General features: G+C 66.1%; 37 protein-coding genes (1 of these 37 running past the window's edge). 20 read left to right on the top strand and 17 right to left on the bottom strand.

Annotated features, from left to right (window positions below):
* Window positions 1-810 precede the first annotated feature (810 nt).
* Window positions 811-2,490, top strand: a complete 1,680-nt coding sequence (locus tag U5A52_RS23985; RefSeq protein ID WP_321912664.1) for a diguanylate cyclase — start codon at window positions 811-813, stop codon at window positions 2,488-2,490.
* 177 nt (window positions 2,491-2,667) lie between these two features.
* A complete protein-coding gene (locus U5A52_RS23980) occupies window positions 2,668-2,934 on the top strand; it encodes a hypothetical protein (protein ID WP_158757279.1) in 267 nt (88 codons plus the stop codon).
* Window positions 2,935-3,111: 177 nt separating this feature from the next.
* On the opposite strand, the gene U5A52_RS23975 is transcribed toward U5A52_RS23980, so the two are convergent.
* Window positions 3,112-4,428, bottom strand: a complete 1,317-nt coding sequence (locus U5A52_RS23975) for an ATP-binding protein (protein ID WP_321936487.1) — start codon at window positions 4,426-4,428, stop codon at window positions 3,112-3,114.
* Window positions 4,412-5,143, bottom strand: a complete 732-nt coding sequence (locus tag U5A52_RS23970; protein ID WP_028207713.1) for a response regulator — start codon at window positions 5,141-5,143, stop codon at window positions 4,412-4,414. Before U5A52_RS23970 ends, U5A52_RS23975 begins: the two co-directional genes overlap by 17 nt.
* 233 nt (window positions 5,144-5,376) lie before the next feature.
* Between U5A52_RS23970 and U5A52_RS23965 the strand changes: the two genes are divergently transcribed.
* Complete coding sequence (locus tag U5A52_RS23965; protein ID WP_321912670.1) at window positions 5,377-5,928, top strand: Spy/CpxP family protein refolding chaperone; 552 nt, start codon at window positions 5,377-5,379, stop codon at window positions 5,926-5,928.
* Window positions 5,929-6,097: 169 nt separating this feature from the next.
* Here U5A52_RS23965 and U5A52_RS23960 read toward each other — a convergent pair whose 3' ends face one another.
* Window positions 6,098-6,796, bottom strand: coding sequence for a pirin family protein (locus tag U5A52_RS23960; protein WP_321912672.1), 699 nt, complete (start codon window positions 6,794-6,796; stop codon window positions 6,098-6,100).
* Between the two features lie 434 nt (window positions 6,797-7,230).
* Between U5A52_RS23960 and U5A52_RS23955 the strand changes: the two genes are divergently transcribed.
* From U5A52_RS23955 to U5A52_RS23935, 5 genes are all read left to right on the top strand, one after another.
* The gene (locus U5A52_RS23955; RefSeq protein WP_321936486.1) at window positions 7,231-8,007 is read left to right on the top strand and encodes an ABC transporter substrate-binding protein; all 777 of its coding nucleotides are present in this window, start codon (window positions 7,231-7,233) and stop codon (window positions 8,005-8,007) included.
* A gap of 278 nt (window positions 8,008-8,285) precedes the next feature.
* Complete coding sequence (locus tag U5A52_RS23950; RefSeq protein ID WP_321912676.1) at window positions 8,286-8,975, top strand: histidine ABC transporter permease HisQ; 690 nt, start codon at window positions 8,286-8,288, stop codon at window positions 8,973-8,975.
* Between the two features lie 19 nt (window positions 8,976-8,994).
* Window positions 8,995-9,717: an ABC transporter permease gene (locus U5A52_RS23945; protein ID WP_158757272.1), complete on the top strand. Its 723-nt coding sequence runs from the start codon at window positions 8,995-8,997 to the stop codon at window positions 9,715-9,717.
* Between the two features lie 19 nt (window positions 9,718-9,736).
* Window positions 9,737-10,519, top strand: coding sequence for an ABC transporter ATP-binding protein (locus U5A52_RS23940; RefSeq protein ID WP_321936485.1), 783 nt, complete (start codon window positions 9,737-9,739; stop codon window positions 10,517-10,519).
* Window positions 10,520-11,098: 579 nt separating this feature from the next.
* Window positions 11,099-12,283 carry a porin gene (locus tag U5A52_RS23935; protein WP_321912682.1) on the top strand — a complete coding sequence of 395 codons (1,185 nt, stop codon included), beginning with the start codon at window positions 11,099-11,101 and terminating at the stop codon, window positions 12,281-12,283.
* A gap of 192 nt (window positions 12,284-12,475) precedes the next feature.
* Here the strand turns inward: U5A52_RS23935 and U5A52_RS23930 are convergent, their stop codons facing one another.
* Both U5A52_RS23930 and U5A52_RS23925 read right to left on the bottom strand, forming a co-directional pair.
* Complete coding sequence (locus U5A52_RS23930) at window positions 12,476-12,814, bottom strand: P-II family nitrogen regulator (RefSeq protein ID WP_027795598.1); 339 nt, start codon at window positions 12,812-12,814, stop codon at window positions 12,476-12,478.
* Between the two features lie 75 nt (window positions 12,815-12,889).
* Window positions 12,890-14,992, bottom strand: a complete 2,103-nt coding sequence (locus U5A52_RS23925) for an NAD(+) synthase (RefSeq protein ID WP_321912989.1) — start codon at window positions 14,990-14,992, stop codon at window positions 12,890-12,892.
* A gap of 243 nt (window positions 14,993-15,235) precedes the next feature.
* Here U5A52_RS23925 and U5A52_RS23920 point away from each other — a divergent pair, with 243 nt between their 5' ends.
* The 3 genes from U5A52_RS23920 (at window position 15,236) to U5A52_RS23910 (ending at window position 19,843) form a co-directional block, all read left to right on the top strand.
* Window positions 15,236-16,408, top strand: a complete 1,173-nt coding sequence (locus tag U5A52_RS23920; RefSeq protein ID WP_321912686.1) for a GNAT family N-acetyltransferase — start codon at window positions 15,236-15,238, stop codon at window positions 16,406-16,408.
* Window positions 16,409-16,497: 89 nt separating this feature from the next.
* Complete coding sequence (locus tag U5A52_RS23915; RefSeq protein WP_321936484.1) at window positions 16,498-16,815, top strand: GIY-YIG nuclease family protein; 318 nt, start codon at window positions 16,498-16,500, stop codon at window positions 16,813-16,815.
* Window positions 16,816-16,978: 163 nt separating this feature from the next.
* Complete coding sequence (locus tag U5A52_RS23910) at window positions 16,979-19,843, top strand: EAL domain-containing protein (protein ID WP_321936483.1); 2,865 nt, start codon at window positions 16,979-16,981, stop codon at window positions 19,841-19,843.
* A 72-nt stretch (window positions 19,844-19,915) separates the two neighbouring features.
* Here U5A52_RS23910 and ppa read toward each other — a convergent pair whose 3' ends face one another.
* Window positions 19,916-20,443, bottom strand: a complete 528-nt coding sequence (ppa, locus tag U5A52_RS23905; RefSeq protein WP_116611852.1) for an inorganic diphosphatase — start codon at window positions 20,441-20,443, stop codon at window positions 19,916-19,918.
* Window positions 20,444-20,750: 307 nt separating this feature from the next.
* On the opposite strand from ppa, the gene U5A52_RS23900 reads away from it, so the two are divergent.
* The 3 genes from U5A52_RS23900 to U5A52_RS23890 all read left to right on the top strand — a co-directional run bounded on the left by U5A52_RS23900 (window position 20,751) and on the right by U5A52_RS23890 (window position 24,509).
* The gene (locus U5A52_RS23900; RefSeq protein ID WP_321936482.1) at window positions 20,751-22,190 is read left to right on the top strand and encodes an aldehyde dehydrogenase family protein; all 1,440 of its coding nucleotides are present in this window, start codon (window positions 20,751-20,753) and stop codon (window positions 22,188-22,190) included.
* Between the two features lie 42 nt (window positions 22,191-22,232).
* Complete coding sequence (locus tag U5A52_RS23895; protein ID WP_321912696.1) at window positions 22,233-22,991, top strand: SDR family oxidoreductase; 759 nt, start codon at window positions 22,233-22,235, stop codon at window positions 22,989-22,991.
* A 198-nt stretch (window positions 22,992-23,189) separates the two neighbouring features.
* Entirely contained in the window at window positions 23,190-24,509 is a 1,320-nt protein-coding gene (locus tag U5A52_RS23890; protein ID WP_321912698.1) for an MFS transporter, read from the top strand.
* Window positions 24,510-24,595: 86 nt separating this feature from the next.
* Here the strand turns inward: U5A52_RS23890 and U5A52_RS23885 are convergent, their stop codons facing one another.
* From U5A52_RS23885 to hemC, 3 genes are read right to left on the bottom strand one after another with little or no spacing between them, the layout of a single operon-like run.
* Window positions 24,596-25,795, bottom strand: a complete 1,200-nt coding sequence (locus U5A52_RS23885) for a heme biosynthesis protein HemY (protein WP_321912700.1) — start codon at window positions 25,793-25,795, stop codon at window positions 24,596-24,598.
* A 3-nt stretch (window positions 25,796-25,798) separates the two neighbouring features.
* Window positions 25,799-27,970 (bottom strand): fused uroporphyrinogen-III synthase HemD/membrane protein HemX, encoded by a 2,172-nt coding sequence (gene hemDX / locus U5A52_RS23880; RefSeq protein WP_321936481.1) that lies wholly within the window; start codon window positions 27,968-27,970, stop codon window positions 25,799-25,801.
* A complete protein-coding gene (gene hemC, locus U5A52_RS23875; RefSeq protein ID WP_321912704.1) occupies window positions 27,967-29,019 on the bottom strand; it encodes a hydroxymethylbilane synthase in 1,053 nt (350 codons plus the stop codon). Before hemC ends, hemDX begins: the two co-directional genes overlap by 4 nt.
* Before the next feature lie 545 nt (window positions 29,020-29,564).
* Here hemC and ppc point away from each other — a divergent pair.
* Window positions 29,565-32,666, top strand: coding sequence for a phosphoenolpyruvate carboxylase (gene ppc / locus U5A52_RS23870; protein WP_321936480.1), 3,102 nt, complete (start codon window positions 29,565-29,567; stop codon window positions 32,664-32,666).
* Window positions 32,667-32,757: 91 nt separating this feature from the next.
* Here ppc and U5A52_RS23865 read toward each other — a convergent pair whose 3' ends face one another.
* On the bottom strand, window positions 32,758-33,522 hold the full coding sequence (locus U5A52_RS23865; RefSeq protein WP_321936479.1) for a class I SAM-dependent methyltransferase: 765 nt from the start codon (window positions 33,520-33,522) through the stop codon (window positions 32,758-32,760).
* Window positions 33,523-33,722: 200 nt separating this feature from the next.
* On the opposite strand from U5A52_RS23865, the gene U5A52_RS23860 reads away from it, so the two are divergent.
* From U5A52_RS23860 to U5A52_RS23850, 3 genes are all read left to right on the top strand, one after another.
* On the top strand, window positions 33,723-34,547 hold the full coding sequence (locus tag U5A52_RS23860; protein ID WP_321912710.1) for a helix-turn-helix transcriptional regulator: 825 nt from the start codon (window positions 33,723-33,725) through the stop codon (window positions 34,545-34,547).
* 128 nt (window positions 34,548-34,675) lie between these two features.
* Complete coding sequence (argH, locus tag U5A52_RS23855) at window positions 34,676-36,082, top strand: argininosuccinate lyase (protein WP_321936478.1); 1,407 nt, start codon at window positions 34,676-34,678, stop codon at window positions 36,080-36,082.
* Between the two features lie 256 nt (window positions 36,083-36,338).
* Window positions 36,339-37,268 carry a bestrophin family protein gene (locus U5A52_RS23850; RefSeq protein ID WP_321912713.1) on the top strand — a complete coding sequence of 310 codons (930 nt, stop codon included), beginning with the start codon at window positions 36,339-36,341 and terminating at the stop codon, window positions 37,266-37,268.
* A 12-nt stretch (window positions 37,269-37,280) separates the two neighbouring features.
* Here U5A52_RS23850 and U5A52_RS23845 read toward each other — a convergent pair whose 3' ends face one another.
* The 5 genes from U5A52_RS23845 to apbC all read right to left on the bottom strand — a co-directional run bounded on the left by U5A52_RS23845 (window position 37,281) and on the right by apbC (window position 42,920).
* Window positions 37,281-38,006, bottom strand: a complete 726-nt coding sequence (locus tag U5A52_RS23845) for a lysozyme inhibitor LprI family protein (RefSeq protein ID WP_321936477.1) — start codon at window positions 38,004-38,006, stop codon at window positions 37,281-37,283.
* An 18-nt stretch (window positions 38,007-38,024) separates the two neighbouring features.
* Window positions 38,025-40,304, bottom strand: coding sequence for an arginine/lysine/ornithine decarboxylase (locus U5A52_RS23840; RefSeq protein ID WP_321912717.1), 2,280 nt, complete (start codon window positions 40,302-40,304; stop codon window positions 38,025-38,027).
* 81 nt (window positions 40,305-40,385) lie between these two features.
* A complete protein-coding gene (dcd, locus tag U5A52_RS23835) occupies window positions 40,386-40,955 on the bottom strand; it encodes a dCTP deaminase (RefSeq protein ID WP_028207739.1) in 570 nt (189 codons plus the stop codon).
* A gap of 172 nt (window positions 40,956-41,127) precedes the next feature.
* Complete coding sequence (locus tag U5A52_RS23830; protein ID WP_321912719.1) at window positions 41,128-41,682, bottom strand: superoxide dismutase family protein; 555 nt, start codon at window positions 41,680-41,682, stop codon at window positions 41,128-41,130.
* Window positions 41,683-41,831: 149 nt separating this feature from the next.
* Window positions 41,832-42,920 carry an iron-sulfur cluster carrier protein ApbC gene (gene apbC / locus U5A52_RS23825; RefSeq protein WP_321912721.1) on the bottom strand — a complete coding sequence of 363 codons (1,089 nt, stop codon included), beginning with the start codon at window positions 42,918-42,920 and terminating at the stop codon, window positions 41,832-41,834.
* 318 nt (window positions 42,921-43,238) lie between these two features.
* Here apbC and U5A52_RS23820 point away from each other — a divergent pair, with 318 nt between their 5' ends.
* Both U5A52_RS23820 and metG read left to right on the top strand, forming a co-directional pair.
* Window positions 43,239-43,892: an OmpA family protein gene (locus U5A52_RS23820; RefSeq protein WP_321912722.1), complete on the top strand. Its 654-nt coding sequence runs from the start codon at window positions 43,239-43,241 to the stop codon at window positions 43,890-43,892.
* Between the two features lie 453 nt (window positions 43,893-44,345).
* Window positions 44,346-46,499, top strand: coding sequence for a methionine--tRNA ligase (gene metG / locus U5A52_RS23815; RefSeq protein WP_321936476.1), 2,154 nt, complete (start codon window positions 44,346-44,348; stop codon window positions 46,497-46,499).
* 96 nt (window positions 46,500-46,595) lie between these two features.
* On the opposite strand, the gene U5A52_RS23810 is transcribed toward metG, so the two are convergent.
* Window positions 46,596-51,053 (bottom strand): translocation/assembly module TamB domain-containing protein, encoded by a 4,458-nt coding sequence (locus U5A52_RS23810; protein ID WP_321936475.1) that lies wholly within the window; start codon window positions 51,051-51,053, stop codon window positions 46,596-46,598.
* A gap of 61 nt (window positions 51,054-51,114) precedes the next feature.
* Window positions 51,115-52,510, bottom strand: the 3' portion of a protein-coding gene (locus U5A52_RS23805) for an autotransporter assembly complex protein TamA (protein ID WP_415774046.1). The gene runs 362 nt beyond the window's last position; 1,396 of the gene's 1,758 nt are visible here — the last part of the coding sequence; its start codon lies off the right edge, out of view; its stop codon occupies window positions 51,115-51,117.

Genomic DNA, 52,510 nt, shown 5'->3' with positions numbered 1-52,510 from the left:
GGCGTTGGCCGTGCGGTTCAGGTTGAAGCTGAACTCCATTCAGACGCCCTCCGCGCCGGGTTTCAGGAAAGCGGACGACAGGGCGTCCGTGCCGCCAGAGTAGCGTGGCACTTGCAACAGGGATGGCGGATCGACAAGGGCAAGGCGCATGGACACAGAATTTCGTTGGCGTTGATGACACGGCGACGATGCCGCGATGGTACGCACCGCCCACGCCGTCGTTGCTGGAGCGGCTGGCGGCTCGCGACTGGGCTTGCCTCGACTGAAACGGCACGACACTACTACAACCTTCATGACACTCACAACCGCGCCAGGCACCCCGCGAAAGCCAGACCACGCGGGCTTTCGCGGCGCTTTCGCAGGCCTTCTGGCCAGCTTCCAGAACGGAAGCGCACGCGGCTTCTGGACGTCATCGTGATGACGCATCGATGACGCCTTGATGACATAGCGTGTCGTCGCTCCTGCCACTTCGAGGCCGCCAGCGCCAGTAGGCGTCGCTTGCGCGCCACACGTTAGCCCGAGCGCGAACCCCGCGCGCGAAGCCTCGCTGACCGCGCTGACTCCTCCTCCAGCCCGCTCACCGCCGCTCAACGCCACGTAGGGCCGTACTGGCGGCATGCGGCTTGCATGTTTGCGATCTGCGCACGTCCCCGCGCCCTCGCGCGCCGCCTCTCAACACCGCACCGCCGCTTCGAGAGCGGGTTCGCGGGCCCCATTCGAGGGGTAAAATCGACGGGCTCCGTCAATGGCGCTTCGATGCCCGGGGGCACCGATACCACGCCTCAATACCACTCACGAACCAGAAGGCCGATGAACAGGAGACTCTTGCGCCAGGCAGCCGGGCCCCTCGGGGTCGTGGTGGTCGCGCTCGTCTGCTGGGCGGCAGCCGACTGGCTCGCGGACCGCATGGTCCGCCAGGAGTTCGAAGCAGCGCTCACCGCGCAGCGCCAGATGATGCGCTCGGTTGTGGACAACATGGCCGAAGTGATCGCAAGCGACCTCGCCATGTCGCGCGCCATTCCCGCGACGATGGCCGAAACCCGCGTCGTCCAGCAGGCGCTCACCGAGGCCGCGCATTATGCCGCGTCAAGCGATTCGACGGAACTGGCGCGGCGCAAGGACCTGCAAAGCGTGCCGGCGCTCACCGGCGTCGACCGCTTCCTGCACGACGCCCAGGGCTTCTCCGGGCTCGATGCGATCTGGCTCGTCAACGCCAACGGCATCTGCATCGCCTCGAGCAACGCGCTCGAGAAAATCTCCTACGTCGGCGTGGATATGCGGCCACGCGCGTATCTGAACGAAACGCTGCTCGGCGCGTTCTCCGAAGCCTACGGCGTGGGCACGGCAAGCGGCGAACCCGGCATCTTCGTCGCCGCGCCCGTCTACGACGACGGCCTGCTGGTCGGCGCCGTGGTCGCGAAGGTCAGCATCGCGCGCTTGCGCCACTGGGTCACGCACCCAGGCACCTTCGTCGCGGACAACAACGGCGTCATCATCATGGCCCACGACAGCGCACTCGAAGGACACGCCCTGCCGGGCTCGCACGTCGCGGAAATGAACGCGGTGGACCGCGTGAACACCTATTTGCGCGAGCATTTTGCGCCGCTCGAACTGCGCTCGGCCTCGAAAACGGCGTTGCGCGAGGCGCCGTGGACGCCGCGCGCGGACGCCGCGCAAATGATCGAATGGCCGGGCCAACGCTCGCCTGCCCTCTATGAACACCGCGGCGGCCTGAACTCCGGGCTCTCGGCGCATCTCGTGGATCCGGTCAATGCGTGGTCCGATCTGATCGCGAACCACCAGCGCGACCGGCTCCTCATTTTCCTCACGCTCGCGGGCACGGCAGCGCTCGCGGCGGTGATCTCGGTCTCGTGGGTGCGCGAGCGGCGCTTGCACCACGCAAGCCGCGATCTCGCCGGGCAACTGCAGGCCGCGAACGCACTGCTCGCCGCCGAGGCGCGCCACGACGCGCTGACCGGCGCGCTCTCGCGGCGCTACTTCCTCGACCTGCTGCGCCGCGAGATCGACGCGTCCTATGCCGCGGGTACGCCGCTGTGCATGGCGATTGCCGACCTCGACTACTTCAAGCAGATCAACGACCGCTTCGGCCATCCGGCCGGCGACCGCGCGCTCCAGCATTTCGTGGAAACCTGCCGCGCGGAACTGCGCGCCGACGACGCCGTCGGGCGTCTTGGCGGCGAAGAGTTCGGCATCCTGTTGCCCGCAACCTCGCTCGCCACGGGTCAAGCCGTGCTCGACCGCCTGCGCCAGCAGGTCGGCAAGCGCATTTGCGTGGACCTGCCCGAGGAAGCGAGCGTGAGCGTGAGCATCGGCGTGACCGAGCTTGCCGCCACGCAGGATCAACCAGAACGTCTGATGAGCCGCGCCGACCTTGCGCTCTACATGGCAAAGGCAGCCGGGCGCGACCGCTGCGAGGCCATGACGGCCGAGGGCGTCGTGCCGCCGCGCGCCGCAGCGCCAACCTGGTGAGCGCGCAACGAACTGGCGCGACAACCCGCACGAAACAAGCCCGTATCAGTCTGCGGGACTCGCCCGGCTCAACCGGCGAGGCGCGGTATCATCGGTTAAACGGTGCGCGCCAGTTTGTTCGGCGCGCATGAGTCAAACCGCGCCACTTCGGTGTTCCGCACAAATCTGGAGGCATGCATGAAGGGAAATCTGGTCATTGTCTGCCGCGATCAGGATGCGCTCGCGTTCGACCAGTTGATGGTCGAGTACGGCGCATTCCAGACGCGCCTGTCATCGACCGCGTGGTATCTGAAACTCGACACCACGCCCGAGTTGATTCAGGAAGAAATTCTTGCCCGCCTCGGCAAGTACACCACGCACTACATCTTCGAAGCGGACACCGTGACCTATAACACGGTGGACAACGACGCCGCCGCCGCGCTCGACACGCTTTTCACGGCCTGAGCGGGTGCGTCTGGGTTCATCCGGTATTACCCGGCGTCGCTGAGGCGGCGCCTTCGCACGGATCGTCAGGTCCGTACCACGTAAAACGCAGGCAAACCCAGCCTGACCCCGCGTCAAGCGCATCCGGCGATGCCCCACCTGAGCGGTGCGGGCTTGCGCCAGCCAATCAACCGCGAATTACCAGATCTGCGCCGCTTCGGTTACGGTGCGCTCCACCACGTCGAACGCAAACGTCATGCGCACCGCAAGGCCGCCGCTTTCGCCGTTGCCGATCGAGAGCTCGCCACCCGCGCGGCGCACGAGGCGCTCGACGATCGCCAGTCCCAGACCGCTGTGGCCGTTGCCGCCGCGCGCCGGGTCGAGCCGCACGAACGGCCGGCTCGCCTGTGTGAGATCCTGGTCGGGGATGCCCTTGCCGTGGTCGCGCACGGTGAGCGAAAAACCCGTTGCCCCGCGCTCGCTTTCGATCACGACGGGCGGTGCGCCATACGCATGGGCGTTGTCGAGCAGGTTCGAGACCACACGCTCGAGCGTGGCCGCGGGCAGACGAAACTCAGGACCGGCGCGCAGGCGCGTTTCGATCGCAATCGTTTCGCCGTTCGCCGTGCGGTGGTTGCGCACAATGCGCTCGCACTGATCGTCGACCTCGACGGGCTCGCTGCGATCGGCGCCGTCGTGCGCGAACACGAGGAACTGGTCGACGATGTGCGCCATCGACTCCACGTCGCGCACGACGCCGTCGCGCACCTTTTGCTCGTCCATCATTTCGGCGCGCAGGCGCAGCCGCGCAAGCGGCGTCTTGAGATCGTGAGCCACGCCCGCCAGCATGACGGCGCGGTCTTTTTCCGTACGCTCGACTTCCTTGACCATCTGGTTAAAGCCGAGCGTGAGCTGGCGCAACTCGCGCGGCCCGCGCTCGGGCACGGGCGGCACCGGCTCGCCCCGGCCAAAGCGGCCCACGGCCTGCGCGAGCGCGCTCAAAGGCTTTTGCAGCATCCACGCAGCCACGAGCGCGGCGATCACGGCGGTGGCGAAAATGGTGACGACCCACGGCAGAAACTTGTCGAGCGGCCGCATGACGCGCAACGGCTGGCCCGGCAAGACGATCCAGCGGGCGTCCTGCGGTCCGCGCACCCAGAGCGTGGGCGGCCCGCCCGGCGACCCGAGGCGCACGTCGGTGCCGGGCGGCATGCGTTCGCGCACGTCGTCGATGAAACGGCGCAGCGGATCGGGCATCCGATCGGTCTGTGGCGGCACAGCCGGGCTTGCCGGGTCGACGAGCTGCACGCGCGAAGGCAGCGGCTGGTCGGGCTCGCGCTCGACGTGCTGGCGCACCGCGTCGACGAGGAAGGTGGCCTCCTCGACGGCGTAGCGCGTTTGCATTTGATTGTGTTCGACGCGCATGAGCGTGAACCACGCGACGTGCGACACCAGCAGAACGCCGATGAAGATGACCGCGAGGCGCCCGAACAGCGAATCAACCGGCCGGCGCATGGTTGCCCTGCTCTCCGTCGGGAACGAACACGTAGCCGCGGCCGCGCACCGTCTGGATGAAGCGCGGCGTGGACGGATCGCTTTCGAGAATGCGCCGCAGACGCCACACCTGAACGTCGATGCCGCGGTCCGTGCCGTCGTACTCGGGACCGTGCAGCAGCTCGAGCAGGCGCTCGCGCGTGAGCGTGCGCATGGGGTGGTTCACGAAAATCTTCAGAAGCGCGAACTCGCTGCCCGACAGCATGATGGGCTTGCCTTCCTGCTGCAGCGTGCGCGACTGGAAGTCGAGCGTGAAGCGGCCGAACGCGTACGGCTCGCGCTGCTCGGGCGCCGCGGCCGAAGGCACCGTACGGCGGCGGCGCAGCACCGCCTGCACGCGCGCGAGCAGCTCGCGCGGATTGAACGGCTTGCCGAGGTAGTCGTCCGCACCGAGTTCGAGGCCGACGATGCGGTCCACGTCGTCCGCGCGCGCCGTGAGCATGATGACGGGGATGTCGTCGCCGGCCGCGCGCAGCTTGCGCAGCGCGGTCAGGCCGTCCACGCCCGGCATCATCAGGTCGAGCACGATCAGATCGGGGCGCTCGCGCTCGAGCCGCCGCTCGAGCGAGCCGGCGTCGTGCAGCACCGAGACTTCCATGCCCTGGCGCGCCAGATAGTCGCGCAGGAGGTCGCGTAGTTCGAGGTCGTCGTCGACGACAAGGATTTGAGTAGCCATGGGATGAAGTGTAACGCGCGCGCGCGGGCCGTTTGCTTACAGCTCTTCCACCTGGGTTACGAGGTGTTACCGCGAAAGGCGCGTGTAATGTCGCGTAATCTCGGCGGCTTGCCGCGTAACACGCGCCACCTGCGGGGTCGATACGCTAGGGACACCGGTTGCGAGCGCCACCACTTCCGATAAGCGCCGCGCCAGACCGGATAAAACCCTCAGGATTTGTCAGGAGCATCACCATGTACAAGACGACTTCGCGCCTTCTCGCTATCGCCGCTGCCTCGCTCGCGCTCACCCTGGGCGCCACCGCCGCCAACGCCCAGATGCCGCCGCCCCCGGGCGGTCCCGGCATGATGCAGCACGGTCCCGGCATGCACGGCGACTTCATGCTCGGCTTCAAGAAGTTGCACGACAAGCTGAATCTGAACGCCGCGCAGGAAAAGCAATGGCAGGCCGCGCTCGACACGATGAAGCAGAACGGCCAGGCCATGCGCAAGAATCATGAACAGATGAAGCAACAGTTCGATTCGATGAAGAACCAGCCGATTCTCGACCTGAACGCCATGCACGCGGCGCACGAGCAGATCGAGCAGCAGAACCAGCAACTGCGCGAACAAACCACGCAAGCGTGGCTCGCCTTCTATAACGGCTTGAACGACCAGCAGAAGACGACCGTGAGCACGGCGATCAAGGAACGCTTCGCGAAGATGGAACAGCGCCACGACCAGATGCGCCAGCGCTGGGAGCAGCACCACAAGGGCGGCGCTTCGGCACCGGCCGCACCGCAGTAACCGGCTCGCGCACGCGCCGCCCGGGGGCGGCGCGCCAATGCGCAAACGTGCGACAAAGCGCCGCGGGACTCGCATCCCGCGGCGCTTTTTTTTGGCGCGAGCGTTTTTCCCGCTTACTTATTTGCCCGCTTACGCATATGCCAGTTTGCCCGCCCCTGCCGGTCAACGCTCAGGCGAGATCGAACACCAGCACTTCGGCCGCTGCGCCGTTTGCGAGCGCGACACCCGCCTCGGCTTCGATCATCGCGGCGTCGCCCGCTTCAAGGCGCTGGCCGTTCACATCGAGCGCGCCGCGCGCAACATGCAGATAAACGCGCCGCCCCGCGGGCACCGCATACTCGACGCGCTCCTCGCCGTCCACGAGCCCCGCATAGATCGAGGCATCCGAGCGCACCGTCACCGAGCCGTCCCGCCCGTCGGGGGAAGCGATAAGGCGCAGCCGCCCGCGTTTGCCGGCGTCGTCGAAGCGCTTTTCCTCATAGCCGGGCGCCCCACCGCGCTCGCGCGGCAGCAGCCAGATCTGCAGCAGGTGCGCTTCCTCTTCCTTCGAACCGTTGAACTCGCTGTGCATCACGCCCGTGCCGGCGCTCATGCGCTGCACGTCGCCGGGGCGGATGGTCGAGCCGTTGCCCATGCTGTCGCGGTGCGCGAGCGCGCCGGAAAGCACGTAGGTCACGATCTCCATATCGCGGTGGCCGTGGGCTCCGAAGCCCTGGCCGCCCGCGATGCGGTCGTCGTTGAGCACCCGCAGCGCACCGTAGTGCATATGCGCTTCGTCGAAATAGTCTGCAAACGAAAAGCTATGGTACGAATCGAGCCAGCCGTGGTTGGCGTGGCCGCGTTCGTCGGCGCGTCGGATGGTCAGCATGGCAATCTCCGGTCAATCATGTCGATGTCCAAAGGTAAGGGCGGCGGCCCGCCTGCACAATCCGCAGCGGCGCACCGCATCGTTTCGCCAGCGACATCAATGGGCTGCGCTGCCAGCGTTGCCCTCCGTCAGACTGGCACACCCTCCGGCTTCGGGTAAAATACCGCGCTTTTCGGCCAGCGCGAGCCCGATGGCCCGGGGCGGACAGCCCGGGGCGGCACCGCCGCCGCGCCAACGCGCGCGGCCGCCGGGGCCGGAGTGCGTCCGCGCTTTCCGACCCGCATTTTTGATCGCCTAGAATGGCGGCCAACGGTCACGAGCCTTAGCCGCCCCGCTTCGGCCGCGCGCCCCTTACCGCGCCGCGCCGCCCGTATCAGCTGTGCATGGGACCGCAGTCAGTGTTCACGCACTCGCTGCGGCTCGACAGGAGAATGATGAAGAAGTTTGCAGTGTGCGTGGCGCTGGCCCTGATCGCGGGCAGCGCCGCCGCCAAAGAGTGGAAAACCGTGCGCATCGGCGTGGACGCCAGCTATGCGCCGTTCGAGTCCAGAGCGCCGAACGGGCAGATCGTCGGCTTCGATGTCGACCTCACGAAAGCCCTGTGCGCGCGCATGAACGTGAAGTGCGTGTGGGTCGAGAACGACCTCGACGGCATCATCCCGGCGCTCAAGGCCCGCAAGTTCGACGCGATCGTGTCGTCGCTGACCGTGACGCCGCAGCGTGCCCAGCAGATCGACTACTCCGCGAAGATGTTCGATGCGCCCGCACGCATGCTCGCGCGCAAGGGCTCGCCGCTGCTGCCGACGCCTGCCTCGCTCAAGGGCAAGAACGTGGGCGTCGAGCAGGGCTCGACCCAGGAAGCGTACGCGAAGGCGCACTGGGCGCCGCAGGGCGTGAATGTGATCTCGTACCAGAATCAGGATCAGGTCTACCAGGATCTGATCGCCGGCCGCCTCGACGCGACGCTGCAAGACGAAGTCCAGGCCGATTTCGGTTTCCTGAAAACGCCGCGCGGCAAGGGTTTCGCGTGGGCGGGCCCGGAAGTGGAAGACCCGGCGACGATTGGCGACGGCACGGCGATCGGCCTGCGCAAGGACGACGCCGACCTGAAGGCGAAGTTCAACACGGCGCTGGCCGCGATTCATGCCGACGGCACGTTCGACAAGATCGCGAAGCAGTACTTCGACTTCGATATCTACAAAGGCAAGTGAACGGGAAAGCACACGCAGGTAAATAAACAACGAGACATTACCGCTCGCGCCGCGCGCCAGGACGCTTAAAGCCCCGGGGGCTCCCCGATAGACCGCCACCGGGCTTCGTATACAGTCACAGGCGCAGTCACAGGCGCGCTCGCGAGCGCAATTGCATCGGCCACGCACGCGTACGCAACACCGCGCAAAACACCGCGCGGCCATGAACGGATTTGAACCGCGGCACACAAACGCCGCGCCTTTCGCGGTGTGAGAAACGCACCGTCAAGGACTTGCCCATGTTTCTTCAAGGCTACGGCCCGCTGATCCTCGCCGGCACCTGGCAGACCGTCAAGCTCGCCGTGCTGTCGCTCGCGCTCTCGTTCGTGCTCGGGCTGATCGGCGCGGCGGCCAAGCTCTCCAAAAACCGCGTCGCGAACGGCGCGGGCACGCTCTACACCACGCTCATTCGCGGCGTGCCCGATCTCGTGCTGATGCTGCTGCTGTTCTACAGCATCCAGATCTGGCTGAACAACCTGACCGACATGCTCGGCTGGGATCAGATCGACATCGACCCGTTCCTCGCGGGCGTGGTCGTGCTCGGCTTCATCTACGGCGCGTACTTCACCGAGACCTTCCGCGGCGCGTTCATCGCGGTGCCGCGCGGCATGCTCGAAGCGGGCCACGCCTACGGCATGACGAACTGGCAGGTGTTCACGCGCATCATGTTCCCGCAGATGATGCGCTTCGCGCTGCCCGGTATCGGCAACAACTGGCAGGTGCTCGTGAAGTCCACGGCGCTCGTCTCGATCATCGGTCTCGCCGATGTCGTGAAGGCCAGCCAGGACGCCGGCAAGGGCACGCTGCGCTTCTTCTTCTTCACGCTGCTCGCCGGCGCGATCTATCTCGTCATCACCACGGTCTCCAACTTCGTGCTGATGTATCTCGACAAGCGCTACTCCACCGGTGTGCGCAAGGCGGATCTCTGAATCGCACGAGGCCAAGACCATGCAAGACTTCGTCCAACTGATCCAGCAGTACTGGCGCAACTACCTCTTCTCCGACGGCTACCATTTCAGCGGCGTGGTCATCACGCTGTGGCTGCTCGTCATCTCGATCGGGCTCGGCTTCTGCCTCTCGGTGCCGCTCGCCGTGGCCCGCGTATCGAAGAAGAAGTGGCTCGCCGGGCTCGTGTGGCTTTACACGTATATCTTCCGCGGCACGCCGCTCTACGTGCAGCTGCTGCTGTGCTACACGGGCCTTTACAGCCTCGAGATCGTGCGCAATCACGAGCTCACGAGCGCGTTCTTCAGAAGCGGCATGAACTGCACGCTGCTCGCGTTCACGCTCAACACCTGTGCGTACACCACGGAAATCTTCGCGGGCGCGATCAAGGCCACGCCCTACGGCGAGATCGAAGCCGCGCGCGCCTACGGCATGTCGCAGTTCACGTTGTACCGCCGCGTGATCCTGCCTTCGGCGCTGCGTCGCGCACTGCCCTACTACAGCAACGAAGTCATCCTGATGCTGCACGCAACGACCGTGGCCTTCACGGCCACCGTGCCCGACATCCTGAAGATCGCGCGCGACGTGAACTCGGCGACGTACCAGTCGTTCGGCGCGTTCGGCATCGCCGCCCTGCTGTACCTGATCATTTCTTTCACGCTCGTGTGGCTGTTCCGCCGCGCCGAGCGCCGCTGGCTCGCGTACCTGCGACCGCAAGGCAAGTGAGCTCGCTAGAGGCTATTTGATGAATTCCCAGAAGCAGAAGCTGTTCGTCGACTCCATCCACAAGAAGTACGGCGACAACGAAGTCCTCAAGGGCGTGTCCCTGAAAGCCAATGCAGGCGACGTGATCAGCGTGATCGGCTCGTCCGGATCGGGCAAGAGCACGATGCTGCGCTGCGTCAACTTCCTCGAGCAGCCCAACGCCGGGCGCATCGTGGTGGACGGCGAGGAAGTCGCCACGCGCGCCGACAAGCGCACGGGCGCGCTGCACCCCACCGACGCGAAGCAGCTCCAGCGCGTGCGCACCAAGCTCGCGATGGTGTTCCAGCACTTCAACCTGTGGTCGCACATGTCGGTGCTCGAAAACGTGATCGAGGCGCCGGTGCACGTGCTGGGTCTGTCGCGCAAGGAAGCCGAAGATCGCGCGCGCACCTATCTGGAGAAGGTCGGTCTCGCGCCGCGCGTGGAGAAGCAATACCCCTCGCACCTCTCGGGCGGTCAGCAGCAACGCGTGGCGATCGCCCGCGCGCTCGCCATGCACCCCGACGTCATGCTGTTCGACGAGCCGACCTCGGCGCTCGACCCCGAACTCGTGGGCGAAGTGCTCAAGGTCATGCAGAAGCTCGCCGAGGAAGGCCGTACGATGATCGTGGTCACGCACGAAATGGGTTTCGCGCGCAACGTTTCGAACCACGTCATGTTCCTGCACAAGGGACTCGTGGAAGAGGAAGGCCAGCCGTCCGAGGTATTCGCCAATCCGAAGAGCGAGCGCCTGCGCCAGTTCCTTTCAGGCAGCCTCAAGTAAGACGACCTTCAGGGTCGCCGCCTTTCGGCGATGTAGTAAAAGTAGTTTTACAAGGCGCTTACAGCGCCTTTTCTTTTTTCGTCTTTTACCCTCGAAAAGCCGCCGCTTTGACGTCAAAAACGGCGTTTTTCGCATTACTCCTTGTGAAATCGCTCGTCAATAGTGGCAATCCTGAACTTAGCCAATAAATTGACGTGAGTCCCTTATCCCGTAAGGCTTTCGATCTATTTGTAGTATCCCTCTGACCACCATCCAGGAAGGCCATATTGCAATTTGACGACACCACGGGGTGCGAGCACGAATTAGTTCGCCAGCGCGGACCTTTTTTGCTAAATTAGTAACCAAAGTAGCAAAACAAAGTTCATTAAAAGTAGTTTCACTTCAAAAAGAACGGGAGATGCCAGTCAACCAGGGGACCTGCAAGACGACCCAGCCCGGGTCATGCAGCGGCACCAGCCCGTACGCCGGTCCTCAGGGTAATTCTCCCTCACGCGACGATTTCTGTTCGCAGCGCCGCCAAGCGCACGGACGTCTTTCGCAGTACTAAGGTTGACTCTTTGACAGGGTATGGAGGAGAAGATGAAGAAAGCTTTGCTCGCCGCAGCATTGATGTCGGCTGGCGTGGTCGCGCATGCACAAAGCAGCGTCACGCTGTATGGCCGTCTCGACATGGGTATCGCGTACATGAACGGCATCGGTGCCGGCGTCAGCACCACTCCCGGCAGCATCGGCTCGGCTACCCACGGCTCCAGCCAGGTTCAGCTCGAAAGCGGCTACTGGGGCACCAGCCTGTGGGGCATGAAGGGCGTTGAAGACATCGGTGGCGGCAACAAGGTTCTGTTCCACCTGGAAGGCAGCTTCAGCACGGCTAACGGCTCGCTCGGCTCGGCCGGCTCGCTCTGGAATCGCTGGGCAACTATCGGTGTAGCGAACGACCAGTTCGGTACGCTGCTGGCTGGCCGCATGCTGTTCATCTCCAACGGCATTTGGGACTTCGACCCGTTCGGTCAGTCGAACTGGTCGTCGGCTTCGATGGTCCGTGGCCGCAACTGGCCGCAATCGAGCAACAACATTTCGTACCAGTCGCCGAACTGGATGGGCTTCGACGTGTACGGCCAGTACGCGTTCTCGAACGCAACGAACTGGAACGGCAACGGCTCGACGTCGCAAGGTCGTGAAGCTGGCCTGCAGCTCACCTACACGAGCTCGCTGTTCCAGGTCCGCGGTCTGTATGACGAAATCCGCAATCCGAACAACGGTCAGCTCGGCGGCGTCTACAACGCGCTCAACGGCGGCAATACGACTCCGGTCGGCACCCAGGCCACGGGCAACGGCGTGTTCGCGTACTCGCGCGACTACATGGCCATGTTCAACGTGTTCCTTGGCGCATTCAAGATTCAGGGCGGCTACGAAGCCATCCGTTCGTCGGGCATGAACCCGGGCATCATCGGTCAGCCGACCACGCTTGACCACGAATGGGGCGGTGTGACGTGGCAAATGACGCCGGCTGCAGCGCTGATCGCAGCGGTCTACCACGTCAATGCGAACAACGGCGGCGGCAACGCCACGCTGTACACGGTTGGTGGTTCGTACAACCTGTCCAAGCGCACGCTGCTCGACATTCAGGCAGGCACGGTGCAGAACAGCAAGACGGCCAACTTCGGCCTGAACGCCAACAACTTCGGTACGGCTGCCGCAACCGGCAACCCGCTGCCGGGCCACAGCCAGGTTGGCGTGTACGCAGGTATCCAGCACTCGTTCTAATTTGAAGCGAGTGTAGACAGAACAGCTACATCGACGTTTTCACGCTGCTGCGAGAGGCGCGTATCGGTGCGATGTCCGAAAGGGTATCGCACCGTTTTTTATGCTGGGGACGGGCCGCGAAAGCGGCGCCGTCCCCTTTTCTATTGGTGCATCCGGTGCTTCGTGTACTTCGGGGCCGCAAAGCGGACGGCCTCACACCGCCGCTTCGTTCTCCTCGCCCGTGCGGATGCGGATCACGCGCTCCACGTCGGTCACGAAGATCTTGCCGTCGCCGATCTTGCCCGTGCGCGCCGCGCCGATGATCGCGTCGATCACCTGGTCGGCCTGATCGTTCGCGACGACCACCTCGATCTTCACCTTCGGCAGGAAGTCGACCACGTATTCGGCGCCGCGGTAAAGCTCCGTATGGCCCTTCTGGCGGCCGAAGCCCTTGACCTCGGTGACGGTCAGGCCCGTGAGGCCCACTTCGGCGAGTGCCTCGCGCACTTCGTCGAGCTTGAACGGTTTGATCACGGCAGTAATGCGTTTCATGGCGAACCTCGTCTCGTTATCGGATCAGTCGGAAATTTCAGAACCTATCGGGATTCTACGCTGTGCGGCCGGGGCTCAAGCCGAGGGCTTGCCCGCGCTCGCCCCACTCGCTTCATCGGGTACCTGTTCCAGGTCGGCGAGCCACACCACCGACTCCGAATCGCTCGGCGCGCGCCAGTCGCCGCGCGGCGACAGCGAGCCGCCCGAGCCGACCTTCGGCGAATTCGGAACACAGGTGCGCTTGAACTGGCTCTGGCGGAAGAAGCGGTCGAGGAATATGCGCAGATTGCGCTTGATCGCCGCAAGATCGTACTGGTTGCGCACGACTTTCGCGTTCTCGGGCCACGCCCCGGCTTCCCGGTCGCCCCACGCGTGGCGCGCGAGGAACGCCACCTTCGAAGGCGCGAAGCCGAAGCGCAGCGTGTAGTAGAGGTTGAAGTCCTGAAGCTCGTACGGGCCGATCGTGCTCTCGGTTTTCTGCTCGGGCGCGCCATCGGACTTGCCCGGAATCAGCTCGGGGCTAATGTCGGTGGCGAGAATCGCTTCGAGCACGTCGCGGCCGCTCTCGCCGTTCTGGCCAATCTGGCCGGTTTCGGCCACCCAGCGTACGAGATGCGTGATGAGCGTCTTCGGCACGCTCGCGTTCACGTTGTAGTGCGACATGTGATCGCCCACGCCGTACGTGCACCAGCCGAGCGCAAGCTCGGAGAGATCGCCCGTGCCGATCACGATCGCGTGATTGAAGTTGGCAAGGCGGAACAGGTGATTCGTGCGCTCGCCGGCCTGCACGTTTTCGAAGGTGATGTCGTAGGTTTCCTTGCCTTCCGAATACGGATGACCCAGGTCTTCGAGCATCTGCATGCAGCTCTGGCGAATGTCGATTTCACGCGCCGTACAACCCACGAGCGCCATCAGTTCGCGTGCCTGGCGCAGCGTGCGCTCGCTCGTGGCGAACCCGGGCATGGTGTACGCGAGGATGTTCGCGCGCGGCAGCCCGAGGCGGTCCATCGCCTTCGCGCACACGAGCAGCGCATGCGTGGAGTCGAGCCCGCCCGACACGCCGATCACCACTTTCTTGATGCCCGCCTGCGAAAGCCGCTGCACGAGCGCCTGCACCTGGATGTTGTAGACCTCGTTGCAGCGCTCGTCGCGGCGCTTCGGATCGGCCGGCACGTAGGGGAAGCGCTCCACGCGGCGCGCCAGCGCGAGCGTTTCGCGCGCCCAGGCGCCCTCGCCCGCCAGCTCGCATGCAATCACGCGAAACTTCGCGACTTCATCGGCGTGGCGGCGAATCGAATCGCCGAACGTGGTCTGGCGGACGCGCTCCTGCTGCAAGCGCGCGAGATCGATGTCGGCGAAGATGAGGTGCGAGTCGTCCGGGAAACGCTCCGATTGCGCGAGCAGTTCGCCGTTTTCGCACACGAGCGCGTGACCGTCCCAGGCCATGTCGGTGGTCGATTCGCCCTTGCCCGCCGAGGTGTACAGATACGCCGCGAGACAGCGCGCCGACTGTTGCGACACCAGCTGCTGCCGGTAGCCCGCCTTGCCCACCACGACATTCGACGCCGAAAGATTCACGAGCACCGAAGCGCCCGCGAGCGCCGCGAACGACGACGGCGGAATCGGCACCCAGACGTCCTCGCAAATCTCCACGTGAAAGCGCAGACCCGCGACCTGTGGAACTTCGAACAGCAGCGACGCACCGAACGGCACGTCCGCGCCGGCGAGGCGCACGGTGTCGGTGCAAGCGACATCGGCGGGACTGAACTGGCGCGGCTCGTAGAACTCGCCATAGTTCGGCAGGAAGCTTTTCGGCACGACGCCTGCCACACGTCCGCCCGCCACGACAGCCGCGCAGTTGAAGAGTGAATGGCCCGCGCGCACCGGCAGCCCGACGATCATGACGAGCGGCAGCGTGGCCGAGGCTTCCACGATCTGCGCGAGCGCGCGCTCACAGGCGTCGAGTAACGCTTGCTGATGGAACAGGTCGTCGCAGGTATAGGCCGAGAGGCCCAGCTCGGGGAACGCGACGAGCGCCGCGCCCTTCGCAGCAGCCTCGCGCGCGAGCGCGAGCGTCTCGGTGGCGTTGAACGCAGGGTCGGCCACACGGCAGCGGGGCACGCCCACGGCCACGCGCGCAAAGCCGTGCGTATAGAGATTGAAGAAGCGCTCTTTCATTTCGATAACCTTGAGGCGGGCGCGCTGCGCACGAAAGCGCGCGCTCTGACGTTCGGGCTGCTTGATGCCGCTTGGTGCCGCTTGGTGCCGCGTGATGCCGCTCGATGTCCCCGCGCGGCTGCCGCCGCTGCAAGCGGCGCGGCGGTCCTCACCCGCTCGGGACGTTTGCTTTACCATGACCGTTTGCCGCGGCAGGCGCTGTTGAAACGCCCACGCCGCTTCCCACGCCAACGGGCACGCAAGTTGAAACAGGAACATTTCGATTATCGCACGGGCATCCTCGGCTCACCGTCCGAGGTCGACGCCGCCGAATGGAACGCGCTGCTCGCACGCCAGGCGCAGCCTACGCCTTTTTTGCGCCACGAATTCCTCGCTGCGCTCGACGCCACGCGCTGCACCACGCCGGACGAGGGCTGGGCCGCGCAGTTCGTCACGCTCACCGACACACGCACGGGGCGCCTCGCCGCCGCCGCGCCGGTGTACCTGAAGGGCCACTCGTACGGGGAATACGTGTTCGACTGGGCCTGGGCCGACGCCTACAAGCGCAACGGCCTCGAGTACTACCCAAAGCTCCTGTGCGCCGTGCCGTTCACGCCGGTGCAGGGCACACGCCTGCTCGCCGCCGACGCGACCGCGCGCCGCCACCTGGCCGCCACGCTGCTCGCGTTCGCCGAGCAGGCCGACGTCTCGTCGCTGCACGTGCTCTTCCCGACCACCGAAGACGCCGAGGCGCTGACCGACCTCGGCATGATGCAGCGTGAAGGCGTGCAGTTTCACTGGCTCAACGACGGCTATCGCGACTTCGAGGACTTCCTCTCGACGCTCGAGCAGAAGAAGCGCAAGAACATTCGCGCGGAACGCCGCAAGGTGCGCGAAGCGGGCGTAACGATGCGGCGCGTGCGCGGCGAGGACATCAGCGACGCCGAGTGGCGCTTTTTTAGCCGCTGCTACCGGCAGACGTATCGCGAGCATTTTTCGTCGCCGTATCTGAATCTCGACTTCTTCCGCACGATCGGCGAGACGATGCCGGAGAATCTGCTGCTCGTGATCGCCGAGCGCGAAGGCAAGCCGATCGCGAGTTCGCTCGTGGTCTGGCAGCGCGGCGAGAATGGCCAGGGCGGCACGCTCTATGGCCGCTACTGGGGCGCGCTCGAACACGTGCCGTGCCTGCACTTCGAGACCGCGTACTATCAGCCGCTCGAATTCTGCATCGAGGAAAAGCTCGACGTGTTCGAAGGCGGCGCGCAAGGCGAGCACAAGATGGCGCGCGGTTTCCTGCCCACCGCCACGCGCTCGGCGCACTGGCTCGCCCACCCTGCGTTCTCGGACGCCGTTGCGCGCTTTCTCGAAAACGAGACCAACCATATTCACGCCTATATGCACGAGCTCAATGAGCGCAATCCTTTTCGTGCTTGATGCGCCTGATGCGCCTGATGCGTGCGAAAAGCTCGCGCGCAGCGTGTCCTGAAACGCCCTCGCCTAATACGATCATCGCTTCCAGAACTATGCCGTGGTTCCTCTACATGCTCGAATGCGCCGACGGCAGCGTCTACACGGGCATTGCCATCGACGTCGCAGCCCGCTTCTCGCAGCACGCAAGCGGCACGGGCGCGCGCTACACGCGCTCGCGCAAGCCGGTGCAGGTGCTCGCGCAGTTCGAGTTCGCCGACCGTGCGCGCGCATCGAGCGCCGAATACTGGGTCAAACGCCTCACCCCGCGCGAAAAGCGCGCGCTCGCGGCCGGCGCGCGCACGCTCGAATCGGTCCTGCCGCCGCCACCCCCGCCTCCGGATACGTCCCCGGACACCGAAGCATCAGAATGAGCAAACCGAGCAAACGTCTTGCCAAACGGGCGTTTGCTCTTTTCATCGAACACCCCGCGTAAAGCCTAAAGCCGCCCGCAGCCTCCGCCGTTATTGCGCACAAGACGCCGGTCTTAGCCCCCGGCGTGCGCGCTCATTTCACCTCGGACGGGGCCGGTGAGGCATGCAGAGACCTATTAAGGCGGAGACGAGCCGGCTTGCCCCCGGTTGGCACGGATTGCGGCGCACGACCGCGGTCCTGCTGCCGCTATGGCTGCTCGCGGCCGTCATGGCGGTGATCGCCGCGGCCAGTCTCTCGATCATGTCGATCCTGCTTGCCTATGTGGCAGGAGAAAGCAGCTGGTCGAAGGGACAGAAGGACGCCGTTCACGCCCTGGAGCGCTATGCGCGCACCGGCGACGAAACGGACTACCGCACGTTCCTCTCCGGCATTGCCGTGCCGCTCGGCGACCGGGCGGCCAAGCTGGAGATGAACCGCGCGCAACCGGACACCGCGGCAATCCGGCGCGGCTTCGAGCTGGGCCGGATCGCGCCCGACGATATGGACGGCATGACCTGGGGCTACCGCACGCTCAAGAACACGCCGTGGATGCGCCCGGCGGTGGCGTTCTGGGATATCGGCGACCACTTTATCTTGCGTCTCGCCGATACAGGCGAGCGCCTGCACGCACTCGTGCAGTCGGGCCGGCTGCACGCGCCGGAGTCCGCCAACCTCGTGCGCGAACTGCGCGAGATCGACAGCCAGCTCGCGCCCATCGAAAGCGGCTTCTCCCGCTCGCTCGACGACGCGGCACGCGCCACGCGCTCGCTCCTGACACTCGCGCTCGCCGCCTCCGCCATCGGGCTGCTCGGCGTGTTCTCGCAATTCATCCGCCGTGCGCTCGCGCGCAGCGACCGCCTCGAAGCCGAAGTTCGCAAGAACGAGGAGCGCCTCACACTAGGCTTCGAAGGCATCAACGCCGGGCTCTGGGACTGGGAGGTCGGCAGCCGCCAATGCTACTTCTCGAACTGGCTGTATGAGCAGCTCGGCTATGACGTGGGCACGCGCTTCGAAAGCGATACCGGCCTCACTCAGCTCGTCCATCCCGACGACCTCACGCTCGTGCGCCACGCGTTGCGCCAACACCTCGCGCGCGCAACGCCATTCGATGTGGAATTTCGTCTGCGCACGCTCGCGGGCACTTACTGCTGGTGCCGCGCACGCGGCCAGGCAGTGCGCGACGCGCGCGGGCGCGCCGTGCGCATGGTCGGCTGCCTGTTCGATATCACCGAACTCAGGACGGCCGAAGCGAAGGCCTATACCGAACGCGAACTGGCGGAGGTCACGCTGGCCTCGATCGGCGAAGCGGTGATCCGCACCGACGAGAACGCGCGCGTGACCTACTGCAACGCCGTGGCCGAACGCATGCTCGGCCGCGCGGCCGCCGATATGCTCTCGCAGCCGTTCGACGCGATCTGCGATCTGCGCAACGACGCGCACGAACCACAACGATTCGATATCCTGATCAATTCACGAGCGACGGCTGCGACGGACGACACAGGCGGCGTGACGCTTCACGTGACGCGTCCGAACGGCTCGCGCCTCGCGGTCGATTACTCGGTGTCGAAGCTGCGCGACGTGCAGCGCCGGGTGATCGGCACGGTGATCGTGCTCTACGACGTGAGCGCACTGCGCGAACACGCGGCCCGCCTCGCCTACCAGGCGACCCACGACGAGCTCACCGACATCTACAACCGCCGCGAATTCGAGCGGCGGCTCGCCGCGCTGCTCGACGACGGTGGCAATGCACAGCCGGGGCAGTCAGGACAGCCAGGACACGGCCACGCGGTCATGTTTCTCGACCTCGACCAATTCAAGGTCGTCAACGACACGTGCGGCCACTCGACCGGCGACGAACTGATCCGCCAGGTCTGCCGCGTGCTCAAAAGCGAGCTGCGCGGCGAAGACATCATTGCGCGCCTGGGCGGCGACGAATTCGGCGTCGTGCTGCCGCACTGCACGGCCGCGCACGCGTCGCTGCTCGCGGAGAACCTGCGCGCGGGCATTGCCGCGATCCGCTTCACGGGCGCCGGGCGCATCGTGCAGACGAGCGTGAGCATCGGACTGGTCAGCGAGGCGGCAGGCCTCGTTTCCGTAAAGGAAGTGATGAAGGCCGCGGACGTGGCGTGCTACATGGCGAAGAAGAAAGGCCGCAACCGCGTGCACCGCTTTCGCTATGACGACGAAGAACTCTCGCAAACCCACGCCCAGATGGCATGGGTCTCCGACATCAAGGCCGCGCTCGAAAACGGCCAGTTCTGCCTGTTCGGCCAGAAGATTCTCTCGCTCGCGCAGGCATCGTCGGCCGACGACACGCACGTCGAACTGCTGCTGCGCATGCAGACCGCCTCGGGCGCACTCGTGGAGCCGTCGGCCTTTATCGGTGCGGCGGAGCGCTTCGACCTCATGCCGGCTATCGACCGCTGGGTGATCGCGAGCGCGTTCGCGATGATCGCCGAAGGCACGCACGATTACGGCACCTGGTCGATCAACCTCTCGGGCGCCTCGCTCGGCGACGAGCAGCTCGCCGACTATATCGAGGCGCAGCAGCGCGTCTGGTCCATCCCGTTCGAGCGCGTGTGCTTCGAGATCACCGAAACCGCCGCGATCACGAACATGGACGATGCGATCAAGCTCATCGAGCGCCTGCGCGCGCAGGGCTGCCGTTTCGCGCTCGACGACTTCGGCGCGGGCATGTCGTCGTTCAACTACCTCAAACATCTGCACGTCGACTATCTGAAGATCGACGGCAGCTTTATCCGCGGCATCATCGACAGTCCGCTGGACCAGGCCATCGTGCGTTCGATCAACCAGGTCGCGCACGCAGCGGGGAAGCTTACGATCGCCGAGTGCGTGGAGGACGCCGCCATCGTGGACTGGATGATCGCGATGGGCGTGGACTACGCGCAGGGCTACGGCGTGGGCAGGCCCGCACGGCTCGACATCCTGCGCGGGCCGGAACTGCGCGACGTCGCCGAGGTGGGCTAGTCGAGCGCCCATGAAAAAACCGCACAGCCTGTCGGCGCGTGCGGTCTTTCGATCAACCCAAAAGCGTGCGAATTACTTCTTGAAGTTCGCCACGCCGTCGGTGATTTCCTTGTGGGCGGCTTCGATGCCGACCCAGCCTTCGACCTTGACCCACTTGCCCTTTTCGAGCGACTTGTAGTTCTCGAAGAAGTGCTTGATCTGGTCCTTCAGGTACTCGGGCACGTCGTCGAGCGACTTGAGGTTGGCCGTCATCGGGCAGACCTTGTCGTGCGGGACCGCGATCAGCTTCGCGTCGACGCCCGACTCGTCGGTCATCTGCAGCATGCCGAGCGCGCGCGAGCGCACGACGGAGCCTGCCAGCAGCGGGAACGGCGTGATCACGAGCACGTCGACCGGGTCGCCGTCGCCCGAGAGCGTCTGCGGAATGAAGCCGTAGTTCACGGGATAGCGCATGCCCGTGCCGACGAAACGGTCGACGACGAGCAGGCCCAGGTCCTTGTCGGCTTCGTATTTCACCGGATCGCTTTGCGCGGGAATCTCGATGATCACGTTGAAGTCTTGCGGCAGATCCTTGCCGGCGGGGACATTTGCAAAGCTCATGAGCGCTCTCTGTTGAGAAGGGAAAAAGCGACGGTTCGCGCGCAAAACCCGCGCGAACGGACGTTGGAGGATGGACGCCATTATAGCCAATCGGCCAGGGCGGGCCAGGACGGCCGGCGCTTCGGCCCAGGGCTTTCCCGCACGCAGATGAAGTGCCTGCTGAATTCCTGCGCGTAGGGCCTGCAATTGGCGCGATAATGAATCCGCCGGCGCGGCCCGCCATCGGGCAATTCGAGGCACGCCCCGGCGACGTTTCCCGTTTTGCGTTTCCCCTCCCTCGTTTCACCCCCATTTACGAGGCGCATGCATGGAAGAAGCGAAGCACTTCATTGGCGGCGAATGGCAAGCGAGCGCCAGCGGCGAAACGCTCGCCGCGATCGATCCCTCCACCGGCCAGCCGTTCGCGCAGCTCGCGCGCGGCAATGCCACCGACATCAACGACGCCGTCACGGCCGCACGCAAAGCCTTCGAGGGCGCATGGGGCGCATTGAGCGCCACCGAGCGCGGGCGACTGCTGTTCGCGCTTTCGGGCCTTGTCCTCCAGCACAAGGAGGAACTCGCGCAGCTCGAAGCGCGCGACACGGGCAAGCCGCTCAAGCAGGCGCGCGCCGACGCCGCCGCGCTCGCGCGCTATTTCGAGTTCTACGCCGGCGCCGCCGACAAGCTGCACGGCGAAACCCTTCCCTACCAGAGCGGCTACACGGTGCTCACGGTGCGCGAGCCGCACGGCGTGACGGGCCACATCGTGCCCTGGAACTACCCGATGCAGATCTTCGGGCGCAGCGTGGGCGCGGCGCTCGCCACCGGCAACGCGTGCGTGGTGAAGCCCGCCGAGGACGCCTGCGTGTCGCTCTTGCGCGTGGCCGAACTGGCGCGCGAAGCGGGCCTGCCCGCCGGGGCGCTCAACATCGTCACGGGCCTGGGGCATGAGGCGGGCGCGGCGCTCTCCTCGCACCCCGGCGTCGACCACATCTCGTTCACCGGTTCGCCGCAAACGGGCAAGCTCGTCGCGCAGATGGCCGCCGAGCACCACGTGCCCGTCACGCTGGAACTGGGCGGCAAATCGCCGCAAATCGTCTTCGCCGATGCCGATCTCGACGCGGCGCTCCCCGTGCTCGTGGCCGCGATCGTGCAGAACGCGGGGCAGACCTGTTCCGCGGGCAGCCGCGTGCTGATCGAGCGTAGTGCGTACGAGCCGCTCATCGACCGGCTCGCTGCGTCGTTCGGCAAACTGCGCGTGGGCCCCGCCAGCGCCGACCTCGACTGCGGCCCGCTCATCAACGAGAAGCAGCGCCAGCGCGTGCGCGGCTTTCTCGACGAAGCCACCGCTTGCCGTATCGCCACGGCGGCGAGCGGCAGGCTCGAAGCGGATGCACCGAGCGGCGGCTTCTACGAAGTCCCGACCCTGCTGCGCGACGTGCCGCCGCAAAGCCGTCTTGCGCAGGAAGAAGTGTTCGGGCCGGTGCTCGCGGCCATGCCTTTCGAGAGCGAGGAGGAAGCGCTCGCGCTCGCCAACGGCACGCTTTATGGCCTCGTCGCCGGCATCTGGACGCGCGACGGCGCGCGCCAGATGCGTCTTGCCCGGCGCGTGCGCGCGGGCCAGGTGTTCGTCAACAACTACGGCGCGGGCGGCGGCGTCGAATTGCCGTTCGGCGGCACCCGGCATTCGGGGCATGGGCGCGAAAAAGGCTTCGAGGCGCTCTATGGCTTCACGGTGCTGAAAACAATCGCGATCCGGCACGGCTGAACCCTTACGCAGTCAAGCAAGCACCATACAAACGGAGACACCATGCGACTCAAAGGCAAGACGGCTGTCGTGACGGGCGCCGGTTCGGGCTTCGGCGAAGGGATAGCCAAGACCTATGCGCGCGAAGGTGCGAACGTCGTCATCAACGATCTGAACGGCGATGCAGCAGAGCGCGTGGCGAGCGAGATCGCGCTCGCGGGCGGACGGGCCATCGCGGTGCAAGGCGACATCACGCGCGAAGCCGACTGGCACGCGCTGCGCGAAGCCGCCATCGAAGACTTCGGCAGCGTGCAGATCGTCGTCAACAACGCGGGCACCACGCATCGCAACAAGCCCGTGCTCGAAGTGAGCGAAGCGGAGTTCGACCGCGTCTACGCCGTCAACGTGAAGGGCCTCTACTGGAGCGTGCGCGCGTTCGTGCCGCATTTTCGCGAGCGCGGCGGCGGCGCGTTCGTCAACATCGCGTCGACTGCGGGCATCCGGCCGCGGCCGGGCCTCGTCTGGTACAACGGCAGCAAGGGCGCGATGATCGTCGCCAGCAAGGCGCTTGCCGCCGAACTGGGCCCCGACCAGATTCGCGTGAACTGTGTGAACCCCGTGATCGGCGACACGGGCCTGACTGCCGAATTCATGGGCGTGCCCGACACGCCCGAGAACCGCCAACGCTTTATCGCGACCATCCCGCTCGGACGGTTTTCCACGCCGCAGGACGTGGCCAACGCGTGCCTCTATCTCGCCTCGGACGAAGCGGCGTTCATCACCGGCACCTGCATCGAAGTCGATGGCGGCCGCTGCGTCTAGTGCGCGCCAAGTCGTTGACTAATCGGTGTTTTCCCCGAGCGTTACGCGCCGTCGCGCCACGGCGGCGCGTATAGAATGGTCGTGCTTTCGCGTCGAATACCCGCCATAACACGGCGGCAATACAACAAACACGCCAACGAGCAAGATCTTGCTCTGCATGGGACCGGAGCGCCATCTCCGGTCGACAAAGGAGACACCATGGCCAGTCCAGCGAATCACCTGCCGCAAGCGGGAGCGGGCGCACCGCCCTCCGCCTTCGAGGAAGCCACGTATCGCAAAGTCGCGTGGCGGCTCATTCCGCTTCTCATGCTGTGTTATGTGGTCGCGTATCTGGACCGCGTGAACGTGGGCTTCGCCAAGCTGCAGATGAGTTCGGCGCTCAATCTCTCCGATGCGGTTTATGGCTTCGGCGCGGGCATTTTCTTCGTCGGTTACTTTCTGTTCGAAGTCCCAAGCAATGTGATCCTGCATCGCGTGGGCGCGCGGGTGTGGATCGCGCGCATCATGGTCACGTGGGGCCTCGTCTCGATCCTGACGATGTTCGTCACCACGCCCACCATGTTCTACGTGATGCGCTTTCTGCTCGGCCTGTGCGAGGCGGGCTTCTTCCCCGGCATCATCCTCTACCTCACCTACTGGTATCCGGCGCATCGGCGCGGGCGCATGACCACGTGGTTCATGACGGCCATTGCGCTTTCGGGCGTGATTGGCGGGCCCGTGTCGGGCTGGATTCTCAAGTCCTTCGACGGTGCGAATGGCTGGCAGGGCTGGCAGTGGCTCTTCCTGCTCGAAGGGCTGCCTTCGGTGATCGTCGGCGTGCTGGTGTTCTTCGTGCTCGACGACCGCATCGGCAAAGCCAAGTGGCTCACCGAAGAAGAGCGCGCGCTGCTCGAACGCAACATCGCCGCCGAAGATGCCACCAAGGAAGACCCGCCGCTCATGAGCGTACTCACGAGCCCGCGCGTACTGGTCATGAGCCTCACCTACTTCTCGTTCGTGATGGGCCTTTACGGCGTGAGCTTCTGGCTGCCCACCATCATCAAGGCGACGGGCGTGAAAGACGCGCTCACGATCGGCCTGCTTTCGGCGATTCCGTTCGCGGCGGCCGTGGTCGGCATGGTGCTCTTCGCGAAGAGCGCCGACCGCACGCGTGAGCGCCGCTGGCACATCGCGATTCCCGCTGTCATCGGCGCGATCGGCCTCGTGCTCTCGGTCACCTGGGCGCACGACACCACGCTCGCCATGACGGCGCTCACCATCGCGACCATCGGCATTCTGACCACGCTGCCGCTGTTCTGGAGCCTGCCCACGGCCTGGCTCTCGGGCACAGCGGCGGCGGCCGGCATCGCGCTCATCAACTCGATCGGCAATCTCGCGGGCTTCCTGAGCCCGTATGCGGTGGGCTGGCTCAAGGAGGCCACGAAGGCCAACGATTCGGGCATGTACATGCTCGCAGCGTTCATGATCCTGGGCGGTTTGCTCGCACTTTCCGCACCGGCGAAACTCGTGAATCGCTGAAGCGTTCCGGGTTCTCCAAAAACAAACGGCCGCCTGTTTTGCAGGCGGCCGTTTTCGTTGGGACTTCGGATTTGCAGTGAGCTTCCTTAGACCACGTTCATCGACAGCGCACTTTCCCGATAGTGCGACGCAGCCTTGTCGCCGTCGCCGAGCTGCTCGTGCAGGCGCGCGAGCGCGCGATGCGAGCGGATCTTGAGCGGCTCGTTCTGCGTGGCGTCGGCGGACTTGAGCGCGGCTTCGAGGAACGACTGCGCCTTGCCCCACAGCTGCTGCTTCAGGCACAGGCGGCCCAGCGCGAACAGCAGGTCACCGTCCTCCGGGCGCTCTTTGCGCCACGCCTCGGCCTTCTGGATGAGCGGCAGCGCGTCGCTGCCAGCCGTGTCCGGATAGCGGCGCAAAAGGCGCGCGTCCCAGTTCTGCGCGAGCGCTTCCTCGACGATCTTGCGCGCGTCGGCCTGGCGATCGAGCGCGATCAGCAGTTCGGCGGCGCAATCGGCCAGACGCGGCGAGTGACGCTCGACGTTCGAGAGCGACTGCCACAGTTCGAGCAGCGCGTCGGCGTTGTGGCGACGATCGCGCAGCAGGTTTTCCGCCGCGAGCTGGCGCAGACGCACGGCCACGGCCGGGTGCAGCGCCTCGCGCTTTTCCAGCGTCTTCACGAGCTTGAGCACTTCGCTCCAGTTCTTCAGCTGCTGCTGGGCGCGCAGTGCGATCTGCTGAGCGTGAATGCGGCGGCCGCCCTGCGTGCGCATTTCGGTGAGCGCGGCGAGCGCGCCATCGGCGTCGCGGCCGTCGGCGCGCATGTCGGCGGTCGCCATGAGGCGCGCTTCCTGCAGGTCGGGGTCGTCGACCTGGGTGAGCCATTCGTCGCGGCGCGCGTATTCATGCAGACGATGCGCGGCCGTCGCGGCGATCAGGCCCGCGGCGCTCGTGTTCTTGATGTCAGCGAGCGAATCGCGCGCGGCCTTCTCGGCGCGCGAGAAGCGGCCCGCGTAGAGATTGCCCACGGCGTCGCGCAGCGCCGAGTTCGCCTTCTCGGTGCGCATGCGTGCACGGTAGGCAGCCACGCGGCGCGGCATCGTCACGATGTTGCGCGCGAAACGCAGGATCGCGTACAGCAGCAGGAAGGCCACCACGATGCCGACCACGAACAGGTTGAGCGAGACGTCTACCCGATACGGCGGATAGACGAGCAGCACCTGCCCGGTGTCGAAGCGCCCGACGGTCGCAAGCGCGACGGCAATCGCGAAGAGAAGCGCGAGCCAGAGGAGTCCACGGATCGCCATGTCTTACCCCCGGCTCCGGTATTGCTGGATCGCCTTCAGGCTCGTGTCGAGCGTGGGCAGCGCGACGGCGGCCGAGCCGTCGTTCACTTGCTTGAGCAGATCGCGCACGGTTTGCGTGTCTTTCGAGGCGCCGTCGAAGTAGCGCGCAAGCGTGGCGTCGGCGGCCGCGAGGTCGGACTTGAGCGTGTCCTGGTTGCGCGAGAGCAGCGAGAGGCGCGCCGAGAGCAAACGCAGCTTCAGGTTCTCGCGCACGAAGTAGCCTTGATCGGGCGACACGAGCATGGCGTCCGCGTTGTCGATGCGGCGCACCTGCACGAGGCTCGCGATCTGCTTGCCCACGCCGTCGACGAACGTGTCGATCCACACCTTCCATTTCGCCTGATTGGTCGCCGCGGCAACCTTTGCGACATCGGCGGGCTGCGCAGCTTCGGGCTTCGTATGCGCGACGATCGCTTCGCCCGAGAGCGGCAGCGAGTCGATCTGGCCGAGCGCGGTGTCGAGCTTGATGGCGAGGCCTGTGAGGTCCGTGGACGGCGCGGCCTTGAGCTTGTCGATGTCCTGCGCGATGGCCTTGCGCACGGCGATGGCTTGCGCGTTCTCCGAAGCGGCGAGGCGCGTGTCCGCGCTTTGCAGCGCGAAGAGCGCGAGCTGCGTGTTGCCCGTGAGCTGGAGCTGTTCGCTCGCACTCGAGAGCATCTGGCCGACTTCGGCGAGCGTCCAGTCGTCGCGGCTCTTCGAAAGATCGGCGTATTGCTGCGCGAGCGCCTGCTGCGAAGTCTGCGCGTCGGCGATCTTGCCTTCGAGCTGGGCGATCTGCTTGTCGAGCTGCTGCGCACCCGAGACGGCCTCGTCGGTGCGTGCGCGCAGCGCGGCGATCTGCTGCTCGCCTGCCTGCTGGCGCTGCGCGAGTTGCGTGTCGAGCCGGTCGAGCTTGCGGTTGAGCGCGTAGCCGCCCGCTCCTGCGCCTGCCGCGATCAGCACCACGACGAGCCACAGCAGCGCCGAGCCCGCGCCGCGGCGTGCCGGGCCCGGCGGCTGGGTCAGCGGCGCGGAAGACCCCGTGCCCGACGACGCATACGACGGCCGCGCCGACGCGCTGGCCGAAGCCGACGCGCCGGAGGAAACCGCCGCGCCCGTGGCGACGGCACCCTGGTTTGCTGTGCTGCTTGAGTTGTTCGAATCTGTCATGCGTGGGTTGGCCGGCGTCTGGGCCGGAGTGTTCTGAACCGGTTGAACAACGGAAGAAGCGAGGCCTAGCAGCGTCTCGACGATGCGTTCGTCGCCCGCGCCGGACACCGTAATCCTATCAAAACCCATTGAGCGCGCCGTCTCGGCGATCCGCGGGTGAGGCGCGACGAGCGGCGCATGACGCAGTTCGACGATCTCGCCCGCCGTGAGGTGCTCGCGCGCGAGTTCGTCGAGGTTGCGCACGCCCTCGGAACTCGTGACGAGCCACGCGTGCGGCGCGCCTTCGAGCAGCGCGTGCACCTGTGTCCACGTGGCGATGGGCGGCTCGGGCACGACACGGCGGTAAGCCGCTACGGTCTCCACCTCGGCGCCCGCTTCGCGCAGACGCTCGGCGAGCCACTCGCGGCCGCCGTCGCCGCGCACGATCAGCACGCGCTTGCCGGCAAAGGCGTCCGCGCCGAAGGTCTTCTCGAGCGCCGCGTAAAGCGACTCCGAATCGAAGCGCGCAGGCTCTTCTTCCCCCGCGCCCGCAGGGCTCACGACGCGATGCTCGGGCTCGGCCACGCCGTGACGCTCGAGCGCGGCCACGCTCGCCGGGCCGACCACGGCAACGGGCAGCGCGGGCGGCCAGATCGAGGACACCGAGGCATAGCATGCGAACGCGCGATCGACTGCGTTCGGCGAAACGAACACGACGAGCGCATAGCGTTCGAGCGCACCGAGCGCGGCGCGCAACGGCGCTTCGTCGGTCACGGGCGCAATGGAGATGAGCGGGAAGTCGAGCGTGCGCATGCCGCGCTGCGCGAGCCGCCCGGCGAGCCCATCCGACTGACCGGCCGGCCGGGTAATGACGACGGTGAACGGCGTGCTGCCGCTACCCGCGCTTGCCGACGACGCGCGCTTCGCGCCGGTGGAGGCGTCGCCAGGGCCGCCCCACTCGTCGGGCTGGCCGGCGTTGCCGCGCGGTTGCCAGGGGCCGGCCATCATCGGGAGGCCGGGCCTTCGCCCGTGCCGGTTGGGTTGTTCATGGCAGCGCCCGTTTGAGGCGCCGTATTCGGGCCGTCGGCGGCCTGGGCCGCATCCGCGAGCGCGCGCACGATCTCGAGCGCGCCTTGCGCGATGAGGTCGTCGGCAACGCGGCGGCCGAGCGCGACGGCCTCGTCGACCGTGGACGCCGCGGTGGCCTCCTGCGCGGCGAGCACACGGCTCGCGTCGGGCGTGGCGATCGTGCCGCGCAGCGCGAGCATGCCGTCGTGCCACTGCGCGTAGGCCGCGAGCGGCACCGTGCAGCTGCCGCCCAGTGCGCGCGAAACCATGCGCTCGGCCTCGACTGCCTTCGCGGTGGCGTCGTCGTGCAGCGGCGCGAGCCATGCGGCGATATCGGCGCGGTCCGCGCGGATTTCGATGCCGAGCGCGCCCTGGCCCGCCGCCGGCAAGCTGTCCTCGGGCTCGATGAGCGCACGGATGCGCGCGCCGAGGCCAAGACGCTTCAAGCCCGCAGCCGCGAGAATGATGGCCGCGTAGTCGCCGCGATCGAGCTTGGCGAGGCGCGTGTCGAGATTGCCGCGCAACGGCTTCACGTCGAGATGCGGATAGCGCGCACGGATCATCGACTCGCGGCGCAGGCTGGACGTCCCCACCACGCTGCCCGCGGGCAACGCGGCGAGCGAATCGTAGTCGTTGGAGACGAACGCGTCGCGCGGGTCCTCGCGCTCCATGATGGCCGCGAGCGTGAAGCCTTCGGGCAACTCCATCGGCACGTCCTTGAGCGAGTGCACCGCGAGATCGGCGCGGCCCTCGGCCAGCGCCTGCTCCAGTTCCTTCACGAAAAGACCCTTGCCGCCCACCTTCGAAAGCGTGCGGTCGAGAATTTGATCGCCGCGTGTCGTCATTCCAACAATTTTCACGTCGCAGGCTGGATATAATTTGTGCAGCGCAGCTTGCACATGCTCTGCCTGCCACATCGCGAGGCGGCTCTCCCGCGAAGCGATCACCAGGGTGCGGGGCATGGGCGCGGATAACGTCTCGGAGTTCATGGCAAGTACATCGAATGACGGGATGAAAAGCAGGATCGGATAACAGGCAATGTTAGCACGCGCCCTTTTTACCGCCTCCCCGCAGGGACAGGCTGGGAAGGCGCGGGCGGCGGCAAGGAAGAGACTCTGGCGTTGCACGCGGCGCCTACTGTATTCATCGTAGGCAATTTGGTACGCAATGCGCCGCGAGCCGGCCACTGGCGATACGTCATGGACACGGCGGCCCGAAGAGGCTGCGTGACTGGCGCGCGCAGGGTGCGCGTGTGGCGCATGCGCAGCCCGCATGGCTGCGGCCATCGCCGCGGTGGCGCTTCGGCTTGCGTACGCGCTCGCAGCGGCGCACTCTCCAGCAACGCCTGCACCCGGCGCACCGCCTTTGGCGGCCCGCACCGCCTCTGCACTATCCGCACGGCTCACGCAGGGTGGCACCTTCCACCCTCTCCAGGTTGCACCCGCAGTACACGGCCCGGCACGCGCCGCGGCCATGCAGTTGGTAGTTCTCCGACTAACCTGCCCATATCCTGGCAAGCCTCAAGGAAAACATCGTGAAGTCTTCAGGCTCGGCGCGCGCAGAGCGCCGCAACACCGCATCGCAGAACGCAACTTCGAAGGCCGCACCGGCCACGCCGTCCACGAAACCGGCGAAAACGACGAAGACTACGAAGACCACGAAATCCGTCACGACCAAACCGGCGACCCAGACCAAAGAGGCCGCCGAGGCCGTCAAGGCAGCAAAGGCGGTGAAGACGCCGAAGGCCGCTCAAGCCACGAAGGCCCCGAAGGCGGCGAAAGCCCCGAAAGCGGGCGCCGGCGTCTCGCGCAACGGCCGCGCGCGCGACGACAAGGACCAGCCGCTCTTCGAAGACATCCGCTTCCTGGGCCGCCTGCTCGGCGACGTGCTGCGCGAGCAGGAAGGCGACGCCGTGTTCGACGTGGTGGAGACCATTCGTCAGACCTCGGTGCGCTTTCGCCGCGAGGACGACAACGCCGACGCGCTCGCGCTGGAAAAGCAGCTGCGCGCGCTCTCGCCCGAGCAGACCGTGAGCGTCGTGCGCGCGTTCAGCTACTTCTCGCATCTCGCGAACATCGCTGAAGATCGCCACCGCAATCGCCGCCGCCGCATTCACGACCTCGCGGGCTCGGCTCCGCAGGCAGGCACCATCGCCCATTCGCTCGAACGTCTCGCGCAAGCGGGCTCCGCCGCGACGCCGGTGCTCCAGCAGTTCTTCAACGACGCGCTGATCGTGCCCGTGCTCACCGCGCACCCCACCGAAGTGCAGCGCAAGAGCACGCTCGACTCGCAGCACGACATCGCACGCCTGCTCACCGAGCGCGACCAGCCGCTTACGCATCGCGAACTCGAGCACAACGAGCAACTGCTGCGCGCACGCGTGACCTCGCTCTGGCAAACGCGCATGCTGCGCGACTCGCGCCTGACTGTGGGCGACGAAATCGAGAACGCGCTTTCGTATTACCACACGACCTTCCTCACCGAGATCCCCGCGCTCTACAGCGAGATCGAAACGCAGTTGAAGGAGCACGGCCTTTCGGCGCGCCTGCCCGCGTTCTTCCAGATGGGCAGCTGGATTGGCGGCGACCGCGACGGCAACCCGAACGTCACCGCCGCCACGCTCGAAGAAGCGAGCGAGCGCCAGGCGCAGGTGATCCTCCAGCATTACCTCGACGAGGTGCACCGTCTGGGCGCCGAGCTTTCGGTGTCGAACCTGCTCGCGGGAGCAAGCGATGAACTGAAGGCGCTGGCCGAAGCCTCGCCCGACCAGTCGCCGCACCGCGTGGACGAGCCGTATCGCCGCGCGCTGATCGGCGTGTACACGCGCCTCGCCGCCAGCGCACGCGTGCGCCTGGGCGAAGGCGTGGTGGCCGTGCGCAGCGCGGGCCGCAACGCCGCGCCGGTGCGCGCGAAGCCCTATGCCGATGCGGATGAGTTCTCGCGCGACCTGCATATCCTGATGGATTCGCTTGCCGAGCATCATGGCGCGTCGCTCGCGACCACGCGTCTCGCGCCGCTCATGCGCGCCGTCGACGTGTTCGGCTTCCATCTCGCCTCGATCGATCTGCGCCAAAGCTCGGACATTCACGAAGCGGTGATTACGGAGCTGCTCGCGCGCGCCGGCGTCGAAGCCGACTACGCGGCGCTTTCGGAAGAAGACAAGCAGATCGTGCTGCTCGCGCAGCTCGCCGACCCGCGCACGCTGCGCTCGCCGTACCTCGATTATTCGGACCTCGTGAAGAGCGAGCTGGGCGTGCTGGAAATGGCGCGCGTGACGCGCGAGAAGTTCGGCGCGCGCGCGGTGCGCAACTACATCATCTCGCACACCGAAACGGTTTCTGACCTGCTCGAAGTCCTGTTGCTGCAAAAGGAAACCGGCCTCGTGAGCGGGCGCCTCGGCCACGCGGAAGACCCCGCGAAGGCCGCGCTGATGGTGATCCCGCTCTTCGAGACGATTCCCGACTTGCGCCACGCGCCGGGCATCATGCGCGACCTGCTCGCGCTGCCGGGCATCGACGGCATTGTCGAGCACCAGGGCAACGAGCAGGAAATCATGCTCGGCTACTCGGACAGCAACAAGGACGGCGGCTTCCTCACGTCGAACTGGGAGCTGTATCGCGCGGAGCTGGCGCTCGTCGCACTGTACAAGCAGCGCGGCATCACGCTGCGTCTGTTCCACGGCCGCGGCGGCACGGTGGGCCGCGGCGGCGGCCCGACCTACAACGCGATCCTCTCGCAGCCGCCGGGCACGGTGGAAGGCCAGATCCGCCTCACGGAACAGGGCGAAGTCATCGCGAGCAAGTTCGGCAATCCGGAGATCGGGCGCCGCAACCTCGAAACGGTCATTGCCGCGACGCTTGAAGCGACGCTGCTGCCAATGGGCGGCGCGGGCAACGCGCCCGATCAACTGCCCGCCTTCGAAGAGACGATGCAGCAGCTCTCCGACGCCGCAATGGCCGCGTACCGTTCGCTCGTGTACGAGACGCCCGGCTTCACCGACTACTTCTTTGCCTCGACGCCGATCACGGAAATCGCGGAACTCAACATCGGCAGCCGTCCGGCCTCGCGCAAGCTGCAGGACCCGAAGAACCGCAAGATCGACGACCTGCGCGCGATTCCGTGGGGCTTCTCGTGGGGCCAGTGCCGCTTGCTGCTCACGGGCTGGTACGGCTTTGGCAGCGCGGTGTCTTCATACCTCGACGATGCGGGCAGCGACGCCGAGCGCGCGCGCCGCCTTGCGATGTTCAAGAAGATGTACAAGACTTGGCCGTTCTTCGCGAACCTGCTCTCGAACATGGACATGACGCTCGCGAAGACCGACCTCGCGGTGGCGTCGCGCTACGCGCAGCTCGTGGCCGACAAGAAGCTGCGCAAGCTCGTGTTCGAGCGCATCGTGGCCGAATGGGAGCGCACGACGAAGGTGCTCGGCGAGATCACGGGGGCGGCCGAACGGCTCGCCGACAACCCGCTGCTCGCACGCTCGATCAAGAACCGCTTCCCGTACCTCGATCCGTTGAATCACTTGCAGGTGGAGCTGATCAAGCGTTATCGCGCCGGCGACCCGAGCCCGCGCGTGCAGCGCGGGATTCATCTGACGATCAACGGGATTGCGGCGGGGCTGCGCAATACGGGTTAAGCGACGGGTCAAGCGTTCGCGCCGTGCTCATGGACAAACGGCGTCGTGCCTTCGCGGGCACGACGCCGTTTTTTGTTGCCGCAACGGGTGGTCAGTCCCGCCGCGTCGCCTCGATCATCAGCGCGTCGAGCTTGAACGAGAAATCGCTCTGCACATCGAAGTATTGGCGCACTTCATCGGGCGCGCGCTCCCACATCGAGCGGATCGCCGTCACGCGCTCGGGCGGCGTGCGCATACGCGCGACCCACGAATCGAAGTCGAGTGCGATGCGCCAGCGCTCGCTCACCTTCGCCTCGAAGCCGGCGGCATCCAGCATCGCAATCCACTCGTCGGCGCGATAGTCGCGAATGTGCGAAGCGTCGCGCAACAGTTCGATCGCCTGAATATGCGTGTCGTAAAGCGGATCGTCGATGCCCGCGATGTCGATGAACTTCAGCCGGCCGCCCGGTTTGAGCACGCGGTACACCTCGGCCAGCGCGCGCGGCACGTCGCGCCAGTGATGCGCGCTCATGCGGCTCACGGCCCAGTTGAAGCTCGCGTCAGCGAACGGCAGCGTTTCCGCCGCGCCCTGCTGCGTGCGCACCGTCGTCAAGCCGCGCTCCTTCGCGGCGGCTTGAACCGTGGCGAGCATCTGCGGGGCGATGTCGTAGGCCACGACTTCGCGCACGTGCGGCGCCACGGCAAAGCTCGCGTGGCCCGCGCCGCAGCCCATGTCCAGCACCGTCGCATTGCCGCAGGTGGCCGCGAAGGTCGCGGCGAGGTTCTCCAGATCCGCGCCGCTCGCGTGGACCTGGCTCGTGAGGTAGGCGGCGGCGGTCGAGCCGAATGCGTCGGCGACCTGATCGTGATGCTTCATCGCATGCTCCTTTTGCGGGTTCTTATGCGGTGCTTTATGTAGGGCGCGAAGCGTCGAGCGCTGCGCGTAGCGGGTGCTGCAATCTCCGGGCGGTCTGACGTGGCGGCCCGTCGCCGCGTCAGACGCTACAATAGAGCCCGTTCTGTACCAGTACAAGTTAAGCGATTATTCTGGTATCGCCGCCACCTGCCCCACACCCAATGAGCCTCGACACGCCCGCCGCCGCCAGCGGCTCCGCCAAGACCCTCGACGCGACGCCCGCCCGCGCGCTCGGCGAATTCATCCGCGCCCATCGCGAGCGTCTCTCGCCCGCGGAGGTCGGCCTGCCACCCGGTCCGCGCCGCCGCACGCCCGGCCTGCGCCGCGAAGAAGTCGCGCAGTTGTGCGGCGTGAGCCCGACCTGGTACACGTGGATCGAGCAGGGCCGCCCTGTTTCGGCTTCGGCGGACGCACTCGCGCGCATTGCCGTCGCGCTGCGGCTCTCGCGCGCCGAGCGCGCCTATCTGTTCGAACTGGCTGCGCAGCGCGACCCCGCCGAGCCCGACCCGGCCACCGCCGCGGACGCCCCCGCCACGCTTTTGCAGACGGTGAAGCTCGTCGACGCGCCCGCCTACGTGCTCGACCGCCAGTGGACCGCGCTCGCATGGAACGCCCATGCGGCGGACCTCTTCACGGGCTGGCTCGACGGCGAGCACGACCGCAACCTGCTGCGCTTCACCTTCACCGAGCCGCTCGGGCGCGAGCTGATCGTGGACTGGGAAACGCGCGCGCGGCGTCTGGCCGCCGAGTTCCGCGCCGATTCGATCCGCCATCTGAACGATGCGCCCACGCGCGCGCTGATCGATTCGCTGATCGCCGCGAGCGACGAGTTCACGCGCTTCTGGGCCTCGCAGGACGTGTTCGAGCGCGAGGGCGGGCGGCGCGAGTTCAACCATCCGCGCCATGGCCGCATTGCCTACGACCAGATCACCTTCAAGCCCGCTCACCGCGAGGATCTCAAGCTCGTGGTGCTGGTGCGGCTTTGAGCGCGGCCTGGCGACGGCCCGGCAAGCGCCCGATGTTAAAATTGTGGTCTTTCATGCCGTGCGAGACGTAACGCGCCGCGCGGCCCGCGCTTTTTCACGCTCATCACGCTCGTTCACGCCCCATCACCATGACGTCCCAACTGCACAAAAAAGGCGAAGCCTGGTCGGCTCGCTTCTCCGAACCCATGTCGGAGCTGGTCAAGCGCTACACGTCGTCGGTCTTCTTCGACAAGCGTCTCGCGCTGGTCGACATCGATGGCTCGCTCGCGCACGCGTCGATGCTGGCCGCGCAGAAGATCATCTCCGCCGACGACCTCGCCGCCATCCAGGGCGGCATGGCGAAGATCAAGGGCGAGATCGAGCGCGGCGAATTCGAGTGGCTGCTCGACCTCGAAGACGTGCACCTGAACATCGAAGCGCGCCTGACCGCCCTGATCGGCGACGCGGGCAAGCGCCTGCACACGGGCCGCTCGCGCAACGACCAGGTCGCGACCGACATCCGCCTGTGGCTGCGCGGCGAGATCGACCGCATCGGCGGCCTGCTCGGCGACCTGCGCGGCGCGCTGCTCGATCTCGCTGAACAGCACTCGGGCACGATCATGCCCGGCTTCACGCACCTGCAGGTGGCGCAGCCGGTCACGTTCGGCCATCACCTGCTCGCCTACGTGGAAATGTTCACGCGCGACGCCGAGCGCATGGTGGACTGCCGCAAGCGCGTGAACCGTCTGCCGCTGGGCGCGGCGGCGCTCGCGGGCACGAGCTACCCGATCGACCGCTTCGCCGTGGCGAAGACGCTGGGCTTCGACGGCATCTGCGCGAACTCGCTCGACGCCGTCTCCGACCGCGACTTCGCGATCGAATTCACGGCAGCCGCCGCGCTCGTGATGACGCACGTCTCGCGCTTCTCGGAAGAACTGGTGCTGTGGATGAGCCCGCGTGTGGGCTTCATCGACCTGGCCGACCGCTTCTGCACGGGCTCGTCGATCATGCCGCAGAAGAAGAACCCGGACGTGCCGGAACTCGCGCGCGGCAAGACCGGCCGCGTGAACGGCCACCTCATGGCGCTCCTCACGCTCATGAAGGGCCAGCCGCTCGCGTACAACAAGGACAACCAGGAAGACAAGGAGCCCCTGTTCGACACCGTCGATACGGTGGCGGACACGCTGCGCATTTTCGCGGAGATGGTGGCGGGTATCACGGTCAAGGAGCAGGCCATGCGCGCGGCAGCGCTGCAAGGCTTCTCCACGGCCACGGATCTGGCCGACTACCTCGTCAAGAAGGGCCTGCCATTCCGCGACGCGCACGAAGCGGTGGCGCACGCCGTTCGTATCTGCGTGGACCGCAACTGCGATCTCGCCGACCTCACGCTCGACGAGATGCGCCGCGAACTGCCGGCCGTCTCGCACCTGCTGGCCGAAGACGTGTTCGAAGTGCTGACGCTCGAAGGCTCGGTCTCGGCGCGCAACCATGCGGGCGGCACCGCGCCCGAGCAGGTGCGTGCGGCCATCGCAGCGGCGCGCGCGGCACTCAAGTAAGCGAAGCCTGGCGGGCGCCAAGCGCCCGCACTCGCAGGCCAACCGGGCGCGCGACGGACCCTGTCGCGCGCCCGGTTTGTTTTTGCGGCGGCGCATCGCATGACGAGGCGGATGACAGCGCGCATGACAACGCGCTGTACCCGCAGCAAAATGCCGGAAGTGTGCGCCCGGCAGTCGCACGCCATGGCCTACGATCCCGCGCCATACTGACGTATTGCTCCGTCAGGTTTTGTCTTCGCTTCCACTCCCTGCTTCCATGATCGTCCGCCCTCACCTCCACTGGTTCCGCATGCTGCTCGCGTGGCGCGGCTCCGTGTTGCCGCAGCTACTGCCGCGCCTGTTCATCGTGCTGGTCCTCTCGATCATCGCGGTGGCCGCGCACGATCACATCCTCAAGCTCACGGTGAACCTGAGCACGGTGCCGTTTTCGCTGATCGGCATCGCGCTTGCGGTGTTTCTCGGCTTTCGCAACAGCGCGAGCTACGACCGCTACTGGGAAGGCCGCAAGCTGTGGGGGCAAATGCTCAACGAAACGCGCTCGCTGGTGCGCGAGGCGCTCACGCTGCCTCGCAACGGCGACGAAGCCGCCACGCGCGAACGAGCGCGTGAATTGGCCGGAATGCTTGCCGCGCTGCCGCATGCGCTGCGCCATCAATTGCGCAACACCGACCCGCGCGCCGATCTCGAAGCACGCTTGCCGCTTGCACTGTTCGAGCGCGTGATGGCCTCGCGCTACCGGCCGGCCACGCTCATGCTGTGCGCCTCGGAATGGGTCCGGCGCGAGACGCGCGAAGGGCGCCTCGACGGCTACGCGGTGCTCGCGTTCGAGCACAATCTCAATGGAATTTCAGACGTGATCGGCGGTTGCGAGCGCATCGTCTCCACGCCGCTGCCGTTCGCCTATACGGTGATGATTCATCGCACCGTGTACTTCTTCTGCGCGATGCTGCCGTTCGGCCTCGTCGACAGCATTGGCGGTTTGACGCCGATCTTCGCCGTGTTCGTGGCCTACGCGTTCATGGCCCACGAGGCGATCGCCTCGCAGCTCGAGGACCCGTTCGGCACCGAGGACAACGACCTCGCACTCAACATGATGTCTTCCGGCATCGAGGTCGCGTTGCACGACCTGATGGGCGAGCCCACGTCGCTGCCGGCGCGTGCGCCGGAGCAGTTCATCATCGACTGAACAGCCGCGGCCTCAGTGGTTGTTCACCGTCTCGGCCAGACGCTTCAAGGTCGCAAGACGCCCGCCTAGCAGATCGAGCCGCGCATGCTCGTCGATGAGCGGCGTGGTCGCGTCGCGATACGCGCGCCAATCGCTTTGTGCGCGCGCGAGCGTCGGCCGCGCGTGCTTCGGCATGCGCGCATACAGCTGACGGTAGTAGCGATTGAGGTCGTAGCTCACGTGCTCGCAGCGCGCGTCGGCGCTGCAGGCGCGCGCCTGCGGCGTGTCGCCGCTGTATGTGGCCGCCTGGTTGCGCAGCGCGAGCGCGCGCTCGCGCACCGGTTGCAGGCGCATGTCCGCCTCGTAGAGCGGGTAGGTGCTGCCGCTCGTGGTCGCGAACGCAGCGCCGAGCATGGTGTCCTCGGCGTCGCGCCAGGCCACCCACTTCTGCTGGCTCAGCTGCCAGCGCTTTTGCTGCGCGGGCGGCAACTTCGCGAGCAGTTGCGTGAGGGCGGTGCCGGCGGCCGTGCGCCACGCGCTGCGCGCGTCGTCCATGCACTGGATCTGCCCGGCCGTCGACGACCGGTCCGCGCGCGCGAGGCACGTGCGCATGGCCGTGTCGATCGGATCGGCCGCCGCGACCTCGGCGTGCGCCGCCGGCGCCACGGCGAACAGCACCGTGGCCACCGAGACCAGCGACAGCGCCGAGCCCGTCGCAGCAAAGAAACGCGTTAGCCGCGCCGATGAACCACCTAACATTGCCCTGCCCTCGCGCGTTCAGTCGCGCACGCAATCCACGAAATACTCGATACGGCCGTTGATGGTCTCGCCCACGAGCCCGTGGATGTCGGTGTGGAAGCCCGGGAAGCGCTCGTTGAACTCGCGCGCGAACTTCAGGTAATTCACGATCGTCTTGTTGAAGCGCTCGCCCGGAATCAGAAGCGGAATGCCCGGCGGATACGGCGTGAGCAGGATCGACGTGACGCGGCCTTCGAGTTCGTCCACGGGCACGCGGTCGATCTCGCGGTGCGCGAGCTTCGCAAAGGCGTCCGAAGGCTTCATCGCAGGCTCCATGCTCGAGAGGTACATCTCGGTCGTGAGGCGCGCGATGTCGTTGGCACGGTAGACGCTGTGGATCTGCTGGCACAGATCGCGCAGGCCCACGCGCTCGTACATCGGATGCTGCGCGACGAACTCGGGCAACACGCGCCACAGCGGCTGGTTGTTGTCGTAGTCGTCCTTGAACTGCTGGAGTTCGGTGACCATCGAATTCCAGCGGCCCTTCGTAATGCCGATCGTGAACATGATGAAGAACGAGTAGAGACCCGTCTTCTCCACGATGATGCCGTGCTCGGCCAGATACTTCGTGACGATCGCGGCCGGAATGCCCGTGTCGCCGAATTCACCGTCCACGTCCAGACCCGGCGTGACGATGGTCGCCTTGATCGGGTCGAGCATGTTGAAGTTTTCGGCGAGTGCGCCGAAGCCGTGCCAGTGGTCGTTCGGGCGCAGCATCCAGTCTTCGCGCGAGCCGATGCCTTCCTCGGCCAGCTCGTCCGGACCCCAGACCTGGAAGAACCAGTCGTCGCCGTATTCGGCGTCGACCTTGCGCATGGCGCGGCGGAAGTCGAGCGCTTCGGCGATCGACTCTTCTACCAGTGCCGGGCCGCCCGGCGCTTCCATCATCGCCGCGGCCACGTCGCACGACGCGATGATCGCGTACTGCGGGCTCGTGGACGTATGCATGAGATACGCCTCGTTGAAGCGATGGCGATCGAACGCGCTGTCCTCCGAGTCCTGCACCACGATCTGCGAAGCCTGCGAGATGCCGGCGAGCAGCTTGTGCGTGGAGTGCGTGGCGAACACGAGCGCCTTCGTGCGCGGACGGCCCGCACCGATTGCGTGCATGTCCTGGTAGAACTCGTGGAATTCGGCGTGCGGCAGCCACGCTTCGTCGAAGTGCAGCGTGTCGAGCATGTCGCCGAGCAGATCCTTGATCATCTCGACGTTGTAGATCACGCCGTCGTACGTGCTCTGCGTGATCGTCAGAATGCGCGGCTTCAGATTCGGGTTCTTCGCGAGCGCTTCACGGGCGAACGGGTTCGCTTCGATCTTCTTGCGGATGTTTTCCGGCTTGAACTCGTCGCGCGGAATCGGGCCGATGATGCCGAAGTTGTTGCGCGTGGGCGTGAGGAACACCGGAATCGCACCCGTCATCGTGATCGCGTGCAGGATCGACTTGTGGCAGTTGCGGTCCACCAGCACGATGTCGCCCGGCGCGACCGTGGCGTGCCAGACGATCTTGTTGGACGTGGACGTGCCGTTGGTCACGAAGAACACATGGTCGGCGCTGAAGATACGCGCGGCGTTGCGCTCCGAAGCCGCCACCGGACCCGTGTGATCGAGCAGCTGGCCGAGTTCCTCGACCGCATTGCAGACGTCGGCGCGCAGCATGTTCTCGCCGAAGAACTGGTGGAACATCTGGCCGAGCGGGTTCTTCAGGAACGCGACGCCCCCCGAGTGACCCGGGCAGTGCCACGAGTACGAACCTTCGTCGGCGTACTTCACGAGTTCCTTGAAGAACGGCGGCGAGAGCGCGTCGAGATACACCTTCGCTTCGCGAATCACGTGACGCGCGACGAACTCCGGCGTGTCCTCGAACATGTGAATGAAGCCGTGCAGCTCACGCAGGATGTCGTTGGGCAAGTGGCGCGAGGTGCGCGTTTCGCCGTACAGGAAGATGGGGATGTCGGCGTTGCGCTTGCGCACCGCCTCCATGAACGCGCGCAGTGCGACGATCGCGGGCGCGTGCTCCGGCGCTTCGCCATCCGAGCCTTCCACGTAGGGCAGCAGCTCGTCGTCGTCGATCGAGAGAATGAAGCAGGCCGCGCGGCTCGACTGCTGCGCGAACGACGTGAGGTCGCCGTAGCTCGTCAGCCCGAGGACTTCCGCGCCCTCTTTCTCGATGGCTTCGGCCAGTGCCCGGATGCCGGAACCCGAGATGTTCTCGGAGCGAAAGTCTTCGTCGATGATGACGACGGGAAAACGAAACTTCATGGGCGATTCTCCAAAAGAAACGACCGCTGCATATAACGCGCAGCGGTCCCCGTATGTCGTTGTGTCCGGTGGTTGTGTGCGTCAGGTCTTCGGCAGGGTGACGCCGTGCTGGCCTTGATACTTGCCGCCGCGATCCGCGTACGAGACCTCGCAGATCTCATCGCTTTCGAAGAACAGCACTTGAGCCACACCCTCGTTCGCGTAGATTTTCGCAGGCAAAGGTGTCGTATTTGAGAATTCGAGCGTCACGTAGCCTTCCCACTCGGGCTCGAACGGCGTGACGTTCACGATGATCCCGCAGCGCGCATAGGTGGACTTGCCCAGACACACGGTCAGGACGTTGCGCGGAATGCGGAAATACTCGACCGTGCGCGCGAGCGCGAACGAATTGGGCGGAATGATGCAGACGTCGCCCTTGAAGTCCACGAACGACTTTTCGTCGAAGTTTTTCGGATCGACGATGGTCGAGTTGATGTTCGTGAAGATCTTGAATTCGTCGGCGCAACGGATGTCGTAGCCGTAGCTCGAAGTGCCGTAGCTCACGATCTTGCGGCCGTCTTCCGACATCCGGACCTGATCGCGCACGAACGGCTCGATCATCTTCTGCTCTTCGGCCATGCGCCGGATCCACTTGTCGGACTTGATTGCCATGTTCGCTACTTAACGAGAAATCGGGTCGGGAATGCATGCGGACGGACCCACCGGGCGGGCGCCGCGTGCGAAAGGCGCCTATTTTACGCGATGTGGATCGGCGTGCCTGGAACTACGCTTCGCGCGGCCGCAAATGTCGCATTCAGCCACGCTCAGCCACATTCGGCCGCGCTCACTCGGCGCGGATCAGCCCGCAGGCGAGCGCCGGGCCCGTGCCGCGCTGCGGGTAGGCATAGGGGTCGATGGCGTCCCGATGCACGATCACCGCGCGTTGCAGCACGGAGCGCACGCCGTCGAGCGAGACGTCGGGTGCGACGATAAAGCCCGTCGCCACGCCATTCGAATCCGCGTGGATGTTGCCGAGGTCCCCTTCCACGCGCGCGCCGGCCTTCAGGTGCTCCGCGGCCGGCGCGAACACGGCGCCGGCGCTCGAGGCGTCGGTGGCGTTGCAGTCGCCGCGCTCGTGCACCTGCAATGCGTGATCGCTGTCGGGCGGCAGGCCCGCGAGGTTGTAGCTCACCTGCACGCCGTCCGAGTGCTCGACGAACGAAACCGTGCCGCGCACCTGGCTGCCGACGGTGGGCAGCAGCTGCGCGTTCGCGCGCTTGTCCTGCTGGCCCATGAAGCTCGTGCAGCCCGCAAGCAGCGCGCTGCTGCACAGCGCGACGAGCGCGATCCTCCAGACGACGTGCGCATTCCCCGCTTGCCTGTCGTGTCCTTTATCCATGCGATCCTCTTGCCGGGCGGCGGCAGCCCCGTTGCTGCCGCCATACCGGACCCGATGAAGCCCACATGATACCGCGCACGCGGCGCGCCGCGCGCCTATCTGTCCCCATGCGCGGGGCGCCGCACAAGCGCCGCGGCGCACACCGGGCCTCAGGTGTTCTGCACGACGATGGTCGGGAACTTCGAGGTCATGTCGCGGGCGCGCTCGGCAATCTGGATCGCCACGCGGCGCGCAATGGCGCGATAGATTTCCGCCACCGGCCCGTGCGGCGCGGCCACGACGGTCGGGTTGCCCGAATCGGCCTGCTCGCGAATGGCGATGTCGAGCGGCAGGCTGCCGAGCACTTCCACGCCGTATTCCTTCGCCATGCGCTCGCCGCCGCCCGCGCCGAAGACATGCTCGGCGTGGCCGCAGTTCGAGCAGATGTGCACGGCCATGTTCTCGACGATGCCGAGAATCGGAATGCCCACCTTTTCGAACATCTTGAGGCCCTTCTTCGCGTCGAGCAGCGCGATGTCCTGCGGCGTCGTGACGATCACGGCGCCCGTGACGGGCACGCGCTGCGAGAGCGTGAGCTGGATGTCGCCGGTGCCCGGCGGCATGTCGACCACGAGATAGTCGAGTTCGCGCCAGTTCGTCTGACGCAGCAATTGCTCGAGCGCCGAAGTCGCCATCGGGCCGCGCCAGACCATCGGGTTGTCCTGCTCGACGAGAAAGCCGATCGAGTTGGCCTGCACGCCGTGGCCTTCGAGCGGATTCATCGACTGGCCGTCGGGCGACTCGGGGCGGCCTTCGATGCCGAGCATCATCGGCAGCGAGGGGCCGTAGATGTCCGCGTCGAGCACGCCCACAGACGCCCCTTCGGCCGCGAGCGCCAGCGCCAGATTCACGGCGGTCGTGCTCTTGCCCACGCCGCCCTTGCCCGAGGCGACGGCGACAATATTCTTCACATTGGGCAGCAGCTTCACGCCGCGTTGCACCGTATGCGCGGTAATCTCGCTCCTGACCGCGACGCGGCTCGCCTGCACGCCCGGCACCGCGGCGAGCGCCGCCTCGACTTGCTTGCGCACGGCCTCGAACTGGCTCTTCGCCGGATAGCCGAGCACGACCTCGACGCCGACCGTATCGCCTTCGACGGTGACGTTGCGCACGCCCTTGGCCACCGTGTAGGGATGGCCCGTGTTCGGATCCGTCAAGGCCGCGAGCGCGGCGTCGACCAAAGCCCGATCTATGCTCATTGAAACTCCGTGGGGAGAATGCCGGTCTGCGTTTTCGCCTGTCCGAGTGAGGACTGATCGCCTACGCGCCGGAAATCGAAAGAAATTGTTAAGCTGCATTGCGCAAAATTGCCCGAAAGGGCACGCTTCGCGGCAGCATCGATTTCGTATGCCGGCCAGGTGCTTTCGAAGCTGCAATCCAGCGGCTTTTCGCCTGGCGGCGCTAACCTCAAGGCGTCATTGTAGTAGCTGCCGCCGCGCGCCGTTCGAAGACCCTGTTCGCATGCGGGGCCGCGAACGCCGCGGGCAGCGTCCGTTCCACTCAAGAAAGGAAAGCAAATGAACACAAGAATCCTGACTCGCCTGTCCGTCTTCGCCATTGCCGGCGCGCTCGTCGCCGGCTGCGCGACGCAACAGGGCACCAACACGGCTATCGGCACCGGTGTCGGCGCAGGCACGGGCGCGGCCATCGGCGCGATCTTCGGCGGCGGCAAGGGCGCGGCGATCGGCGCAGGCGCGGGCGCGCTGGTCGGCGGCGTCACCGGTTACAACTGGCAAAACATCAAGAACAAGCTGTCGGGCTCGACCAAGGGCACGGGCACGCAGATCACCGAGCAGCCGGACGGCTCGCTCAAGCTCAACATTCCGAGCAACGTGACCTTCGACACCAGCAGCTTCGCGATCAAGCCGTCGTTCGCACCGGTGCTCGACGAGGTCGCGCAGACGCTCCAGCAGAACCCGGAAGTCGTGGCGCAAGTCGTGGGTCATACGGATAGCACCGGCCAGCCCGCGTACAACCAGACGCTGTCGGCCAACCGCGCGCAGAGCGTAGTGAACTACCTCGCCTCGCGCGGCATCCAGATGCAGCGCATGTCGGCCGAGGGCCGCGGCGACACCCAGCCGATCGCCGACAACAGCACGGAAGCCGGCCGCGCCGCGAACCGCCGCGTGGAAATCTACCTGCGCGCAACGGCGCAGCACCAGGGCGGCTAAGCCGGCCGACGCAGTTGCCGGGAACGGCGTTGCCGGCAACTGTGCAGAAAAAACAGCGACACATCAACGGGGCGGCAGTCATGCCGTCCCGTTTGCATTTTGCGCGGCTCGAAGCCGCACGGTGAAGCCGTTGCTGGACGCCTGTTTCAAAGCGCTGGCAGAGAATCGAAAAAAATTTTCGAACTCTCGGGAAATCGCGCTGTCTGTCTTTACGGTACGTGTGCGGCAGTGCCGCCGCGTCACCATTCTCCTCTTGTCGTTGTTGCTCCGGGGCCATTCTTGCCCCGGTTTTTTTTGGCCCTGATTTGTGCAACGCAACATAGCCGTTGCTCGCGCGGCCCGCGTTCGCACGAGGCATGGCGCATACGAGCGCGCACCTGCTGGCCGAACGGTGCTGCGTCCGCCCTGCTAAAATCGCCCTTTCCCCCCGCAACATCGGACTTCCCCTCACTTATGTCAGCACCCGCCACCGACCTCGCAGCAGCCGGCGCGCATGCCAATCAAAGCGGCCGCCGCCAGATTCTCGTTACGTCTGCTCTGCCCTACGCCAACGGCCAGATCCATATCGGCCACCTGGTCGAGTACATCCAGACGGACATCTGGGTTCGCGCGCTGCGAATGCATGGCCACGAGGTCTACTACGTCGGTGCCGACGACACGCACGGCACGCCCGTCATGCTGCGCGCAGAGAAGGAAGGCCTCACGCCGCAGCAGTTGATCGCGCGCGTCTGGCAAGAGCACAAGCGCGACTTCGACAGCTTCGGCGTGTCGTTCGACAACTACTACTCCACGGACTCCGAAGAGAACCGCGTGCTCTCCGAGTCGGTGTACCTGGCGCTCAAGGAAGCGGGTTTCATCGAGACGCGCGACATCGAGCAGGCCTACGATCCGGTCAAGAACATGTTCCTGCCGGACCGCTTCATCAAGGGCGAGTGCCCGAAGTGCGGCGCGAAGGATCAGTACGGCGACAGCTGCGAAGTGTGCGGCTCCACCTACGCGCCTACCGACCTGAAGAATCCGTACTCGGTGGTCTCGGGCGCAACGCCCATCCGCAAGACCTCGACGCACTACTTCTTCCGCCTCTCGGACCCGCGCTGCGAAGACTTCCTGCGCGGCTGGGTGAGCGGACTCGCTCAGCCGGAAGCGACCAACAAGATGCGCGAGTGGCTCGGCGACTCGGGCGAATCGAAGCTCGCCGACTGGGACATCTCGCGCGATGCCCCCTACTTCGGCTTTGAGATTCCGGGCGCGCCCGGCAAGTACTTCTACGTGTGGCTCGACGCGCCGGTGGGCTATTACGCGAGCTTCAAGAACCTGTGCGAGCAGCGCGGCATCGACTTCGAAGCCTGGGTGAAGGCCGGTTCGAAAACAGAGCAGTACCACTTCATCGGCAAGGACATCCTGTATTTCCACACGCTGTTCTGGCCGGCCATGCTCCAGTTCTCGGGCCACCGCACGCCGACCAACGTGTTCGCGCACGGCTTCCTGACCGTGGACGGCGCGAAGATGTCGAAGTCGCGCGGCACGTTCATCACGGCGGAAAGCTATGTGACCACGGGCCTGAACCCCGAGTGGCTGCGCTACTACTTCGCCGCGAAGCTCAACAGCACGATGGAAGACCTCGACCTGAACCTCGAAGACTTCCAGGCGCGCGTGAACAGCGACCTCGTCGGCAAGTACATCAACATCGCGAGCCGCGCGGCGGGCTTCCTGATCAAGCGCTTCGAAGGCCGCGTGCAAGATAGCGCGATGAATCATCCGCTGCTCGAGCAACTGCGCGCGGCGATTCCGCAAATCGCTGCGCACTACGAAGCACGCGAATACAGCCGCGCGCTGCGCCAGACGATGGAACTCGCCGACGCCGTGAACGGTTACGTCGACACGGCCAAGCCGTGGGAGCAGGCCAAGGATCCGGCCAACGCGGTGGCGCTGCACGAAAGCTGCAGTGTGAGCCTCGAAGCGTTCCGCCTGCTTTCGCTCGCGCTCAAGCCGGTGCTGCCGCAACTCGCTCAAGGCGTGGAGCAGTTCCTCGGCATCGAGCCGCTCACGTGGGCCGATGCAGGCAAGGCGCTGTCGTCGCAACAGCCGATCAACGCGTACAAGCACCTGATGACGCGCGTCGATCCGAAGCAGATCGAAGCGCTGCTCGCCGCCAACCGCGATTCGCTGCAGGCAACCGATGCGCCCGCCGCAGCGGCTGCGGACGCCAGCAAGAAGTCGAAGGCTGCCAAGGAAGCAAAGAAGCCTGCCGCCGATGCAACGCCCGAAGTCATCTCCATCGACGACTTCGCGAAGATCGACCTGCGCGTGGCGCTGATCGTCGACTGCAATATCGTCGAAGGTTCGGACAAGCTGCTGCAACTCACGCTCGACGTGGGCGAAGAAAAGACGCGCAACGTGTTCTCGGGCATCCGTTCCGCGTACAAGCCGGAAGACCTCAAGGGCAAGCTCACCGTGATGGTCGCGAACCTCGCGCCGCGCAAGATGAAGTTCGGCATGTCCGAAGGCATGGTGCTCGCGGCCTCCGCGGCCGACGAGAAGGCCGAACCGGGGCTGTATATTCTCGAACCGCATTCGGGTGCCAAGCCGGGCATGCGCGTGCGTTAAGGCGAATCAAGCGCAAACGCCACGGCGTTGCGCTACACGCGAAAAAAAGCACACCTCTCAGGTGTGCTTTTTTTTTGCTGTTGATTGGTAATCTCGCTACCAGCGAATTCGATCGAAACGCCGCGTATAAAGAATATCGGCGCCATTGAATGTCCCGCCATACACCACCAGCGACCAGTAGCGCGAGAGGTTGATCGTGGCCTTCACCGCGTTCGAAGCCGACTGCAGGCCCTGTTCATAGCCGATCACGAGCCGCTGGTTGATGACCTTCGCGATCATCACGACTTCGGGGTCGGTCAGGCCCACCTCGCTGCGCCCGATAGAAAATTCGTCGAGGCCGATACTTTGCGCGATGCGTTTGCCCTGGGCGCTGCCAAGCAACGCGAGCGCCGTCGTCATGGCGTTCTGCTGGCCCAGGTTGTTGCCCTGGTCGGTGCCGTGCCCGAACAGCAGCCAGGAGAGCTTTTCGTTGTCGGGCACGTTCGGCTCGGAAACGAGCTTGACCACCGGCGCCTGAACCGTGCCCGTCACCTGCACGCCCGCCTCGACCTGCTGGTTGCGGCGCATGGCCAGAATGTTGATGCCCGGATTGCCGACTGGCCCGTTGAACGTGAAAAAGCCGTTCTCGATATTGAGCTTGGTGCCGAACGCGGTGTACGAGGAGCCTTCGGTCACGCGCACGTTGCCGACCGCGCGCAGCGGCACGTCCGGCGCGCTGTTGACCGAGATCAGGCCTGCCAGCCCCAGATCGGCGCCCTGGCCGCGGAAGCGGAAGTCGTGGCCAAGGTCGATCTCGACGTTCGCGCGCGGCGCAAAGCGCGGCGCGGGCTTGGTCGACGCCGTTTCTTCGATGGGCGGCCTGCCGCCTACCGTCGTGCCGTCGGGGCGCACGATCACGACGTCGTCGCCGAGCGACGGTGCGGGCAACTCGGGCATGTCGAATAGCGCGTGATCGACGGTGAACTTGCCGTCGATCTGCATGCCGCCGAGATGGCCGCCGTTGGCGATGCTCGCGCTGCCGGAGAGCGACATCTTGCGGTCGGGCGAAGCAAACAGTTCGAGCTTGTCCGCGACGATGCTCGCCGTCAGATCGGGTTCGGCGTTGTCCAGACGCACGCGGCCCGTTGCGCGCAGCGTGCCGCTCGTCGCGCCGTGGAACTCCACCTGCTGGAAGTCGACGAGGTTCTGCGAAAGCACGATGCGGATCACACCGTCCTTCAACTCCACGCCCTGATCGACCACGGTGGCCGACAGCCCGTCGCCGACCAGCGAGCCCGTGAGATTCGGCTTCGCGACCGTACCGCCGAGCGCGAGTTGCAACGCGAGGTGGCCGTCGAGCAGATAGGTCGGGCCTAACATGCCGCCCGTGTTCCTGAGCGAGGGCACGTTCGCGTTGATGGTGCCGCCAATCGGCGCTTCGTCCGTGACGGTGAGAATGCCGTCGCGCGGCGCGAGCGTCGTGTAGGCGTCGATGTCGAGCGTGCCCACGCGGCTCGCCAGCGCATGCGCCGTGAGCGTGAGGCGGTTGCCGCCGCTGAAGGCGGCGCGCACGTTGAGGTCGCCCACGCCGAGCGAGGCAAAGCCGCGGCCGACTTCGGTCGTGATGTCGCCCGAGCGGCGCTTGATCTGCACATAGCCCGTGGCCGTCTGGCCGAGCGAGAAGTCCCAGTCGCCGTCGAAGATCAGGTCGGTCCTGAGCGTGGACGGCACGCCCGTGAACTGCTGCCGGATCTGCATGATGCGCGCAAGCGACACGCCGGTGAGCGTACCCGCCGAGCGAATGCGGCCATGGTCGAGGTCGAACCCTTTCAGGTCGAGCGTCGCGCCTTCGCCCACGAGGCGTGTCGCGCCAAGCGTGACCTTGCCGGGGCCCGCGCTCACCGTCAGCGGCGATTGCAGCTTCACACCCGGCACGCCGCGGTTCTCGAGCTGCGTGAGCGTGCCGTTCCAGCGCGAGCCCTCGCGCGTGTCCTGAAGGCCGCCGTTTGCCGCCACCACAAAGTCGATCGGCTGGCCCTGCACCTTGCCCTTCGCGCTCGCGGTAAGCGTGTGCTTCGCGCGCGTACCGTCGAGGCGCGCGGTGAGCGTCGTGATATCGACGCCGGCCACGGCAATCTCGCTCGCGTCGGTGCTGAAGGCGAGCGCGCCGTTCGCGCCGTCGCGCGCGAGCGCATGGCCCTCGGCATGGCCGACGCGGTTGTCGCCGAACACCACGTGGTCGGCCTTGTAGTCGAGCGAGACGTCGGGATGCGCGAAGGTGCCGGTCACGTCGCCGTTCGCCGCGAGCTGGCCCGCTATGCCGAAGCCGAGCCGGTCGAGCTGCGGCGCATCCACGCGAAAGCGCAGGCGGTCGCCGCGCGCGCCGAAGCTGCCTTGCAGATCGACGGTATTGCCCGCAATAGAGAGGTTCGCGCGGCTTGGCAGAATGCGCGAGCCCGCCAGCTGAATGAGGCCCTCGCCCGTGAGCGGCAGGTCGTCGTAGACGCTCGGGCCGAGCTTGAACTCGGCCCTCGTCGTGAAAGCAGGCGCGAGCGTGCCGCTCGCGTTGAGTGTGCCGTTCACGCGCGCCTCGATCGGCCGGCCGGCGGGTCGCGTGGCGGGTCTGGGTCGCGCCTCGGGCGGGGCCGCCCCGCCCGGCTGAGTCTCTTTCGCGTTCTCCACGCGCTTTTGCTCGGCGGCCTGCTCGCCGGACTGCGCAGGATTGAGCGAGGGGTTCAGCGCCGGATTGAGCGCGAGATTGCGTTGCGGGTTGAGCGCGTCGGCGGCGGGCTGGGTCGCGGGATGAGCCCCAGGCGTGGGCCGCGCCCGCGCGGCCGGGGCGGGTGACTTCGCGGCCGTGCGCGCCGGTGTTTGCGGCGTGAGCGACAACGGATCGAAATTGGTCAGCACCGCCTTGAGTTGATACGTGGAGCTGGCGTCGTGCTTGAGCGCGCCCGAAAGGTCGATGCGCCCCGCACCCGAAGTCAGCCGCACGTCGTTGAGCGACAGGCGCGCGGGGTCCTGCGTGACCTTGCCCTGCACGCGCAGCGCCGCCTTCGGATCGACGAGATCGAGCGTGACGCTCTGCACGTCGCCGTTCAGCCGCACGCCAATCGGCCCCGCGAATTGCGTGGCTCGCACGCTCGACTCGATTGCGTTGAGGTCGAGCCCGGCCACCTTCAGATCGAAGCGTCCGTCGCGCCCGCTGATCGTGCCGCCGCCGGTGATCGTCGCGTTCTTCACGAGGCGCACGGCGAGCTTCGGTATGCGCTGCGTCTTTGCATCGAGCACGACATCGGCGTGCGCGTCGATGAGCGGCAACAGCTTTTCGTCGATGGCGCCCGGCTTCGCGTTGACGATCGAGACCGCCCCCGCCACCGTGAAGCCGGCCGCATCGGACTCCACGGCGTGGTGCTTCGCTCGGCCTTTTGGCGCCGACGCCAACGCCGGAACGGATGCCGGCGTCACCGCCGAGGCCGACGCTGCGCCCGATGCCGCCGCCGCGAGCGCCGCCGGCACGCCCGCAGCGCCACCCGGCACCGGCTGCAACTGCGCACGCACCGCGAGGTCGGCGAACGGCGCGCCCGGCGCGAACGCCTGCGGATTGACGTGATCGAATGCGAGCGTTGCGCGTTGCAGCGGCACGGAAGCGAACGGCGTTGCCTCCACATGTGCGCGGCCCGTGAGCTTCATGCCGCTCGCCTCGACGTCGGCCGTGAGCGCTTCGAGCGAGCCGGCGAGATTGGCGCTGACCTGCACGTCCTCGCCGTTCACCTTGCCGGCGTAGCCCAGGTCGCCCGTGAGCGCGAACGGCCGCACGCCATCGAGCTTCGCCCGCGCGTTCACCGCGCCAAAAGGCGTGTCGAGGCGCTCGATGGCGGCCTCGTGATGGCGGCCGTCACTGCGTCCGTGGAACTGGAACCGCGAGAACTCGTTGGTGGAGGTGCCTTCGTGGATCGTGAGCTTGTCCACCTGCAAATCGCGGATCTCGAGCCCGAGCGGCAGTTGCAGATTCTCAGGCAGCTTCACGGGCGAAGAAGGCTCGTGCGACGGCACGATGCGCATCTCGATGTCGCCAGCATGCAGATAGTCCACCACGAAGCGCCAGGGCTTCTGGCCGAAGCCATGCAGCTCCCATTGGCCGCCAATGCGGTCGACCTTGAGCGTGGTGCCGTCCGTGCCGCGCCAGCTCACGTTGGAAAAGCGCACACCGCTCGCGAGCGTGCCGCCTTCGAGCGTGCCCGCCAGCTTGCCGTCGAGCAGCTTGACGGCCGCGCGCCACGCGTAGGCCGTGCCGCGCTCGGTGGTCAGCACGCCATAGAGCAAGCCGGCGACCAGCCCGACCAGCAGCACCGGCACGACGATCGCCCAGGCGAGCGCCTTCCAGAGCCGCGGCCCGCGGCGCGGCGGCGGCGCACCGGCGTCCCCGCCCGCGCCCGCGCCACGCCCGCCGTCGCCACCGTCGCCACTGGGCTGAGCGCGCGCATCATCATCCGGGCTGCGCCCCGCCTCCTCCGGCGGCACCGCGAATGTGGCGGGCAGCCACGCCGAAGCCGCGAAACGACGCGCGCTCATGCGGCCACCTCGCCGTGCGGCGCAGGGGTCGTGGCGAAACGGAGCAGCGAGCGCGTCATCATCAGAAGGCGATCCCGAGTGTCAGGTACGGCCGCACGCTGTGAGTGCGAAAACCATAAGCGAGATCGAGATTGACCGGCCCGACGGGACTGCGCCAGCGCGCGCCGATACCCGCGCCCGGGTCGAAATCCTTTTCGCCCCAGGTGTCGGTGGCCGTGCCGACGTCGAAGAACGCCGCGCCGCCCCAGTCGTGGCTGAACCAGTGCTGGTACTCCGCCGACCCGGTGACGAGATACTTGGTTGGCAGGATCGAGCCCGACTGGTCGTTGCCGATGCTCTGGAACGAGTAGCCGCGCACCGAGTTCGAGCCGCCCGCACGGAACAGCAGCGACGCGGGGATGCCGCTCGACGGGCCGCTCGTGAACACGCCGCCCAGTTCCGCGCGGAACACCATGATGTCGCTGTGGCCGATCGGCAGGTATTGCTGGCCGCGCATGTAGGCGCGCAGGAAGCTTTGTTCGGCGCCCACGTTCTTGAGCGCGAGGCCCGCCTCCATGCGGATGATGTTGCCCGAGCGCGGAAAGAGCGGGTCGTCGACGTTGCGGCGCGTCCAGCCCCAGGTCGGCACGAGCGCATAGGCCCGCGACGACGGCCCCACGTTCTGTGTGAGGCGATCGTCGTAGAACATCAGCGCGTAGGCGTAGTCGATGTTCTGCGACGTGCGCGTGCGCTGCACCCCGACCCGCGCGCTATAGATGTTCGTGTTCGAGACATCGGTGGTCGTGTAGGAAGCGACGAGGCTGTTGGTCCAGGCGCGCGGGCCCGGCGGCATCGAAAGCTGGACCTGGCCGAACTTCTGGATCTGGTCGAGCCGCCCCTGCACCTGGAACGGCCACGCCGCCCCGAACGTATTCAGGTACGTATAGGAGCCCTGGACGTGCGCGCCGGTGTCAGTCGAATAACCTACGCCACCGCGAAAGTTGTTGTACGGGAACTCGCTCACCTTTACGTGCACGGTCGTATCGACCGGTTTTTGCGTGTTGGCGTCGACGTCGATCGCCACGCTCGCGTAGTAAGGCGTGTTCTGCACCTGGCGCTGCAGTTCGGCCACGCGGTTCAGGTCGTAGATTTCGCCTGGCGAGAGCGGATTCACGTTGTCGATGATGTAGCCCGGATACCGCTGCGGGCCGGAGACGTCGAGCTTGCCCAGCGTGAAGGTCGGCCCGCTGTCGAAGGTTACGGAAAGTTGCGCGTCATGCCGCAGCGGATCGACGCGCGCCTCCGAAAAGACGATCTTGGCGCCGAGGTAGCGGCGCGCCTGCAGCGCCTTGAGCGAGGCGTTCTTGGCATCGTCCCAGCCTGACTGCGTAAAGGCGTCGCCGTCGTGCAGCGAGAACGCGAAACGCGCCGTATTCTCCTGTGCCGGGTCTTCCGTGAGCACGGGACCGCGAAAAACG

Origin of the sequence: Paraburkholderia sp. J8-2 (assembly GCF_905220195.1) — a bacterium.
Classification (GTDB): domain Bacteria; phylum Pseudomonadota; class Gammaproteobacteria; order Burkholderiales; family Burkholderiaceae; genus Paraburkholderia.
The sequence above is the reverse complement of the archived record's forward strand: the minus strand, read 5'-3'. Positions and strand labels throughout refer to the sequence as shown.

What these genes read in the sequence shown, in the direction of transcription:
- U5A52_RS23985 (WP_321912664.1), top strand. Translation starts at nt 811, where the DNA reads ATGAACAGGAGACTCTTGCGCCAGGCAGCCGGGCCCCTCGGGGTCGTG.
- U5A52_RS23980 (WP_158757279.1), top strand. Translation starts at nt 2,668, where the DNA reads ATGAAGGGAAATCTGGTCATTGTCTGCCGCGATCAGGATGCGCTCGCG.
- U5A52_RS23975 (WP_321936487.1), bottom strand. Translation starts at nt 4,428, where the DNA reads ATGCGCCGGCCGGTTGATTCGCTGTTCGGGCGCCTCGCGGTCATCTTC.
- U5A52_RS23970 (WP_028207713.1), bottom strand. Translation starts at nt 5,143, where the DNA reads ATGGCTACTCAAATCCTTGTCGTCGACGACGACCTCGAACTACGCGAC.
- U5A52_RS23965 (WP_321912670.1), top strand. Translation starts at nt 5,377, where the DNA reads ATGTACAAGACGACTTCGCGCCTTCTCGCTATCGCCGCTGCCTCGCTC.
- U5A52_RS23960 (WP_321912672.1), bottom strand. Translation starts at nt 6,796, where the DNA reads ATGCTGACCATCCGACGCGCCGACGAACGCGGCCACGCCAACCACGGC.
- U5A52_RS23955 (WP_321936486.1), top strand. Translation starts at nt 7,231, where the DNA reads ATGAAGAAGTTTGCAGTGTGCGTGGCGCTGGCCCTGATCGCGGGCAGC.
- U5A52_RS23950 (WP_321912676.1), top strand. Translation starts at nt 8,286, where the DNA reads ATGTTTCTTCAAGGCTACGGCCCGCTGATCCTCGCCGGCACCTGGCAG.
- U5A52_RS23945 (WP_158757272.1), top strand. Translation starts at nt 8,995, where the DNA reads ATGCAAGACTTCGTCCAACTGATCCAGCAGTACTGGCGCAACTACCTC.
- U5A52_RS23940 (WP_321936485.1), top strand. Translation starts at nt 9,737, where the DNA reads ATGAATTCCCAGAAGCAGAAGCTGTTCGTCGACTCCATCCACAAGAAG.
- U5A52_RS23935 (WP_321912682.1), top strand. Translation starts at nt 11,099, where the DNA reads ATGAAGAAAGCTTTGCTCGCCGCAGCATTGATGTCGGCTGGCGTGGTC.
- U5A52_RS23930 (WP_027795598.1), bottom strand. Translation starts at nt 12,814, where the DNA reads ATGAAACGCATTACTGCCGTGATCAAACCGTTCAAGCTCGACGAAGTG.
- U5A52_RS23925 (WP_321912989.1), bottom strand. Translation starts at nt 14,992, where the DNA reads ATGAAAGAGCGCTTCTTCAATCTCTATACGCACGGCTTTGCGCGCGTG.
- U5A52_RS23915 (WP_321936484.1), top strand. Translation starts at nt 16,498, where the DNA reads ATGCCGTGGTTCCTCTACATGCTCGAATGCGCCGACGGCAGCGTCTAC.
- U5A52_RS23910 (WP_321936483.1), top strand. Translation starts at nt 16,979, where the DNA reads ATGCAGAGACCTATTAAGGCGGAGACGAGCCGGCTTGCCCCCGGTTGG.
- ppa (WP_116611852.1), bottom strand. Translation starts at nt 20,443, where the DNA reads ATGAGCTTTGCAAATGTCCCCGCCGGCAAGGATCTGCCGCAAGACTTC.
- U5A52_RS23900 (WP_321936482.1), top strand. Translation starts at nt 20,751, where the DNA reads ATGGAAGAAGCGAAGCACTTCATTGGCGGCGAATGGCAAGCGAGCGCC.
- U5A52_RS23895 (WP_321912696.1), top strand. Translation starts at nt 22,233, where the DNA reads ATGCGACTCAAAGGCAAGACGGCTGTCGTGACGGGCGCCGGTTCGGGC.
- U5A52_RS23890 (WP_321912698.1), top strand. Translation starts at nt 23,190, where the DNA reads ATGGCCAGTCCAGCGAATCACCTGCCGCAAGCGGGAGCGGGCGCACCG.
- U5A52_RS23885 (WP_321912700.1), bottom strand. Translation starts at nt 25,795, where the DNA reads ATGGCGATCCGTGGACTCCTCTGGCTCGCGCTTCTCTTCGCGATTGCC.
- hemDX (WP_321936481.1), bottom strand. Translation starts at nt 27,970, where the DNA reads ATGATGGCCGGCCCCTGGCAACCGCGCGGCAACGCCGGCCAGCCCGAC.
- hemC (WP_321912704.1), bottom strand. Translation starts at nt 29,019, where the DNA reads ATGAACTCCGAGACGTTATCCGCGCCCATGCCCCGCACCCTGGTGATC.
- U5A52_RS23865 (WP_321936479.1), bottom strand. Translation starts at nt 33,522, where the DNA reads ATGAAGCATCACGATCAGGTCGCCGACGCATTCGGCTCGACCGCCGCC.
- U5A52_RS23860 (WP_321912710.1), top strand. Translation starts at nt 33,723, where the DNA reads ATGAGCCTCGACACGCCCGCCGCCGCCAGCGGCTCCGCCAAGACCCTC.
- argH (WP_321936478.1), top strand. Translation starts at nt 34,676, where the DNA reads ATGACGTCCCAACTGCACAAAAAAGGCGAAGCCTGGTCGGCTCGCTTC.
- U5A52_RS23850 (WP_321912713.1), top strand. Translation starts at nt 36,339, where the DNA reads ATGATCGTCCGCCCTCACCTCCACTGGTTCCGCATGCTGCTCGCGTGG.
- U5A52_RS23845 (WP_321936477.1), bottom strand. Translation starts at nt 38,006, where the DNA reads ATGTTAGGTGGTTCATCGGCGCGGCTAACGCGTTTCTTTGCTGCGACG.
- U5A52_RS23840 (WP_321912717.1), bottom strand. Translation starts at nt 40,304, where the DNA reads ATGAAGTTTCGTTTTCCCGTCGTCATCATCGACGAAGACTTTCGCTCC.
- dcd (WP_028207739.1), bottom strand. Translation starts at nt 40,955, where the DNA reads ATGGCAATCAAGTCCGACAAGTGGATCCGGCGCATGGCCGAAGAGCAG.
- U5A52_RS23830 (WP_321912719.1), bottom strand. Translation starts at nt 41,682, where the DNA reads ATGGATAAAGGACACGACAGGCAAGCGGGGAATGCGCACGTCGTCTGG.
- apbC (WP_321912721.1), bottom strand. Translation starts at nt 42,920, where the DNA reads ATGAGCATAGATCGGGCTTTGGTCGACGCCGCGCTCGCGGCCTTGACG.
- U5A52_RS23820 (WP_321912722.1), top strand. Translation starts at nt 43,239, where the DNA reads ATGAACACAAGAATCCTGACTCGCCTGTCCGTCTTCGCCATTGCCGGC.
- metG (WP_321936476.1), top strand. Translation starts at nt 44,346, where the DNA reads ATGTCAGCACCCGCCACCGACCTCGCAGCAGCCGGCGCGCATGCCAAT.
- U5A52_RS23810 (WP_321936475.1), bottom strand. Translation starts at nt 51,053, where the DNA reads ATGAGCGCGCGTCGTTTCGCGGCTTCGGCGTGGCTGCCCGCCACATTC.